Below are 57,671 nucleotides of genomic sequence, written 5' to 3' on the forward strand. Positions count from 1 at the left end.
CTTCTTTGGCAAGATCTAATTCATCAAGAATGGTGTATTCATAATCGGTTACGACTTCCACTGGCCTTAAGCGTCGACCATCGGCGCTCATATTGGCGACAAGGTACGCTAGGGTATAAAGCAAGTTAATGTCTTTGCGAATGGTTTTTTCGATATTAGGGCGAATGACTTTGATAACCACTTTTTCGCCAGAGTGGAGTGTTGCGGTGTGAACTTGAGCAATCGACGCTGAGGCCAGCGGAGAGGCTGAAAACTCGGCAAACAGTTCTGACACTGGCGCTTTCAAATCCCTTTCGATAATGGCTTGGGCGATGTGTCCAGGGAAGGCGGGGACTTTGTCCTGCAATTTTGCCAATTCATCAGCAATATCATCGTCGAGTAAATCTCGGCGAGTCGATAAAATTTGGCCGAATTTGACAAAAATAGGGCCAAGAGACTCTAGGGCGAGCCGTAAGCGCTCACCTTTGTTCTGTTGCGCGCGTTTACGTCCAATTAAGCAAATAGGGCCAAGGGTATAACGGATGTACCAAGGGAGAAACTCGAAAGGTATAAACGCATCAAGACGAAAGCGAACAACAGTAAAAGCAATACGCAACAAACGAAAAGTACTGGTTAACATGGTTAGAATTTAAATCCTTTATGCAGTGCCACAATTCCGCCCGTTAAATTTTGGTAACTGGTGCGTTCAAACCCCACTTCCTCCATCATGCCCTTCAGCGTTTCTTGATCTGGGTGCATGCGAATCGACTCAGCAAGATAGCGATAGCTGTCGGCATCATTGGCAATCAATTTGCCGATGGTGGGCAGTAAGCGGAAGGAGTATTGGTCGTAGACTTGGGACAGTAGCTCGGACTCTGGTTTAGAGAATTCTAATACTAACAAGCGGCCACCAGGTTTTAATACGCGGTACATAGAGGCTAATGCTTTGGATTTATCGGTCACATTGCGTAAGCCAAATGCGATGGTGATGCAGTCAAACGTATCGTCAGGAAAAGGTAGGGCTTCGGCGTTAGCCTGAACGAATTTAACGTTTCCAACAATGCCTTGGTTGGCTAATTTGTCACGGCCAACTTTCAGCATGGAGTCATTGATGTCAGCGAGAATGACTTGCCCTTGGCTACCGACAAGGCGAGAAAACTTCACGGTCAAATCGCCTGTGCCGCCCGCAATATCAAGTACGCAGTTGCCTGCGCGTACGCCAGATTGGCTAATGGTATGGCGCTTCCATAGACGATGAATCCCACCAGACATTAGGTCGTTCATAATGTCGTATTTTGCGGCGACAGAGTGAAAAACCTGCGCGACTGCTTTTACTTTTTCCTCCGTGGGGATTTCTTTAAAACCAAAATCGGTGATTTTTTTCTGATCGTCTTGCATAAACTACTTCATCCTAGTGGCGACATCGAACGCCATTTTGTTTGTTTGAGCGTGTTTGATTTGAGCGTTGTCCGTAATATCGAGTGTGTTGTCTTCAATGTGAGCGCATATTGTAACCGCGTCAGTAACGTACGGGTACTGCTTTGTTTGAGCTATTTGTGTGCCATCACTTTATTCCTTCCTCCATCTTTGGCCAAATACAGCTGTTTGTCTGCACGGTCAAACAGTGACTCGGGGTCTTCTTGTGGCTGAAGCTCTGCAACGCCGATGGAGACGGAGATTGATACGGGTTCTCCTTGTACGTTAAATGGCGTTTTAGTGACGGCTAAACGTACGTTTTCCGCGCGCTCTATTGCCTTCTCAAGAGTGGTGTCGGGAAACACCATAACAAACTCTTCGCCTCCGTAGCGAAACATAAGGTCTTCTTTGGTTAACATGTTGCGAATTTGTTTTGGTACTAGGCGCAAGACTTTGTCGCCCGCAAGGTGTCCCCAAGTATCGTTTACTTTTTTAAAGTGGTCTATGTCGCAAACGACTAAACAAATGGGCTTATGTGCTTTTTGCATCGCTTTGCAAAGCGGTAAAATAGCATCTTGATAGGCCGTTCTATTAGGTAAATCGGTTAACGAGTCTGTCATTGCCTGGGCTAATTTTTCTTGCAAGAGCGCGCGCAGCGAGGTGGTGTCCTTTTCCATTCGAGTGACCTTGTTTTTAAGCAAGGCAATAGATTGATTGGATTGCTTTTCTTGCTCTTTCATCTGTGAGCGGTATGCCGTCATGGTCGTTGAAATCGTCGATAGCCGTTCATTGATAAGGCTTTTTAGGCTGTTTAATTCACTCGCCTCTTGAACGGCTTTAGAGGTGTCTTTCATCTGCTGTTGCAATTTAGTGTTTAAACCTTCACGACTTTTGGATAAAGACTTTTGTGTTTGGTCGCTATGGGTGATGGACTCATTAATACTAGCAAGTTGCTTATTCAGCTGATTGAGATAGTTGGTCAGGCTTTCTTGATTTTTACCGACGGCAACCATTACTAGGTTAATGGTCTCATCAAGCAAATCAGGAAATTGCTGTAAATTATCATTTTTTGATAACGCTGTTTTTAGATCCGCGATGTCGTTGTCATGGATACTGGGCAGAGACAGATTGTTGAGCAATCCGGCCAGTGTATGGCTGACTTGTATGATGATGTCTTGGGTGTTTTTGATCGCATCGTTTTTTGCGCTACGGTTAAGTAAACGCTTAAAGAAGGAGCTTTTGGCGTGGTCTGTTGCTGGTTGATTAAGGGTGTTTTCGGCCAGCGTGAGAAAGTCTTTTAATAGTAAAGGCCATTGTGAGGGTTGTTGCCAATGTAACCGTATTTTTGCTTCTAGTTGTTTCTTTTCGCTTTGTGGGACTTGTTTGTCGTCTTGTTTTTCTAGTATGTCTATTAGGTCTTGCAGCGTGCTTCTAACCTGCTTCGCACGGCTTAGGTGTGCTTCATCACTTTGAATCAAAAAGGGCTCGGCGTTATTGAGCGCTTTTTGTATTTCTTCGGCATTGGCGCCTTTAGTAATAGTCTGACGAATTTGGCGAACGACGGAGTCCAATTGAGGGTCATTTCCTTCTGCCAGCATGCTGGTTCGAGAAACGGCTTTGCGTAACACTTCAATCAGTTTGTCACTGGATGGTTCCGTCATATCGCCTCGGTATGGGTTATTTTTGACGTTCTTTTTCAATTAGAAAGTCAACGACGTTAAATATATTTTCATTGCCATTGGCGGTTTCTGCACTGACTAAATATTTGCCATTGACTATGATGCCAGGTACGCCTCGAGCACCATAAGCGCGGATTTTTGCGTCCGCTTGACTTAAGCGGCTATTGACCGCGAATGAGTCGTATTGCTTGCGAAAGTCATCTTCACTCACATCATAATTAGCAAAGAAACTGGCCAGTGCGTCTTCTGAGTTTAGATTACGACGTTCAACATGGATAGCGCTAAAAAGGTCGGCGCGTATTTTGTCTTCGATGCCCAGTAAATCTGCAACATAAAAGGCTTTAGCATGGGCCAACCAGCCACGACCAAACACCGCGGGCAAATATTTAAAGTCGACATCGTTGGGGAGGTCTTTTTTCCATGCCTGAACAAGAGGTTCTAGGCTATAGCAGTGTGGGCAGCCATACCAAAAAATTTCAGTCACTTCGACCTTGCTAGAATCACTGGTACGGACAGGGGTTTTGATGCTGGTATAGCCATTGCCATCACTGTATTCGGCGGCGGTCGCGGTCAATGGAATAAGTAAGGATAGTATCAGCGCTGAAAACAGCTTTTTCATGGGTTGCTCCTAATAGATTTGTTTTTTAAAGATATTCTTACATCATGCACAGAATTGCACCAGAATGCGATTCTATCCGCTCTGAAGCGTTCTGCTTTTTCAGTAAGTTTACATAAAACTTACATTGCATCTTGTGATCCGGCCATGGTCATTTCGAAGGGTTTAATGGTTAACGACCGGTTTAATGCGTCGTCGTTAGTGATAATGAGTGTTGTGCCTCGGTCTCTTTATGACTTTTTTGCTTTAACGTGGCATATCGCGGCATTTGCTGGCATTATAGCCAGTCAATAACGTGAACCTGAATGCAACTCTGAATCTACTGACGAATATCAACTTATGACCCCTTTTGACTCCACTTTCCAATCCGCGCACTTTATTAAAAGTGCAGAGAAACTTTCTCAATGCCCCTTAGACCAAGGTGTCGAAGTTGCATTTGCTGGTCGCTCAAATGCGGGAAAATCCACCGCATTAAACACACTGACCAATCAAAAAAAGCTGGCTCGAACCTCGAAAACACCGGGCCGAACACAGTTAATTAATTGTTTTGGCTTAAATGTCGAGGATCGACGTTTGATCGATCTTCCCGGTTATGGTTTTGCTAAAGTGCCAATCGCGATGAAAAAAGTTTGGCAAGCGCACATGCAGGACTACTTGATGAATCGTCGCTCCTTAGCGGGTGTGGTGTTGGTGATGGACATACGTCACCCATTAAAAGAGTTTGATGAAATGATGATTGATTGGGCGAAGTCCAATCGAATGAAAGTTCATGTATTACTCACTAAATCGGATAAGCTAAAACGTGGACCGGCAAAATCGACCATGTTGGCGGTTCAGCGAGTCATTGACGCGCAAAATATAGATGGTTCTGTACAGACTTTCTCGTCGTTAAACGGTGATGGTATTGACGAGTTGCGCACTAAGCTTGCGCAGTGGTTGGTACTTGATAATCTTAATGAGATCCCTGTATCGCCAAATGCCTGATAACATTGATCGGAGTCATTTTGTTAGCCTCTGTCGCTAACGAATGACTCGATTTGTTGCCTCTACTTGGCAGTGAATCACACCATCTTCTACTCTTACCGAAATCAGGTCACCTTTTCCCACATTGTTAACAGAACGAATAACCTGCTGGTCTTTGGATGCAATCGCATAGCCTCTTGCTAACGTATTGAGTGGACTGACGAGGTTTAGCTTGTCGATAATACGAGCAAAGGCGGTTTGCTTGTTGGTTAGGGTGCTGTTTAATGCGCGGGCAAGTCGAGCGTCGATGTCTTTGAGTTTTTGCCTGTTCTGATCAATGTGCTGAGTTGGGCTGTTTTTTTCAAGTCTATGGGCTAAATTGGCGGTTTGGGTTTGTTGTTCCAGCATTTTGCGCTGCATACTGTGTTGTAAACGGCGCTTGAGCTGATCAAGCTGGTTCTGTTGTTGCTCGATGCGATCTTTTGGATGACGAATCCGTTTCGTCATGAAGTCGAGCTGTTGTTGGCTTTGTTCGAGAATACGCGACATGCGTCGCACGAGTTGTTTCTCTTGTTGCTCGATTTGTCGAACCAATTGGTGACGGTCTGGGCTTAAAAGCTCCGCAGCAGCGGTGGGTGTGGCGGCACGAACGTCGGCGACAAAGTCGGCAATAGTAAAGTCTGTTTCATGGCCGACCGCAGAAACAATCGGGGTTTTGGCGGCAAAAATAGCGCGTGCTAAGGTTTCGTCGTTAAAGCTCCATAAATCTTCCAGTGAACCACCACCACGCCCTAGAATAATCGCATCAAAGTGTCCGCTGCCATCGGCTCGTTGTAGTTGTCTTAGGATGTTTTTGGCGGCGTCTTGGCCTTGTACTAAAGAGGGTAGAATGGTCAGTTCCGTTAATGGAAAACGTCGACGGAAGGCAATAATCATATCGCGAACTGCCGCACCAATAGGGGAGGTAATAATGGCAACCCGATCGGGCTTAGTTGGTAGTGGTTTTTTGTGTTCGGGTGCGAATAGGCTTTCGGCTTGTAAGGTGTTTTTTAGGCGTTCAAAGGCTTGTTGTAGTGCGCCTTCACCCGCGGATTCCATGCTCTCGACGCTGAGCTGACAGTCGCCTCTTGGACCATAAAAAGTGACGCGCGCGCGCAAGCGAACCATGTCGCCATCTTTTGGTTTGAAGCGGACGGCGGCGTTTTTGCCTTTGAACATGGCGCAGCGGATTTGTGCTTTGTCATCTTTAAGGGAAAAGTACCAATGTCCTGAGCCCGGTTTGGCGAGATTAGAGATTTCTCCTTCCACCAAAATCCATGGCAAACTGGCTTCAAATAGTTGTTGTATCTGTCTATTTAGCTGGGATACGGTAAAAGCTGTTTCATGTGATGCAGAAGTTGTAAAATTTTTCATCAATCTCTCGTGGTTTTGATTTACCGAATGCAACTATTGGAGTAGAATTACTTGCCATCTTAACACCCTTGTTGGCATTGGAAACTCCCCATTATGTTACGAATCGTGCAAGAAGCTTTAACGTTTGACGACGTGTTGCTTATCCCCGGCTATTCCGAAGTTCTTCCTAAGGATGTTAGCCTCAAAACGAAAATCACTAAAGACATCGAATTAAATATTCCGCTTACGTCTTCAGCGATGGATACCGTTACTGAATATCGCATGGCGATTGCTTTGGCTCAAGAAGGTGGCATAGGCATTGTGCACAAAAACTTGACCATTGAAGAGCAAGCTCGTGAAGTGCGTCGCGTGAAAAAGTTCGAAAGCGGCATTGTTCGTGATCTGGTCACCATTCATCCTGAAGCCAGTGTTAAAGAGCTAATGGAACTGACGGCGGCGAACAACATTTCAAGTGTACCGGTTGTTCAAGGCAGTGATTTGGTTGGTATTGTCACCAGCCGTGATGTGCGCTTTGTCAAAGATTACGATAAGAAAGTCTCTGACATCATGACGCCAAAAGACCGTCTTGTGACGGCGCTTGAAGGGGCGTCTTCTGGCTCTATCCGCAAATTGCTGCATGAAAATCGCATTGAGAAAGTGTTGATTGTGAATGAGCAGTTTGAGTTGCGTGGCATGGTTACTGTAACCGATTTTAATAAAGCCACCACCTACCCTCATGCCTGTAAAGACGATCAAGGTCGTTTACGTGTTGGTGCCGCTGTTGGTACGGGTGCGGATACAGCCGATCGCGTGAAAGCTTTGTCTGACGCTGGTGTTGATATCATTGTCGTTGATACCGCGCATGGTCATTCTAAAGGCGTTATCGATCGCGTGCGTTGGGTGAAAGAAAACTTCCCTCATATTCAAGTGATTGGTGGCAATATCGCGACAGCTGAAGCGGCGATCGCCCTTGCTGATGCGGGCGCTGATGGTGTGAAAGTCGGTATCGGCCCAGGTTCTATCTGTACCACGCGTATTGTTGCTGGTGTGGGTGTTCCACAAATCAGTGCGGTGGCAAATGTTGCTGAAGTCATGAATGCTCGTGGTATTCCCGTTATCGCCGATGGCGGTGTGCGTTTTTCTGGCGATATCAGTAAAGCGATTGCCGCGGGTGCGAGCGTTATCATGGTGGGTGGTTTGCTTGCCGGTACGGATGAAGCGCCGGGTGAAGTGGTGCTTTTCCAAGGTCGCTCATTCAAGGCTTACCGTGGTATGGGGTCGCTAGGTGCGATGTCTCAATCTCAGGGTTCAAGCGATCGCTACTTCCAAGATTCAAGCAGCGTTGAAAAATTGGTTCCAGAAGGTATTGAAGGCCGTGTGCCATCAAAAGGCCCAATGGCCGCTGTTATTCACCAGTTGATGGGGGGGGTGCGTTCTTCTATGGGCTACACTGGATCACCTGATATTGAAACGATGCGTACTAAGACTCAGTTTTCTCAGATTACGGGTGCTGGTATGCGTGAAAGTCACGTTCATGATGTGACGATTACAAAAGAAGCGCCAAATTATCACGTGGGCTAATTGCCCGGTAATTTGACACTGAGATGGGGCGTACAACACGCCCCATCTTTATTTATTGCTCTTACTATTTATTGATTACTTCTACGAAAAGAGTTGCCTCTTAAGTAGAGTGAAAGGAATGGCTAATAATGTCGCAAGATATCCACGCTCATAAAATTCTTATTCTTGATTTTGGTTCTCAGTACACTCAGCTGATTGCGCGTCGTGTTCGTGAAATTGGTGTTTACTGTGAAGTTCGTGCTTTTGATATGGAAAATCAAGAGGTTATCGACTTCGATCCAAAAGGTATCATCCTTGCTGGTGGCCCTGAATCCGTTCCTGAGCCAGGTTCTCCACGAGCTCCGGAAGCCGTATTTACATTGGGTGTGCCGGTCTTTGGTATTTGTTACGGCATGCAAACCATGGCAGAGCAGTTGGGCGGTAAAGTTCAAGGCTCTGACATTCGTGAGTTTGGTTACGCGCAAATCCGTAAACATGAAGGTCCAGCATTATTTGACGGTATTCAAGATCATATCGCCAACAACGGCGTTGCTTTGCTTGATGTGTGGATGAGTCATGGTGATAAAGTTATCGCTATGCCAGAAGACTTTACTTTGATGGCATCGACTGACAGCTGCCCAATTGCCGCCATGGCAAACGAAACGAAGAAATTTTACGGTGTGCAATTTCACCCCGAAGTAACGCATACGTTACAAGGCGGCCGGATTCTGTCTCGCTTCATTGTCGATATTTGCGGCTGTGACACTTTATGGACGCCTGCCAACATTGCGCAAGACGCTATCGAGCGTATGCAAGAACAAGTTGGTGATCGTAAAGTATTGTTAGCCTTGTCTGGTGGTGTGGATTCGTCTGTCGTTGCTGCTTTGCTTCATAAAGCGATTGGCGATCAATTGACTTGTGTGTTTGTGGATAACGGTTTGCTTCGTTTAAACGAAGGTGATCAGGTTATGAAAATGTTCGCTGACAACATGGGTGTGAAAGTTATCCGTGTTGATGCGGAGGACTTGTTCCTTGGTAAGTTAGCTGGCGAAAACGATCCTGAGAAAAAACGTAAGATCATTGGTAATACTTTTATCGAGATCTTCGATGAAGAGTCTTCTAAATTAGATGGCATTGATTTCCTTGCTCAGGGCACGATTTACCCTGACGTAATCGAATCTGCGGCTTCAAAAACTGGCAAGGCTCATGTTATCAAGTCTCATCACAATGTTGGTGGTCTACCTGATGATATGAAAATGGAGTTGGTTGAGCCACTTCGTGAATTGTTTAAAGACGAAGTGCGTAAGTTGGGTCTAGAGCTAGGTCTTCCTTATGACATGGTTTATCGTCACCCGTTCCCAGGTCCGGGTTTGGGTGTGCGTATCTTGGGTGAAGTGAAAAAAGAATACGCTGACATCCTTCGTCGTGCGGACGCTATCTTTATCGAAGAATTGCGTCGCTCTGGTTGGTACGACAAAACAAGCCAAGCCTTTGCTGTATTTCTTCCAGTTAAATCGGTCGGTGTTGTAGGTGATGGTCGTCGTTACGAATACGTGGTGGCACTTCGTGCCGTTGAAACCATCGACTTCATGACCGCTCGTTGGGCTCATCTTCCTTACGAATTATTGGAAACGGTTTCTGGTCGCATCATTAACGAAATCGAACATATTTCTCGCGTGACTTACGATGTATCTTCTAAGCCACCGGCGACGATAGAGTGGGAATGATTATCTCTCATTAATCGTCTAATAAAACGGCTCTCTTTATCGTAAAGAGGGCCGTTTTTGTTTGTGTTGAATTCCGAAAAAATTTTGGAGCATGGTTATGAGATTTCCAACGCCCTTAATAGAAGGGAAATTGATTAAACGCTATAAGCGCTTTTTGTCGGATATCGAATTGCCGAATGGCGAGGTCGTGGTGGCGCATTGTCCGAATACGGGATCAATGAAGCGATGCCAGCAGGATGGTGCTCGAGTATGGCTGTCTAAAAGTGATAATCCAAAACGTAAGCTGGCTTATACGTGGGAGCTGGTGGAAGTCGATGACAAATATTTGGCCTGCATCAATACGGGTTACCCTAATAAGTTGGTTGGCGAAGCGATTGCCAATGGTGTTGTGACAGAGCTTGTTGGGTATGCAGAACAGAAAGCAGAAGTGAAGTATGGTGAAAAAAGTCGTATCGATTGGTTGTTGACTGGTGATGATGGTCGCAAGTGTTATGTAGAAGTCAAAAACGTCACCTTGTTAGAAGAGGGTGGTTTGGGGTATTTTCCTGATGCGGTGACGGATCGTGGGCGTAAACATCTATATGAATTGGCTAAAATGGTGGAAGAGGGTCATCGTGCGGTGATGTTTTTTTGTGTGAGTCATACTGGAATTGATTCCGTCACGCCTGCTGCGCATATCGATAAAAAATACGCGCAAACTTTTAAAGAGGTAGTTGCAAAAGGTGTTGAGGTTATTGCGTATCGAGTGGCAATTGACCTATTGGAAATGAAAATAGTGCACCCTGTGTCAGTTTTTATGCCTGAATGACAAGTTTAGCGGTATCTGGCATTATTAATTTTGGCTGCTTTATAACCATAAAGAGTGTTTTTGGCGGTTTTGTGGACAATTTGGTTTTTATTTAAAATAAATTAGCAGAAAGTGTCAAAAAGGGTTGCACAAAATCTGTAGATCCTTAATATACGCCCTCGCTGACACGGACAAGGCTTCAGAGCAACGAAGACCAAGTTCAACTTAATCAGATTAAGATCTGGTAAAGAATTCAAGTCAGCCCGCTCTTTAAAATAGATAATCAGATAATTTGTGTGGGCGCTCGCTGGAGGCTTCAGAAGATCATCGCAGACCGGTTTTACCGAGATGTAGTTGATCAAAAAAATTGAAGTCTTACGAGTGTTTATACAGTAATTCGCTTTATGTTGGCTTGTTGTTTTTCGAAGCAGTGAGTCGATTAAGTTATAGTTAGTGTAATAGATTTGAGTAAGCAAGCTTTTTTAACTGAAGAGTTTGATCATGGCTCAGATTGAACGCTGGCGGCAGGCTTAACACATGCAAGTCGAGCGGTAACAGGGGAGCTTGCTCCTGCTGACGAGCGGCGGACGGGTGAGTAACGCGTAGGAATCTGCCTAGTAGAGGGGGACAACATGTGGAAACGCATGCTAATACCGCATACACCCTGAGGGGGAAAGGAGGGGATCACTTGTGACCTTCCGCTATTAGATGAGCCTGCGTAAGATTAGCTAGTTGGTAGGGTAAAGGCCTACCAAGGCGACGATCTTTAACTGGTCTGAGAGGATGGCCAGTCACACTGGGACTGAGACACGGCCCAGACTCCTACGGGAGGCAGCAGTGGGGAATATTGGACAATGGGCGCAAGCCTGATCCAGCCATGCCGCGTGTGTGAAGAAGGCCTTAGGGTTGTAAAGCACTTTCAGGGGTGAGGAAGGGCGTTTGGCTAATATCCAAATGTTTTGACGTTAGCCCCAGAAGAAGCACCGGCTAACTCTGTGCCAGCAGCCGCGGTAATACAGAGGGTGCAAGCGTTAATCGGAATTACTGGGCGTAAAGCGCGCGTAGGTGGTTTGTTAAGTCGGATGTGAAATCCCAGGGCTCAACCTTGGAATGGCACCCGATACTGGCTAGCTAGAGTATGGTAGAGGGGTGTGGAATTTCCTGTGTAGCGGTGAAATGCGTAGATATAGGAAGGAACATCAGTGGCGAAGGCGACACCCTGGACTAATACTGACACTGAGGTGCGAAAGCGTGGGGAGCAAACAGGATTAGATACCCTGGTAGTCCACGCCGTAAACGATGTCTACTAGCCGTTGGGTTGTAATGACTTAGTGGCGCAGCTAACGCAATAAGTAGACCGCCTGGGGAGTACGGCCGCAAGGTTAAAACTCAAATGAATTGACGGGGGCCCGCACAAGCGGTGGAGCATGTGGTTTAATTCGACGCAACGCGAAGAACCTTACCTACTCTTGACATCCACAGAACATTTGAGAGATCAGATGGTGCCTTCGGGAACTGTGAGACAGGTGCTGCATGGCTGTCGTCAGCTCGTGTTGTGAAATGTTGGGTTAAGTCCCGTAACGAGCGCAACCCTTATCCTTATTTGCCAGCACTTCGGGTGGGAACTTTAAGGAGACTGCCGGTGACAAACCGGAGGAAGGTGGGGACGACGTCAAGTCATCATGGCCCTTACGAGTAGGGCTACACACGTGCTACAATGGCGTATACAGAGGGCAGCGAGCTAGCGATAGTGAGCGAATCCCAGAAAGTACGTCGTAGTCCGGATTGGAGTCTGCAACTCGACTCCATGAAGTCGGAATCGCTAGTAATCGTGAATCAGAATGTCACGGTGAATACGTTCCCGGGCCTTGTACACACCGCCCGTCACACCATGGGAGTTGATTGCTCCAGAAGTAGGTAGTCTAACCGCAAGGGGGACGCTTACCACGGAGTGGTCAATGACTGGGGTGAAGTCGTAACAAGGTAGCCCTAGGGGAACCTGGGGCTGGATCACCTCCTTAAACGATAGAAGGCTCTGGTGAGCGTTCACACAAATTATCTGATACCTATCTTAAAAGCATTAGCACAAAGTATTAAGCAAGACGCTAAGCATCAAACACGACTGTGATTGATGATTTTTAGTCTCTGACTTAGTGCTTTGCACTAAACTTGCTCTTTAACAATTCGAATTTTGAAATAACGATAAATCAAGTGTTAAACCGGTGGAAGTTCACTTGCTCTTATTCTTTAAGGATAACAGCTTAGTGACTTCTATTATCGTAAATCCAGAGAGACACAAAAGCTCTTTGGTATGTGATCTGATGGTTGTTTCTACTTTTTATACTGAGTCATTTATGGCTTTTTATTGAATCGTAAAAACTACTTTGGGTTATATGGTCAAGTGACCAAGCGTGCACGGTGGATGCCTTGGCAGTCAGAGGCGATGAAGGACGTGGTAATCTGCGAAAAGGTTCGGGGAGTCGATAAACAGGCTGTGATCCGAACATGTCCGAATGGGGAAACCCACTCTACTTGTAGAGTATCCCACAGTGAATACATAGCTGTGAGGAGGCGAACCCGGGGAACTGAAACATCTAAGTACCCGGAGGAAAAGAAATCAACCGAGATTCCCTAAGTAGCGGCGAGCGAAAGGGGATTAGCCCTTAAGTGATTTTGGTGTTAGTAGAAGGCTCTGGAAAGTGCCGCGATAGAGGGTGATAGCCCCGTATACGAAAACACCTTAATGATGAAAACGAGTAGGACGGGACACGTGTTATCCTGTCTGAATATGGGGGGACCATCCTCCAAGGCTAAATACTCCTGACTGACCGATAGTGAACCAGTACCGTGAGGGAAAGGCGAAAAGAACCCCTGTGAGGGGAGTGAAATAGATCCTGAAACCGTGTACGTACAAGCAGTGGGAGCGGACTTGTTCCGTGACTGCGTACCTTTTGTATAATGGGTCAACGACTTATTTTCAGTAGCAAGGTTAAGCGATTAGTGGAGCCGTAGGGAAACCGAGTCTTAATAGGGCGTTTAGTTGCTGGGAATAGACCCGAAACCGGGCGATCTATCCATGAGCAGGTTGAAGGTTGAGTAACATCAACTGGAGGACCGAACCCACATCCGTTGAAAAGGCTGGGGATGACTTGTGGATAGGAGTGAAAGGCTAATCAAGCTCGGAGATAGCTGGTTCTCCTCGAAAGCTATTTAGGTAGCGCCTCGTATCTCACCATTGGGGGTAGAGCACTGTTTGGGCTAGGGGGTCATCCCGACTTACCAACCCCATGCAAACTCCGAATACCAATGAGTGCAATTACGGGAGACACACGGCGGGTGCTAACGTCCGTCGTGGAAAGGGAAACAACCCAGACCGTCAGCTAAGGTCCCCAAGTGCCAGTTAAGTGGGAAACGATGTGGGAAGGCTTAGACAGCTAGGAGGTTGGCTTAGAAGCAGCCATCCTTTAAAGAAAGCGTAATAGCTCACTAGTCGAGTCGGCCTGCGCGGAAGATATAACGGGGCTCAAACTGGCCACCGAAGCTACGGATGCTTAGTTTACTAGGCATGGTAGAGGAGCGTTCTGTAAGCCGTTGAAGGTCAAGCTGTAAGGCAGGCTGGAGGTATCAGAAGTGCGAATGTTGACATGAGTAACGATAAGGGGAGTGAAAAACTCCCCCGCCGGAAGACCAAGGTTTCCTGTCCCATGTTAATCAGGGCAGGGTGAGTCGGCCCCTAAGGCGAGGCAGAAATGCGTAGTCGATGGAAAACAGGTTAATATTCCTGTACCGATGTATATTGCGATGGAGAGACGGAGAAGGCTAGGCCAGCACAGCGATGGTTGTCTGTGTTTAAGGCGGTAGGCAAGTGACTTAGGCAAATCCGGGTCACTCTTTAAGAGAGGATGTCGAGAACTGATGACGAGCCCTCTTTTGGGCGAAGTGGTTGATGCCATGCTTCCAGGAAAAACTTCTAAGCGTCAGATATACATTGACCGTACCCCAAACCGACACAGGTGGTCAGGTAGAGAATACCAAGGCGCTTGAGAGAACTCGGGTGAAGGAACTAGGCAAAATGGTACCGTAACTTCGGGAGAAGGTACGCCGGCCAGTGTGAAGGGCTTGCCCCGTAAGCACCAGTCGGTCGAAGATACCAGGTGGCTGCGACTGTTTATTAAAAACACAGCACTCTGCAAACACGAAAGTGGACGTATAGGGTGTGACGCCTGCCCGGTGCTTGAAGGTTAATTGATGGGGTTAGCGCAAGCGAAGCTCTTGATCGAAGCCCAAGTAAACGGCGGCCGTAACTATAACGGTCCTAAGGTAGCGAAATTCCTTGTCGGGTAAGTTCCGACCTGCACGAATGGCGTAACGATGGCCACACTGTCTCCACCCGAGACTCAGTGAAATTGAAATCGCAGTGAAGATGCTGTGTATCCGCGGCTAGACGGAAAGACCCCGTGAACCTTTACTATAGCTTCACAGTGAACTTTGAACCTACTTGTGTAGGATAGGTGGGAGGCTTTGAAGCGGTGACGCCAGTTACCGTGGAGCCACTCTTGAAATACCACCCTGGTATGTTTGAGGTTCTAACTCAGGTCCGTTATCCGGATCGAGGACACTGTGTGGTGGGTAGTTTGACTGGGGCGGTCTCCTCCCAAAGAGTAACGGAGGAGCACGAAGGTGTGCTCAGCATGGTCGGAAATCATGCATAGAGTGTAAAGGCAAAAGCACGCTTAACTGCGAGACAGACACGTCGAGCAGGTACGAAAGTAGGTCTTAGTGATCCGGTGGTTCTGTATGGAAGGGCCATCGCTCAACGGATAAAAGGTACTCCGGGGATAACAGGCTGATACCGCCCAAGAGTTCACATCGACGGCGGTGTTTGGCACCTCGATGTCGGCTCATCACATCCTGGGGCTGAAGCCGGTCCCAAGGGTATGGCTGTTCGCCATTTAAAGTGGTACGCGAGCTGGGTTTAGAACGTCGTGAGACAGTTCGGTCCCTATCTGCCGTGGACGTTTGAGATTTGAGAGGAGCTGCTCCTAGTACGAGAGGACCGGAGTGGACGAACCTCTGGTGTTCCGGTTGTCACGCCAGTGGCATTGCCGGGTAGCTATGTTCGGACGGGATAACCGCTGAAAGCATCTAAGCGGGAAGCCTCCCTTAAGATAAGATCTCACTGGGACCTAAGTCCCCTAAAGAGCCGTTCGAGACTAGGACGTTGATAGGTTGGGTGTGTAAGTGCTGTGAGGCATTGAGCTAACCAATACTAATTGCTCGTGAGGCTTGACCATATAACACCAAAGTGGTTTTGGATGAAGAGAGTGAAAGCTCAAGATCATCAAAGAAACAAAGACACATAGAATTACGATGAAAACAACATCGGTTTGATACTTGGTTATCACTATTTCAAAATGAATTGTTAAAGATCCAAGCACGTATTCGCGTGTTTTGAGACAAGCTAACGATAAAAAGTCAGCGCACAACACAGTGCACCTCAGAACAAACGCAACAGAATTGCTTGACGATCATAGAGGCGTTGAACCACCTGATCCCATCCCGAACTCAGAAGTGAAAAGCGCCATCGCCGATGGTAGTGTGGGAGATCCCATGTGAGAGTAGGTCGTCGTCAAGCTTTAATTTAGAAAGCCCTGATAGCTCAGCTGTCAGGGCTTTTTTTCGTCTGTAGAAAAATCAGAAACACACTTGTCTTGGTATTTGATTTGCTTGCGCCTGTTTCGCGGGCTCAACGCGTCAGCGCGAATCCAACACCAAGACGAGCTTTTGCGCTTTTGTAGGCCTGATGAGGGAGGCACGACCGTTATCAGGCGTTAGCCTATAGTAGGTTGATTATATTGGTTTTTTGTAGGTCGTGGCTTTAGCCCGACAAGGCGTAATTTGTCGAGGTGAGTTTTTGTCGGCATGCTATTTTTTCAGGGTAAATCGCGACCTACAAGATCGACAGAAGCCGTTTAGCGACAATCTCGAAGGCGGAAATCCAACACCAAGACCACGGTAAAAGCTTGCACCTGATTAAGGCAACAGTGAGAGATATACAAAGTGAACGTGCTTGAAAGGTTTTTCGCTGCATCCCTGCAGCCGCGGAATCATCCTAAAAAGTGACAGAGCCTCCGTCCTGGAGGCGTAGGCAAATCCGTTGCCCTCTGTCTGTTTATTACCCTATTCCTGTTTTGCTCTTGATACAAGCATTCATTGTCATTTTATTTTACTAGACCAATGATGGTAGGTTTTTTGATTGAGCCGAATTGGATCAAATAGGATGGTATTAACTTTTATACAAGTATTAGTTGTTACTCTGCCAAACAAAATGCGATGATTTTAACTGCTTGATAGCAGGTCATGCTATACGAAGAATGGGCAGATAAAAATCTTTGTTTTGGAGTGTAAAAGCTTGCCGTTGTAATAGATGTGAAAGTAAGAAGGGGGTGCTTGAAAAGTTTTCGCTGCATCCCTGCAGCCACGGAATCATCCTAAAAAGTGACAGAGCCTCCGTCCTGGAGGCGTAGGCAAATCTGTTTGCCCTCTGTCTGTTTATTACCCTATTCCTGTTTTGCTCTTGATACAAGCATTCATTGTTATTTTATTTTACTAGACCAATGATGGTAGGTTTTTTGATTAAGCTTGTATGAGTCGAATGGGATCAAATAGGGTGGCACTAATTCTTATACAAGTATTAGTTGTTATTTTGTCAAGTCAAATGCGATGATTTTACTTGATGACAAGTTTTATTATGCGAGGAGTAGGTAGATCAAAAATATGTATCGTCTTTGAAGGGCTTTATTTTAGGCGCTAAAAGCTTGCCTGATTAAGGCAACAGTGAGAGATATACAAAGTGAACGTGCTTGAAAGGTTTTTCGCTGCATCCCTGCAGCCGCGGAATCATCCTGAAAAGTGACAGAGCCTCCGTCCTGGAGGCGTAGGCAAATCCGTTGCCCTCTGTCTGTTTATTACCCTATTCCTGTTTTGCTTTTGATACAAGCATTCATTGTCATTTTATTTTACTAGATCAATGATGGAGGTTTTTTGATTGAGCCGAATTGGATCAAATAGGATGGTATTAACTTTTATACAAGTATTAGTTGTAGTTTCACTAAACTAAATAGGATGGCAGTTAACTGTTTGATAGCAGGTCATGCTATACGAAGAATGGACAGATAAAAATCTTTGTTTTGGAGTGTAAAAGCTTGCCGTTGTAGTAGATGTGAAAGTAAGAAGGGGAACTTTGAAAGGTTTTTCGCTGCATCCCTGCAGCCACGGAATCATCCTAAAAAGTGACAGAGCCTCCGTCCTGGAGGCGTAGGCAAATCCGTTTGCCCTCTGTCTGTTTATTACCCTATTCCTGTTTTGCTCTTGATACAAGTATTCATTGTCATTTTATTTTACTAGACCGATGGTAAATGCCTGTCTACTAGGTTTGTATAAGGCGAGTGAAGCCACTACGTTGGTTTAACTGTGTCACTCTAATGTAGAATGCCTGACGTTCTTTGAGCTGTTTGTAGGTATATTGTAAAAGGTGTCCGGGTTTGGTTGGAGGCGCAAGATCTCTACTTTGACTTTTCAAGGGTGCTCTTTTTTCTTAATAAGTTCATTTAATTCAAGGGGATAGGGTTTTTCTTGCTTCTTTTAATCAATATAATTAAAAAATGTTCAAAACTTGATTGACCTGATAGCCGAAAGAGGTCTACAATCAAGTTCGTTTAAAAGAGTTGGCAATATTTATGTCCAGAGTTGCGAATACTACGTTATGTATGTTCGGTCCTGTTAAGTCATAAGTAATACCGAGTTTTTTTAGCACTATAACGTAAGCGATTAACGCTTATGTATAAATTAACTTAACCTACAGGATAACAGACATGTCTGACGTAGTAACTGGTACAGTAAAATTTTTCAACGAAACTAAAGGTTTCGGTTTCATCACTCAGGATTCTGGTCCTGATGTTTTTGTTCATTTCTCTGCAATCAACACTTCTGGTTTCAAAACTTTGGCTGAAGGCCAAAAAGTTGAATTCCAAGTAGCTCAAGGCAAAAAAGGCCCTGAAGCTCAAAACGTTACACCTTTATAAGGTAACGTTGCTGAGGATACTCTCAGCAGTGCGAATGCTAAAAAGCGACTTTTAAGTCGCTTTTTTTGTTTTTGTAGGTTGTTCTTTTGGTCTTTGACGGCTAGGTGTATTACGCGAGTAAATATCTGATAAAAATGGGGTGATTTTTTATGGCAGTGAAGTCATTACAAGAGCAGTTATTGGGTGTCGGGCTGGTTGATAAAAAGAAAGTTAAAAAATTAAAAGCCGAAACATTGCAGAATAAACAGAAAATCAAAAAAGGAAAAATGGCCGCTACTGATGAGAGTGGACGTCAGGAGGTGTTGAAGCAGCAGAGGTTGGAGAAAGCAGAAAAAGACCGGGCTTTAAATCTTGAGCGTCAAAAGCTGGCCGAACAAAAAGCGATACAAGGCCAAATTCGGCAGATGATAGAGCAAAATCGAATTCGTAAAGAAGACGGAGATATTGCTTATCACTTTACCGACGCTAAAAAGGTAAAGAAGTTATATATCAGGCAGTCAATGCATGATGATTTAAGTCGTGGTCGTTTGGCTATTGTTAAGCTTGATCAGCAGTATGAGCTTGTTCCTGAGCCTGTGGCTATTAAGATTAATGAGCGAGATCCTTCTTATGTGCTTGTTTGCAATAATCGTGTTGAAAGTATTGAAGATGACCCTTACGCTGACTTCCAAATCCCAGATGATTTGATGTGGTAAGTTGCTTTATCTGTCCTAGAGGGTTGCTCTAACCCTCTTATATTCATTTTTTCCTTCTTCTTGTTCATTCTTCCCTTTGAAAAACATTGCGCCCTTACACAAAACTTTCAAATAAATTTACTTGGAGTGCCATTTTTATACTGGATGCGTGCATGATTGGGCTTTTGCTTAAAACTAATCCACTGATAAATATGGATTTTATCTGTAACCGAGATATCCAATAGTGATCGTAAATCCTTTTTATATGTGATTTTTAACGAAAAAAGCACTCTTAATGGATAGTTTATGCAAGTAGCTTGCATAAGGTTGTCTATTTCTGCAGAAAGTTTAGATTGTTTATCTGTTGCTTGCACAAATCAAGCGCCTACAAGAAAAGCGTATAAACATCAAAAGGGAAACGAGAATGAAAAAATCGATTATTGCTATGGCTGTATCAAGTGCAGCTCTTGCGTCTGTATCTGCTTATGCTGCTGAAGGCTCTACAGTAGATGTTTACGGTAACATCCAGTACGCCTATGCTGACAAAGAGGCTGGCGGTAACTTTGAAGACAATGGCTCTACTGTTGGCTTGAAAGGCGACACGAAAATTAATGATGACCTAAGCGCTTTCTTCAAATACGAAGTTGAGTTTGAGGCTGATCAGAAAAAAGATGGTCCTGATTCTGGAAAAGCTAATTTAGACCAAGCTTTTGTTGGTTTGAAAGGTAGTTTTGGTAAGGTGCAAGTTGGTTCGTTTGATAATATCTACAACAATGCTATCCAAGATGCAGTAGATCAGTATGAATATCTAGGTGTAACAAACGCCGATAGAACATCTGAAGGCGATACTATTGCTTACTTCTCTCCTTCTATAAATGGTTTTGAAGTGCAAGCCGCTGTGCAAGTGAAAGGCGACGCAAGCGAAGGACAAGCTACGAATGCTAACTATGACAAATCATCTTCTATGATGGTTGTTAAGTACTCTACTGGCATCGTGTCTGCGGCATTGGGTTATGACACTCGTGCTAACACTGTGGATGCTGAAGAGACAACAGGCCTAGCGGTTACTGTTATGCCTCTAGATAATTTGTCTGTTACGGCTAAATACGAAACAACGAAAGACACTCAAGACGTTCTTGGTCTAGCAGCACGTTACGGCTATGGTGTTGGCGATGTGTACGCATCTTACCAAAATGTTGATCCTGACGCGGCAGGCTCTGATAGCTTTAACGAATACGCTGCTGGCATCACTTATAGCCTAGCATCAAATATTTATGTATTTGCTGAATTGGGTGAGTTTGAAAATGCTAAATCTAGCACTACAGATACTCAAACAGCAGTGGGTGTTTACTACGGTTTCTAAGATCTTTTTCTAGAGGATTTTATTTACTCTAAGGCTCCTGCTATTTAATAAGGTGGGAGCCTTACGTTAAGTACGATCATTCAAGGTTCCATATATCTCTCTTGTAGGCAGATTGTTGGAACATCTTTGGCACCAGGTGGCAGCATCTGGTGCTTTTTTTTGCTCTGTTTTTACGGGTTTATGTAAGTAAGGAAAAACTTGATTGTTATTTGACCAAACCGTTACACTGATTTTTCATTTACTTGGTGGCGGTTTATTATGCTCAATATGGACTTTACTCAACCCTTATTTATTGACACGAACAAGGTAAATTGGGTGGTCAGTCCTATGCCTGGTGTTTATAGAAAGCCATTGGCAAGAGAAGAAGCGGAGCGTGGTCATGCGACAAGCTTGGTTCGTTATGACGCGGGGTCGGTGTTCCGTCCTCATCCCCACCCTTTAGGAGAAGAAATTCTTGTTTTGCAAGGCGTTTTTTCTGATGAACAGGGTGACTTTAGTGCGGGCAGCTATTTTAGGAATCCGCCAGGCAGTAGTCATGCTCCGTACAGTGTGGAAGGTTGTCTTTTATTGGTGAAGTTACACCAGTTCCAAAACGCAGATCTTAATCAGGTTTATATTAATTCTCCGCAAATTTGGTCATCTAAGGCGTCAGAGACTTTTCCTCTTTATCAATTTGGTAGTGAGCGCGTTTGGCTTGTTCGTATTCAGAATGGTGAGAATATATTGGCTGAATTAGACTTATCGGGCTCTGTTGAGTTATTTATGATATCAGGACAAGCGCAATATGGTGATGAGTTAATTTCTTCAGGTGTATGGCTACGAGACGCTGATTTTTCATTGGCTCATTGGTCTGTCGCGTCTAACTGTTTTATTTGGGTAAAATCAGGGCATTTTTAGCGCTTTTAAGCTTTATATTGAGGTTTCTGTGAAACATATTGTACCGGAACAAAAACGAATATTTTTACCTATCGTGGATAGTGATCAGTTATTTCCTGTCGGGCGAGTTTATTGTGTTGGTCGTAATTACGCTGAGCATTCCAAGGAGATGGGCGATGACCCAGAAAGGGATCCGCCATTCTTTTTTGCGAAAGACGCCTCAAATGTTGTGCCTGCCCTGTTTTCAGCGACCACTCATATTGCTTATCCTATGGCCACGTCACAGTTTGAATACGAAGTTGAGTTGGTCGTTGCTATCGGAAAGGGTGGTCGTCATTTAACGCTGGAGCAAGCTAGTGAGGCGATTTTAGGTTATGCCGTTGGTTTGGATATGACGCGACGCGATCTTCAAGCACAGGCGAAAAAGAAGGGGCGTCCATGGGAAGTAGGCAAATCATTTGATGAATCGGCGCCTGTGAGCCCCATTCTTTTAAAAAACAATCAACTTTCTGCGGTTGTGCTAAAAGCGGAAATTGGTCTAAAGGTAAATGGTGAAATGAAGCAGGTGAGTCATATTTCGAATTTAACCTGGTCGATAGAAGAAGTGATTTGCAAGTTGTCAGATGTTTTTGAACTGCGTCCAGGCGACTTAATCATGACGGGCACACCAGAGAATGTTGGGGCGGTGCAAGCCGGTGATGAAATAGTCGCTTGGGTTGAGCATCTGGGGGAAATTAGGGTTTGTGTTACTGATTAAACGCGGTAAATCTATCAAATAATATTGCTGTCGCTGGGTGTTGGTATTTGTTTAATAAATGAATGGCGACTTCAGCGGTACATAGTCCTTGGTTTTTTTGGTTACGTCGCTTTTTATAAACGGAGTTTACCGCGGTTATCTCATGGTGCTTGAATATTTTGAGATAGGGTGATTGGTTGTAGATTTTTCTGGCTTGTTGCCAAGTGCCATCGATAATGATGATGTTATCGACGTTTAATTGATCGTCATCCGTGTCGGTTTGCTCTGGCTTTTCGCTTGGATAAATCAATAAGGTGTTGGTTGGAGATAGATGTAAAATGGCCTCGCTAGGCGCTACTCTAGACCATACTATAATGTCACATTGCTGGCCGAGTACATCTTTTACCAATCTTCCTGTGCCTGTGGTTTTTTTAAGCTCTTCACTGTGAGAGAGCAGCCAAATTTTCATAGCGGTCGCTTATGGTAATAAATACGCTATTGTACTTAAATTTCGCTGTGTGAGAAAAGAAACCATCTAACGTTGCTCTAATAAAAGTATGAGCACAACGTCAGATGATTGATGAAATATTGCGTCTAAAAATTAGTGGGTTCTATTCTTTACCGATAGAGCCAATTTTATGAATGGATAAGTCCGCGCCGTTGAATTCCTCTTCTTCGCTTAGGCGCAACCCCGTTATTGTTCTAATGACTCCGTAAACAATAAGGCCGCTTAGTGTTGCTATTAGAACGCCACCTAAGCTGCCTATTAGTTGTGATGTGACGCTAACGCCTCCTAGCCCTCCTAGGCTTTCAGATCCAAATATACCTGCTGCAATACCGCCCCAAGCGCCACAAACACCGTGTAAGGGCCACACACCTAGGACATCATCAAGATGTTGGAACCTTTGTTGAATGTATGTAAACAAGTAGGTGAAAATGGCACCGGCAATGGCGCCCGTTGCTAGAGCGCCGATAGGGTGCATGATGTCAGATCCCGCGCATACGGCGACGAGTCCGGCTAATGGACCGTTATGAATAAAGCCTGGGTCTTTTTTTCCAAATAGCATGGCGGCGATGATGCCGCCCACCATTGCCATTAGGGAATTGACAGCCACTAGACCACTCACGCCTTCAAGCGTTTGCGCCGACATGACGTTAAAGCCAAACCAGCCTATACAAAGTATCCAAGCACCTAATGCTAAGAAAGGAATGTTGGAAGGGGCAAAAGCAACGAGTTTGCCGTTTCTAAAGCGCCCCTTACGAGTGCCAAGCAATAAAATAGCGGCTAGAGCGACCCAGCCGCCAAATGCATGCACCACAACGGATCCGGCAAAGTCATGGAAAGGTGCGCCGTATTGCGCTTCGAGCCAGCTTTGAATGCCAAAGTTCCCGTTCCAGACAATGCCTTCAAAAAATGGGTAGGCAACACCGACTATCACAGCAGCAGACACTAGCATGGGGTAAAATTTTGCACGTTCTGCGACACCGCCTGAGATGATGGCTGGAATGGCGGCGGCAAAGGTCATTAAGAAGAAGAATTTTACTAAATGGTAACCTTGCTCTTGGGCCAATATTGTGGCGCTGTCAAAAAAATTAATACCGTAAGCTAATTGATAGCCAATAAAAAAATAAACAAGAGCGGATACGGCAAAATCCGTCATGATCTTGACCAGTGCATTTACTTGGTTTTTATGGCGCACGGTTCCAACTTCTAGAAAAGCGAATCCGGCGTGCATGGCAAACACCATGATGGCGCCAAGTAACATAAAAAGCGTGTTTGAACTGGATATTAAGGTTTCCACTGCACTATTTGTGTGGGTCACGGCTGGCTCCTAATGTTTTTATCGCACCAATATGGTTTATTTTTTGATTTTTTCGCCCAACTTTGGGTCTTTTGGTGTGTATTTCTGTATTCTTCATACGCACTTATTCTCATTAAGCAATAATTATTCCACTTATGCTTTTTTTTGGTGCTGGTTTTATTTTTGCCCCATTTTGGGGTGGGGAGTCAGAGAGGGGAGATTATCTTTGCGCAGTGTCAGTAAGAGGGTTTATATTACTTTTTTTAACAATACTTGTTTTCCATTTACTTTCTATTTTATTTTTTACAATTTATTATTATTGCGTTAGCGTCATTATATTTTTAATACGCCTAACGTTTCGCCCTAGGCTAGGTTGTAATGACTTAGCGCTTGGCTACAAAGTTGCTCTGATTGGAGCAGAATAAAAAGAAAATGAGGTTGTTATGTCAGGTCAGTTAGTATCAGGTATTGTTAAGTGGTTTAATGATGAAAAAGGATTTGGCTTTATTGAACGCGAAGGCGGTGCTGATGTTTTTGTTCATTTTCGCTCTATAAATGGCAACGGTCGTCGTACTCTCTCAGAGGGTCAAAGTGTGACGTTTGAAGTCACTCAAGGGCAAAAAGGTCCTCAGGCTGAGAATGTTACCCCAGCCTAATTGAGCGTTTGACTTACTAAAAAACCATGCGTTTTTAACATCTTGTTTTACATAGGTTGTTGATGATGAACATGGTTTTTTTATGCGTGTCATTTTTACCCGATGGGAGGTTATTTTGCGGCCTGTGCTGTATTCGTTTAGGCGTTGTCCTTATGCTATGAGGGCCAGATATGTTATTGCCTTTTTAGGCATCCCTGTGCATTTGCGGGAAGTGGTTTTAAAATCTAAGCCTGCTGCGCTTTTAGCCTTGGGCGGTCGATCCAGTGTGCCTCAGCTTATTGATGTCGATGGTGTTAGATACCCAGAGAGTCTAGATATTATTTTTTGGGCACTGTCAAAATGCGATCATAAAGCAAAGTTTGCTCCGTTATGGCCTAAAAATAGTGTGCAGCAAAATAAAATAAAAGCGTGGATCGCTTACAATGATCACACTTTTAAATATTGGTTAGATCGATACAAATACGCTGATCGCTACCCTGAATATGATGAGGGCTATTATCGAGCCCGGGGAGAGGTTTTTCTACAAAGGTTGGAGCGGCGTTTAAACAAAAAGACTTTTCTCTTAGGTGAGCGTGAAAGCTTGGCTGATATGGCGATTTTTCCGTTTATACGTCAGTTTGCTGCGGTCAATCAGGTTTGGTTTGATGCCTCACAATACCCTAGTGTGAAAAGCTGGCTTGATGGTTTTATCCGTTCTGAGATATTTCAATCGGTCGTGATGGTTAAGTATCCAGTGTGGCAAGCGGGGCAAGGGGAGGTGTCCTTTCCCGCTTAAACAGTCTCGGAGTGGTTCCGATCGCTAGTCGATTAAACCGAACGTTACCCAATATAAGAAACCAGGATCGGCATCGCTGGGTTGTTTGAGAGGGATAAACTCACCTTGAGCGTTTAGGTGTGTTGAGCTGGGAAAGCTCTTCTTTAGTACGGTAAGGTTGGTTTGTGCCAGTTCTGTTTGCTGCAGATCTTGATAGGATTGAACGCTGATGGCCAGCGCATCTTCAATAGATCGTGTACTTGGATAATGCTGAATGACTTCTTGGCTGCGACGCAATGCAGAAAGAGGTGCTTTTCTTTTTAGGTAGTAGCGCGCTACTTGTAGTTCATGGCGTGCTACCATTTCACGCAGGTAATACATGCGAGCTTTGGCATCTGGCGCATAAGTGCTATTTGGAAAGCGAGCCGTAAAGTCGGCCAATTCTCTAAAGGCTTTTGATAGTTCTCTTGAATCTCGCTCGCTTGGGTCTAAGTTCAAGTAGCGCGACATTAGGCTTTCTGCACCTTTGTAGGTCGATAAAGCCCTCATGTAATAAGCGTAACCGACGGAATCGTGTTCTGGGTGGTTTTTGATAAAACGTTCAGCGCTGGCGTGTGCCGCGATGAAGTCTGCCGCCTCCATTTGGGCGTAAATTAAGTCCAGTTCTGCGCGGGTGCTGAATTCTCCAAATGGATAGCGAGAATCTAGGTCTTTTAAGTGTTTTATGGCGGTAGAAGGCAGATTTTCTTGCAGCGCTTGTTGCGCCTTATCGTAATAGACGCGCTCAGGCAGGTCTGGTTCTTGTACTTGCTGACTCGAACAGGCGACGATGAATAAAGAAAAACTTACTATTCCAGAGAAACGGAGCAACGAGTGATGAAATCCCATGTATAATCAAAACCTTGATATGGTAGTAGATTAGCCTTAATCGGCATTTTGTAGCGTTATATTGCGAAAGATGATGAAGTGCAAGGCGCTACACGTTTTTTCACTTTCAGGCTCTATGATAAATTTAATGAGCTGAAAACAACAGACTAAAGTACATTGTATGGCAGAGCGCATAGTAAAAGAAGCCCAAGTTCCATTCGATTTGGGCGGCAATCGGTTTGATCAGATCGCAACAGAATTGTTTAGCGACTATTCTCGTTCGCGAATTCAGAGTTGGATCAAAGAAGGTGCCCTAAAGGTAGATGGGCAGGTGATCAAGCCGAAAGAAAAATTATTTGGTGGAGAGACCGTGTCACTGGACATAGTGATCGAAGCCCAAGAAGAGCATGAAGCGCAAGAAATGGCGCTAGATGTTGTATACGAAGATGACGATATCATCATTATTAATAAGCCGGCTGGTTTGGTTGTGCACCCAGCGGTGGGTAACCGAGATGGCACCTTGATGAACGCGATTCTTCATCATGCGCCAGAAACGGCGCACATTCCTCGTGCAGGCATTGTCCATCGTCTTGATAAAGAAACCACGGGCTTGATGGTGGTTGCTAAGACACTGGCCGCGCAGACGGATTTAGTCGTGCAGTTGCAAGAGCGCAGCATGGGGCGTGAGTACGAAGCGATTTCTATCGGCGTGATGACCGGTGGTGGCGTGGTCGATGAGCCGATCGGTCGTCATCCACACAACCGCCAGAAGCAAGCGGTAGAGCCTGTTAATGGTAAAGACGCGGTAACGCATTATCGTCTGGTGGAACGTTTTAAAAACCATACGCATATTCGCTTGAAGCTAGAAACAGGACGTACCCATCAAATTCGTGTACACATGGCTTTTATTCAATATCCATTGGTTGGCGACCCTCAATATGGCGGTCGATTGAAAATGCCAAAGGCTTGTTCGCCAGAGTTGCAAGATGAGCTGCGTCACTTCCGTCGTCAGGCATTACACGCCAAAAAACTGGAGCTTTCTCACCCCATCACCGGAGAGTGGATGACGTGGGAAATCGATTTGCCAGATGACATGAAAAAATTATTGGATGCACTTAAAAAGGACACTGTGGAGTCTGGTAGTAACGATTCTGAGTACTTTTAACGGTCTCAGGATGATATAAAGAAAGGCCGCCTGATTGGGTGGCCTTTTTTTTCGGGGTTTTTATGTCTTCTCATGATTTTTCTTATCTTCAGCCTGATTGGCCTGCGCCTGCTTCTGTGCGTGCTTATGTCTCCACTCGTATTGGCGGCGTGAGTGAGCGACCCTTTACCTCGCTTAATCTCGGGGCTCACGTTGGGGATGTCGCTGAGCATGTTGCTGAAAATCGTCGCTTGTTTGCTCAAGTCATCGGTATGCCAGGGTCAGTGCAATGGTTAAATCAAGTGCATGGCACAAATGTGGTGAGTTTGCCTTGTCATGAAGTGCCGAGCGGTGCGGATGCGGCGGTTTCGGATCAGCTCAATCAGGTGTGCACGGTACTGACGGCGGATTGTTTGCCGGTCTTTTTTTGTGATGAGGCGGGCACCAAAGTCGCCGTGGCGCACGCCGGTTGGCGCGGTCTGTGCGCTGGCGTGTTAGAAGAGGTGTTGAAAGGCTTTGACGAAGCTGAAAAGGTTCTCGTCTGGTTGGGGCCTGCCATTGGTCCTGAGGCGTTTGAGGTTGGTGACGAGGTGCGTGAGGCATTTATTGCGCAACAACCAGAAGCACAACAGGCTTTTGTGGCGACAGAAAATGGTAAGTGGCTAGGTAATTTGTACTTATTAGCAAGACAGCGACTAATGGCAAAAGGCGTAGAGCGTATTTCTGGTGGCGAGCATTGTACTTTTACCGACAAGGCGCGCTTTTATTCCTACCGACGTGATGGGCAAACGGGCCGAATGGCCTCTGTTATTTGGTTGGCGGAGGGATGATTTTTAGCATTACTTGACGAGTGTCAAAAAAATGACACTACTGTATTGAAAAGCGAATAAGCGCACTTATTAAGGGGATAGAGACATTGTTCTATCTTTTTCTGCAAGGAGGTTCCCATGCGAATCGATCGTTTAACCAGTAAATTACAGCTTGCCCTTTCTGATGCGCAGTCTATCGCGCTCGGCCATGATCATTCCTATATTGAGTCACTGCATTTGATGATGGCGCTGCTAGATCAGCAAGGTGGCAGTACGCGGCCTATTTTGCAGCAAGCGGGTATTCAGGTCGCGAAATTCCGCGAGGGATTGAATGATCTGCTAACTCGTCTGCCAAGGGTAAACGACCACGATGGTAACGTACAAATGTCACCAGAGTTGGGGCGCTTATTAAACCTTGCTGATAAAGAGGCGCAGAAGCGCAAAGACCAATACATTTCTTCAGAATTGGTTTTGATGGCCATGTTTGATGGCAAAGACGATTTGGCAAAAGCATTAAAAGCCACGGGGGTGACAAAAAATGACATTGCCGCGGTGATTGATCAGGTTCGTGGCGGCGAGTCGGTTAATGACCCGAATGCCGAAGAAAGTCGTCAGGCGCTAGACAAGTATACGGTGGATCTCACCGCCAGAGCGGCCCAAGGCAAACTTGATCCTGTGATTGGTCGCGACGATGAAATACGTCGCACGATTCAGGTGTTGCAGCGTCGTCGTAAGAATAACCCTGTGTTGATTGGTGAGCCTGGTGTGGGTAAAACGGCCATTGTAGAAGGCTTGGCGCAACGTATTATTAATGGCGAAGTGCCTGAGGGGCTAAAAAACAAACGCGTTTTATCGCTTGATATGGGGGCCTTGATCGCCGGGGCGAAATATCGCGGTGAGTTTGAGGAGCGTCTTAAAGCGTTGCTGAATGAGCTGTCTAAGCAAGAAGGGCAGATTATTTTGTTTATCGATGAAATTCACACCATGGTGGGAGCGGGGAAATCGGAGGGCTCTATGGACGCGGGTAACATGCTGAAACCCGCTCTTGCTCGTGGTGAGCTGCATTGTGTTGGCGCGACAACATTAAACGAATATCGCCAGTATATTGAAAAAGATGCCGCGCTAGAAAGGCGCTTCCAGAAAGTGCTGGTGGAAGAGCCGAGCGTACTGGATTCTGTGGCTATTTTACGTGGTCTGAAAGAGCGTTATGAAGTGCATCATGGCGTGGACATTACCGACTCGGCCATTATTGCCGCGGCAAAATTGTCTCAGCGTTATATAACCGATCGTCAATTGCCAGATAAGGCGATTGACCTGATTGATGAGGCGGCGAGTCGTATCCGTATGGAAATGGATTCTAAGCCTGAAGATATGGATCGTTTAGAGCGTCGCCTGATTCAATTGAAAATTGAAAAAGAGGCACTTAAAAAAGAGAAAGATAAAGCGTCTAAACTGCGTTTGGAAGAGTTGGATGTTGAAATTGATGGCTTGCAGAAGCAGTTTTCGGACTTAGAAGAAATTTGGAATGCTGAAAAGGCGGCGGTGCAGGGGGCGCAAAAGCTTAAAGAGGAGCTTGAGTCTGTTCGTCATGAGATGGAAGAAGCGCGTCGCAGCGGCAATTTGGCTAAAATGTCGGAGTTGCAATATGGTGTGATTCCTATGCTTGAAGCTGAGATCGAAAAAGCCAGTCAAGCGGAAGAAAATACGGAGACGCGGCTATTGAAGCGACGTGTTACCGAAGAGGAAATCGCGACGGTGGTTTCCCGTTGGACAGGGATTCCGGTGGATAAAATGCTGGAAGGCGAGCGTGATAAATTGCTTCGAATGGAAGAAGCGTTACACGAATCTGTGATGGGGCAGAATGAGGCTGTTTCGGCGGTCTCTAATGCGGTGCGTCGTTCTCGGTCTGGCTTGGCGGATCCTAATCGGCCGAATGGTTCATTTCTTTTTTTAGGTCCAACAGGCGTCGGTAAAACGGAGCTTTGTAAGTCTCTGGCTAGGTTTCTGTTCGATACCGAGCAAGCCATGGTGCGTATAGATATGTCTGAGTTTATGGAAAAACATTCCGTTGCTCGTTTGATTGGCGCGCCTCCAGGTTATGTGGGTTATGAAGAAGGCGGTTATTTGACGGAAGCGGTAAGACGCCGTCCTTATTCGGTCTTGTTACTCGATGAAGTGGAAAAAGCCCACCCCGATGTTTTTAATATTCTTCTGCAGGTGCTGGATGATGGTCGTTTAACCGACGGCCAGGGGCGCACGGTTGATTTTAAAAATACGGTGATTGTGATGACGTCTAATTTGGGCTCGGACTTGATTCAAGAATATCAATCTGCCGATCAATACGAAGAAATCAAAGCAAAAGTGATGGACGTGGTTGGCATGCATTTTAGGCCAGAGTTTATTAACCGAATTGATGAAACGGTAGTGTTTCATCCATTAATGAAGTCTCAAATTAAAGGCATTGCGACCGTGCAGCTCGCCCATTTGAATGAACGATTGGTGGAGATGGGAATGTCCTTGGCGTTAACGGATAGCGCATCTGATCAATTGGTTGAGGTGGGTTATGATCCGGTTTATGGTGCTCGTCCGTTGAAGCGAGCAATACAGAGATGGATTGAAAACCCATTAGCAAATGCGTTGCTTGCAGGTCGTTTTGTGACGGGAGATCGTATTTTGGCTGACGTTTCTGAGGGCGTGATTGTGTTTTCGACCGTCAGTTAGTTAAGCTTGATGTAATAAAAAAACCGCTGATGTTTCAGCGGTTTTTTTGTTTTTGAGGTACTTACTATTTATCTGGCGTACTGATATTGATCTGTGGTGTTGATCTTTAGAAGTCAACAAAGACGCCGATGAAGGCGCCTTTTGGCTCAAACTTGCCCGCGGAAGCGAAGTCTTGAGTCATGGTGCGATAACCTGCTTCGATACCGGCAAATACCAGCGGCTGGTATTTGATTTTAAATGTGGTGTCAGTGATGTCTGCATCGCTACCGCCACCGGATTTTACTTCGCCGCCGACAGATAGTGCGGTGCCTGGAATGCTGACAAAGGCAGAAAGATAGCCTAGTGGATAAGTGCCATCTATATCTGAATTGCCAGTCTCATCAATTTTTCGGAAGGTCACACCAGCGTCTAAATCTAGCCACAATAGGCCGTCTAGAAATTCATAATATAGTGTGTAGTCGTTAAAAGAAGTGTCAATTTTAGTGCTGCCGACTTTTTCTTCTAGTTCTTGGTGTTGAAGGCGAACATTAGGGATTAGAGGGATTGGGTGTTCTACCGCAATACCATAGTAAGAATTAAAATCTTCCCCATCGTTGGTAAGAAAGGATCCGGCTTCTGCCGTTAAGCCCAGTATATCGGCATGAGCGGTGCTGGCTAATAAAGCTGTTGAAAGTAAAAGAGCTGATTTCATAATTAGTGTCCATATATCGAGAGGATAAATTTGGTCTAATTATAGGTTGAAGAGAGGTAAAAACCAATGAAATAAGGAGATAGAATGACGTATTGTGAAGAAAATTTACATAGATGGCTGGGGTAGAAGGATTCGAACCTACGCATGACGGGATCAAAACCCGTTGCCTTACCGCTTGGCTATACCCCAATAAAGGATGTGGTGGCTATGACTAGATTCGAACTAGTGACCCCATCATTATGAGTGATGTGCTCTAACCAACTGAGCTACATAGCCTTAACTGTATATTAACTACTAACTTGTATCGATTCGATGGCTGGGGTAGAAGGATTCGAACCTACGCATGACGGGATCAAAACCCGTTGCCTTACCGCTTGGCTATACCCCAACAGATCGAGTTGTGGTGGCTATGACTAGATTCGAACTAGTGACCCCATCATTATGAGTGATGTGCTCTAACCAACTGAGCTACATAGCCATTCGTCTGTTGGCTGGGGTAGAAGGATTCGAACCTACGCATGACGGGATCAAAACCCGTTGCCTTACCGCTTGGCTATACCCCAACAGACTGACACAAAAACAGTTTAGATGAATTGATCTACTGCCTCTGTGGCGCGATATTATTCATATAACCTGTTAATGGGTCAAGTGTTTTTCTTAAAATGTTTTATTATCTATTAGACATTAAAGCGGAAATGCATCACATCACCGTCCTTCACGATGTAATCCTTGCCTTCTAGACGCCATTTTCCGGCTTCTTTGGCACCACTTTCACCCTTGTATTGAATGAAATCGTTGTAGCTGATGACTTCGGCGCGAATAAAGCCTTTTTCAAAGTCTGTGTGGATCACTCCAGCCGCTTGTGGGCCCGTTGCGCCTTTCTTGACGGTCCAAGCACGGACTTCTTTTACGCCCGCTGTAAAGTACGTCTGAAGGCCTAGTAGCTCATAGCCGGCACGAATCACTCGATCAAGTCCTGGTTCTTCCATGCCCATTTCATCAAGGAACTCTTGCATCTCTTCTGTGTCTAGCTCAGAGATTTCGGCTTCGAGCTGATTGCAAATAGGCACCACCATAGCGCCTTCTGCTTCTGCGATGCTTCGTACTTGGTCAAGATAAGGGTTGTTTTCAAAACCATCTTCCGCAACATTCGCTATGTACATGGTAGGTTTGGTCGTCAGTAGGTGTAGCGAACGAACTTCTTTCTTCTGTTCGTCAGACATTTCCATTGAGCGGACTGGTAAGCCGTTTTCTAGGTGTTCTTTGATGCTTGCTAGGAAGGCTTTGTGAGCAATGGCTTCTTTGTTGCCGCTTTTGGCATTTTTTGCGGTGCGGAAAAGTTGCTTGTCGATGGATTCGATGTCGGCAAAGATTAACTCAAGGTTAATAACTTCAATATCTAGCTTTGGGTTGACGTGGTTTGAAACGTGGATGACGTTATCGTCTTCAAAGCAGCGTACAACATGGGCAATGGCATCGGTTTCACGAATGTTGGCAAGGAATTTGTTGCCCAGACCTTCGCCTTTGGACGCCCCTTCGACAAGGCCGGCGATGTCAACGAACTCCATTGTGGTGGCTAGGACGCGTTCGGGTTTGACTATCTCAGCGAGTGCATCTAAACGTGGATCTGGCATGGCAACAACGCCAGCATTTGGCTCAATCGTGCAGAAGGGAAAGTTCTCTGCGCCAATGCCAGCTTTGGTTAATGCGTTAAATAGAGTTGATTTACCAACGTTAGGTAACCCAACGATGCCACAATTAAAACCCATAGTGAGATTCCTAATAATTAAATGATTATGCTTTGAAGCTGTGAAGTTGATTCATAACGGCATTCAAGTTGCCGCGCACTATGTCATCAACATAGCGTAATGATTCGTCAATGGTTTGTTCGGTTTTTGCGTAGTCGTCTGGCGCGGCTTTTTTTAAGACGTAATTAGCGACCTGGCTGGCGTGGCCTGGGTGTCCGATGCCTATTCTGAGGCGACCAAACTCTCTGTTGTTTGCCAGCTTTGCAATAATGTCTTTTAATCCATTGTGACCACCATGTCCACCGCCTTGCTTTAATTTGACGGAACCTGGGGGGATGTCGAGCTCATCGTGAATAACAAGGATTTCTTCAGGGGGGATTTTATAAAACTGGCAGACGGCCTGAACCGCTTTACCGCTTAAATTCATATAGGTGGTGGGAATAAGGAGATAGCACTCTTCACCAGCTATATAAACTTTGCCAAAATGGCCAAAAAACTTTTTCTCAGAACGAAGAGAGCATTGGCTCTGACGAGCCAATGCCTCAATCCACTGAGCGCCTGCATTGTGGCGAGTGTTCTCGTACTCGCTGCCTGGGTTTCCCAAGCCGACTAATAATCTGAAACCTGCCACAATGCTGCCTTCAATGATCTTAACGTTTAGACTTGCCAATACGAGCGATAGGTTGGTCGTGGTCTTCGCCTTTAAGCAAAGATACAAGCTCTACGCCTTCAGGAAGGATAACGTCTGACAAATGGAAGATTTGATCAAGTTGGCCTGTGATCACGTCTACTGTCAATACTGCTGGAAGGTTCGCTGGTAAACAACGTACTTCAGCCAATTTAGACTCAACAGTCAAGCGACCGCCTTGGCTCTTAACGCCTTCACTTTGTGCTGCATTGATAAAGCTTAAAGGAACACGAGTAGTGATGACTTTGTCTGCTTGAGCGCGCTGAAGATCCATGTGCATAACCGCGCCGCTTGATGGGTGGCGTTGTAGTGCTTTAACAAGAACTTGTTCTGTTTTGCCGTCAACAGTTACTTCAACTAGGCCAGTTAAGAAGCCAGGAGTTGCAACTGATTTAAGTAGCTCGTTGTCTTTGAAAGAGATAGACACTGGAGCTGCTTCACCGCCATAAATAACCGCTGGTACTAGACCAGTGTTACGAAGGCGGCGGCTCGCACCTTTACCTTCTAGAGTACGTGCTACGGCATTAATTGATAATGACATGGTATTTTCCTAATAATAAATAAAGTTTGTGCCCAGAGATGCGACCCGCTCCGAGCGTTGGTGTTTGGCTTAGGCCCCAAACATGGCACTGATAGACTCTTCGTTGCATACGCGACGAACAGCCTCCGCCATAATGTCAGACATCGACAATTGGCGTATTTGAGGGCAGTTAAGCGCCTCTTGTGTCAATGGGATGGTATCAGTCACGACCAACTCATCAAGCACGGAATTTCTAATGTTTTCAATCGCTTTGCCAGACAGTACAGGGTGAGTGCAGTAAGCCAGCACTTTTGCCGCGCCATGTTCTTTTAGGGCTTTTGCGGCGGCGCATAATGTCCCGCCAGTATCGCACATGTCGTCGACTAGGACGCAGGTTTTGCCTGCCACATCACCTATCAAGTGCATGATTTGCGCTTCGTTAGCACGAGGGCGACGCTTGTCGATAATCGCTAAATCGGCATCATCAAGCAGTTTTGCAAAAGCACGAGCACGAACAACGCCGCCAACATCCGGTGAAACCACGGTGATGTTTTCATAGCCTTGGCGTTGCAAATCCTCAAGCAGTAACGGCGTTGCATAGACGTTATCAACAGGGATGTCGAAAAATCCTTGGATTTGGTCAGCGTGAAGATCGACCGTCAATACACGGTTAATGCCCACGGCGGAAATCATGTCGGCAACCACTTTTGCGGTGATTGGTACACGCGCAGAACGAACGCGACGGTCTTGGCGAGCATAGCCAAAGTATGGAATAACCGCGGTGACGCGAGTTGCCGATGCACGGCGTAAAGCGTCTGCCATGACGATCAGTTCCATCAAGTTGTCATTAGTAGGGGCACATGTCGATTGAATAATGAACACATCTTTACCGCGAACATTTTCATTGATCTCGACCGTAATTTCACCGTCGCTAAATTTACCTACGGTTGCGTTTCCGATAGGTAGCCCTAGGCGGCGTACCACCCTGCGAGCGAGTTCAGGGTTTGCATTACCGGTAAAAACCATCAACTTGGACACTGTGTATACCTTTGTATTTTATAGCGATGACTATTGACTGGCCAAGGAAAGACTGGCCGGGATAGAGTGATTTATTGGCGACACTCGCTCCAGTTTTGCTCAATCCACTGGTTTAGTACGGCGTGAGTTGGAGAGACATTACAGCCACGGCAAACCCAACTTTGCCATTTTTGGGGCGTAGCCAATCTTACTCGCTCAGCGTCGTGCCAATTATCGAAGGCTAAAAAGAGGCAAGCCCCTGTTCCTGTAAGCTTCGCGTCGCCATGGTTTTTGAGCCATAAATACGCTTCATTGACCTCAGGATTGTGCTTTTTTACCACTTCTAAACAGTCGTTGTGCCCACCCAGCTTCAAGGCGTGCGATATTCTGAGGGGAGGGGTGTCTCTTGTCAAATATTTATCGGTAAATATTTGCCCCGTTGAGACGTGACAATTGGGCTTAATGAGCAAAAAATACGGGGTATCTAACTCGACTTTTTGCAGTTTTTCTCCAACGCCTTCCGCAAACGCGGCAAAGCCCATGACAAAAACCGGAATATCCGCCCCCAGTTGCACACCCAGTTCAGCCAGTTTTTCCAATGAGAGGTGGCATTTCCATAAGACGTTTAGCGCCAATAAAGTGGTTGCGGCGTTTGAGCTGCCTCCGCCAATTCCGCCCCCCATAGGTAATTGTTTTGTTAAGATAATATCGATGCCGAAACGGGCGTCTTGTTTGAATGGTGTCAGTAGTTTGGCGGCTTTATAAATGAGATTGTCTTCGGTCGGAAGTTGCTCGATAAGCGGTGAAATCGTGACCTGATTGTTGTGTGTTAATGAGAAGTCGAGCGTATCGCACAAGTCGATGAACTGAAACAAGGTTTGCAGTTCATGGTAGCCGTCTTCTCGTCGGCCAATAATGTGTAAAAATAAATTTAATTTTGCGGGAGAAGGTAGTTGCATTGTGGTTACTGAATCGTCCATTGGTTAATAATTAAATTGACTCTAAAAGGCGGGTTGGATACCTGCATCTTTTGTGGCAAGGATAGGCCATCGACTTTGGTAAAGTTATGGTAGGTAATCAGCCAACCATCTTGCTCTATGGTGGCGGGTAAATGGCTGTCGGCGGTTTTGGTAATGCGTGCGTATGAGCTAGGATCGGCTAGTCCTCTAATCCAATAGGTAACCTGTTTCACTGGAAACTCCCAGCCGAGTTCTTGTTGTAATAAGGTCGCAGGATTACGACCCGTTACAACTGTATCTTCGTAGGCTAATGAGACCATGCCGTCTGGCGTTTTGTTGAGTTTCGTTGCGCCTTGACCAAACGGTCCGACAATATTAAGCGAGAAGGTGGTCGGGTCTTTCTGCCAGTTAAAATTACCGGAAAGGGCGTCATTTTGGGTTCGTATACCGACTCTTCCAGACGTTTCCCATTTTGATATCGCGTCGATACTGGCGGGCGGCGGTGTTATTGGCCCTGTTGGCTTGGAGCTGCAAGCACTAAGGAGTGCGGTAAAAGCAAGAATGCAGAGGCTGCGATAGGTCATGATGGTTCGTCCTGTTTAAATTCTTCAAGTAGCGACGGTGACAGTCGTTTGATGGTGTCAAGTAGCACGGGCGTAGCGGGTGATGTTTCTAGCGCAGTTCTCCATATTTCTATGGCGGCTTCGTAGTGGCGCTGTTGCCAGAGGGATTCGCCATAGTGGGCGGCAATCTCAGCGTCAGGCAAAATAGACCAAGCTTTTTTTAAATAATAGGAGGACTGTTCTAGCTCGCCTTTGAGGAAGAATCCCCATCCTAAACTGTCGATAATAGCGGGATCATCATCGGTTTTTTCATAAGCGGATTCTATGTAACTCATGGCTTCATCAATGCGCTCGGTTCGAGTGAGCAGCGTGTAGCCGAGTGCGTTTAGGTATTGTGGATTGTCTGGGTCTTTGCTTAGTAGGGTTTTAAGTTCTGTTTCTGTTACGGCCCAATCCCCAAGGCTGTCGGCAAGCAGGGCTTTTCTATAGCGTAAAATAGCGGATTCAGGAAACGCCTCCAGCGCTTGATTTAGTAAGGCGTAGAATAACTCAATGTTGCCATTTTCCTCGTGTAAGCGACCAATAATGGCCACCTGTTCTGGCATGATTTCTCGAGGTGTACGGCGGATTACCATGTCATTTATAGCGTTTGCTTTATTGTCTTCGTACATCCAAAGTGCGATTTGATTGGTGGCGTTAGCTTGTAAAACGCCGTCGACTTGGTTCATTGTCGTGATGGCATCGTGTTTGTTATTCAGTTGATAAAGCGCGACCGCGGTTAAGTAGCTCACTTGGTCAGATTGAGAAAATTGTGCTTCCAAATGGTTGGCCGTATCGAGCGCTTGTTGCGGTTGCTTGTATTCTAATAATGTCTGCATCAGATTGACGCCAATTTGCAGTGCTTCTGGCATCTCTAGGCGAATAGTGTCGTAAAGCTCAATGGCTTTTGTGCTCTGTTCGTTTTCAATGAGAAAGTCTATTAATGGCGTGATCAGGTTGATGTCTTTTGGTAGGCGCGCGTTTGCGGTTTGTAATGTTGCTATGGCGTCATCTAGCTGCCCTATATTTCTTTGGCTAAAAGCAAGGATGAGATAAGGTACTGTGCTTTTTTCCCCGTCGTGTTGAGCTAACCATGCTTGCGCTGTCGCGATCGCGCCTTCGTTATCGCCTGATAGTAGTAAAATGTGCGCTTGGCTAAGTTGTATGTGTGGGTCGTCGCTCGTGCTAGGTGGCAGCATAGCGATGACGTCTTGTATGGCGCTAATTTGTTCGCTGTCACGTACATTGTCTTCTAGGTAACGCGGCAAAAAATGCAAAGGAACATTCTGTCTTATGGCGTTAGTGAGAAGTGTCGCCGCTTCTTCTGTGCGCTTTTCCTTGATCAGTACTTGCCATTTCAGAGCATACGCTGGCTCTGATGCAGGGCGGACAGAAAGCCATAAATTGGCACTTTTTTCGATGAAGTCATTATTTTGACTCGCAACGGCAATGAACCCCAGGCGTTTAATCAGGGTAATGTCGTTTGATTGGCTGGCGAGATCGTAAAACGCCTCAAATGCCTTATTAGGCCCTTCTCTTTGTAGGGTAAACTCGGCCTTCAGCAGGGCTGATATGTGATCATTTTTTAAGGGGGAAACGGGGCGCTGTGCATCGCTTAGCCATGTTGCTGTTTGCACCTGTGTAGGATGCGGGCTGCAGGCGTTTAATAACGGCAGGCTCAGTATCGCGAGTAACGCCAAAAAGCCTTTTATCCTTGGCTTGGATTGTGACCTTGGTGATATGGCGCCTAAGTGGCAAGGCATGTATTTCCCCAGAACTAAATTCATACAATCCTTATGGTATCGTTAGCGGCTTGTTATGTCAGGCATAACTATAAACTAATCCTATTACTTTTATTGATCATATGGGGTGCGAAAAAAAGCGAATTTCTCGTATAATGTGTCTTCTTTATGTAAAGAGTGGTGTTGGGGCAATGCCTGCTCCTGTCATTACCTTTAATCTCGATCTTTGAGAAGAGTCCTTAATGCCGCTAATTACCATAGGTGTCAATCATAAAACCGCGCCCGTTTCGATGCGTGAACGTGTGGCTTTTGCGCCTGAAAAAATGATCGATGCCTTGTCTTCTTTGATCGCTGAGAAAAAAGCCAATGAAGCCGTGATCGTCTCGACCTGTAATCGTACCGAGTTGTATTGCTCTGTTGACGATTTTAGTAAGGCGGATGATGTCATTGCTTGGCTTGGTGAGTATCATGGTATTGCCTTGGCGGAATTGCAGCAATATTGCTATACGCATGCGGATGATGACAGTGTGCGTCATATTATGCGGGTGGCGTCAGGCTTAGACTCTTTGGTTCTGGGCGAACCCCAGATTCTTGGTCAGGTAAAATCCGCTTATGCGGTGTCCCAAGAAGGGGCTTGTATCGGCCCTGAATTACAGTCTTTATTTCAACGCACTTTTTCGGTCGCCAAACGTGTGCGCACAGACACCGCGATTGGCGAAAACCCCGTCTCGATTGCCTTTGCAGCGGTCAGTTTAGCGCAACGCATTTTTGCCGATATCCGCAACAGCACGGCCTTGTTAATTGGTGCTGGACAGACCATTGAGCTAGTGGCTAGGCATCTTAAAGAAAATGGCATTAAACGCATTATTGTGGCGAATCGAACCTTAGCGCGGGCTCAGATTTTAGCGAATGAGCTTAACGCCGAAGCCATTATGTTGGGCGAAATCGGCGATTATTTATCGCAAGCCGACATTGTTATCTCTTCTACCGCCAGCCAGTTGCCCATTATTGGCAAAGGCATGGTGGAGCGCGCAACGACAAAACGTCGACATTCGCCGATGTTGTTAATCGACATTGCTGTGCCCCGTGATATCGAGCCAGAAGTAGAAGAAGTCAACGATGCTTATCTTTATACCGTCGATGATCTGCATTCTGTGATTGAAGAAAACGTCAGAGCAAGGCAAGATGCAGCGAAAGCGGCAGAGCAAATGATCGAGGAAGGCGTTGATGCTTATCGACGCGTGGTAGAATCGAGAAAAGTCTCTGATCTGATTGTCAACTTTAGACAATCTGCAGAAGCCATCAAGAATACAGAATTAGAAAAAGCACTCAAGGGTCTTGAGATGGGACAGTCACCAGAGCAAGTAATCAATAAACTGGCTCATGGTTTAATGAATAAGCTCATTCATGCGCCGACACGCTATTTGCGTGACGCAGGCGCAGAGGCCGATCAAACCGCATTAACCATCGCCTCAAATGTATTGGGCATTTACGAAGAAAAAGATAACTAAAAAATGAAAGAATCGATTAAGTTAAAGTTAGAAAGTTTATCGGATCGTTATGATGAGTTATCCGCCTTATTAGGTATAGCCGAAGTCATTATGGATCAAGATTTGTTCCGCGCTTATTCCAAAGAATACGCAGAACTCGAGCCGGTGGTGAATTGTTTCAATGAGTTTCAGCAAATAGATGAAAATATTGCGGAAGCAGAATTGATGATGACCGACGCCGACCCCGATATTAAAGAAATGGGGGTGGAAGAATACAAAGCTGGGCATGCGCAAAAAGAAGCGCTGCAGTTGGTATTGCAAAAATTGCTGTTACCAAAAGACCCGAATGATTCCCGCAATGTGTTTTTGGAAGTTCGAGCCGGTACGGGCGGGGATGAAGCGTCTATTTTTTCGGGTGATTTATTTCGCATGTACTCGCGTTATGCCGAAACGCAGCGCTGGAAAGTGGAGATCGTCAGTGCGAGCGATGGGGAACATGGCGGCTACAAAGAAGTGATTGCTCGAATCGTTGGTGAGGGGGCGTATTCTAAGTTGAAATTTGAATCTGGCGCTCACCGAGTGCAGCGTGTTCCTGCGACGGAATCACAAGGGCGTATTCATACGTCGGCGTGTACGGTGGCGGTGATGCCTGAAATGGATGAAGTGGATGACATTATCATCAATAAATCAGACTTGCGTATTGATACTTTTCGCGCCTCTGGTGCCGGTGGTCAGCACGTCAACAAAACCGACTCGGCGATTCGTCTGACGCACATTCCAACCGGTGTGGTGGTGGAATGTCAGGAAGAGCGCTCGCAACATAAGAACCGTGCCAAAGCCATGTCTTTGTTGGCGTCTCGTTTGCAAGCCGCTGAGCAAGAAAAAGCCGCGAGTGCACAATCTGAAACCCGTAAATCCTTGGTGGGAACGGGGGATCGCTCGGAGCGCATTCGAACCTATAACTATCCTCAAGGCCGTGTAACCGATCATCGTATCAATTTAACGCTATACAAATTGGACGAGATTGTGACGGGTGAATTGGATGCGTTAATCAACCCATTAGTGAATGAGTTCCAAGCGGAACAGCTTGCTGCGCTCAGTGGCGATAACTAACAAAAGGTAATTATCGCCCATGCGAATGGATGAACTGTTAAAAGGCGCTTACGAGCGCCTTTCTTCTATTTCGGACACCGCTCAGTTGGATGCCCAGCTTTTGTTGGCTCACGTCCTTGCTGTGTCGACTGCCTATTTCTACACCTGGCCTGAGAAAGAGGTCGGTGCGACAGATATGGAACGTTTTAATAGTCTGTTGGCGCGCCGAGAACGAGGCGAGCCGGTGGCGTATTTATTGGGTCATCAGGCGTTTTGGAGTTTAGACCTTGACGTCGCGCCTTGTACCTTGATTCCTCGGGCGGACACCGAACGGCTGGTGGAAGTGGCCTTGTCTGTGCTGGATAGAAACCGGGCGAGTCGCATTCTAGACCTGGGGACTGGAACGGGCGCCATTGCCTTGGCATTGGCGTCAGAACTGCCTAAATCGACTGTGGTTGGGGTGGATCTGGTTGACGATGCGGTGGCCTTGGCGAAACGCAATGCTCTACGCCATCAGCTTGGCAATGCGAGCTTCGTGCAAAGTAGTTGGTTTGCGGCATTGGCAGGCTGTGAGCCCTTTGATTTGATCGTCTCAAATCCACCTTATATTGACCCTGACGATGAACATTTGTCACTGGGCGATGTGCGCTTTGAGCCGAAAAGCGCGCTAGTGGCGGAGAATCATGGCATGGCGGACATCGAACATATTATTTGTCTGGCGCCTAATTATATGGCGCCAAATGCTTATTTGATGTTTGAACATGGTTATGATCAGGCGGCGGCGGTTCGGGCCAGCCTGAGCGAGGCGGGTTTTGTGGCGGTAGAAAGTTTTCAAGATTTTGGCGGCAATGATCGAGTTACGATAGGTCAATATCGATAGGCCAATATCAAAAACGACGTTAGTACTGACTCTCGCACTAACGTCGTTTTTTGAACATTTTACTTGTTCGGTTGCGCGCTTTCTGGGCGAATAAACACCGGGCTGTTTTGGGTAGATTGCTGTGGATCGTATCGATAGCCCGCCAGATCAAACGCCTTGAGTTCGTCTAATGTCTCACAGCGCTTTTCAATCAGGTAACGAGCCATCAAACCACGGGCTTTTTTGGCATAAAAGCTGATTACTTTAAATTTACCGTTTTTCTCGTCAAGAAAGTTTGGGCTGATTAATGGCGCTTTGAGCTGTTTGACATTCACGGCTTTAAAGTATTCGTTGGAGGCGAGGTTAACGAGTAACTCATCTTCTGCAAGCGAGTCATTGATTTTGTTAACTAGAGTGTCACCCCAAAATTGATAAAGATTACTGCCTCTGGGGTTTTTCAAACGGGTGCCCATTTCGAGTCGGTAGGCTTGCATTAGGTCTAAGGGTTTTAGTAAACCGTACAGGCCACTTAAAATGCGCAGAGACTGTTGTGCGTACAGCATGTCTTGTTCGCTTAGAGAGTAGGCGTCTAGCCCTGTGTACACATCCCCCATAAAGGTATAAATAGCAGGGCGACTGTTGTCTTGATTGTGTTCTTTTTGCCACTCTTGGTAACGAGATACGTTGAGCGTCGCCAACTTATCGCTAAGCTTCATTAAAGAGGCGATGTCCGCTGGTGCGTAAGGTTTTATCGTTTCAATGAGCTGTTGAGAGTCGTCTAACAACTCGGGCATGCTAAAGGTATCGATATTAGGTTTTGAGGTGAGGTCCAGTGTTTTTGCTGGAGAAATTAAAAACTTCATAGAATTCCCGTATGTTTGATCGTTGCGTTTGCTAAAGATTATCCATAGAGTGTCGATAGATATCTAGACAATGCTTTAATAGAGATAGTTTATGAAGGACAATCTGATTCCTTTCCCAACTCGGGACCCCGTCAAGTTACCCACCCATAATGCTAGCGACGAGCTAAACATGCTGCGTGCGGCTTTTGATCGAGCACGGGCTGAATGGCCGCTCGAAATCGCCGAGTTGCCTGAGAATAATAAAATCTACAGCGGCGCGAAAAAATAACAGACGGTCGTGTTATAACAGACGGCTGCGTTGCTGTATGATCGTTTATTCCATTTAAGGTACCACCTGATGTTGCTTTTCCTTGTTCGTCATTCTCTGCCATGCATGTTTGCTTTTGCTGTGCTGGGTTTTTTGCTCCCTTCGGCCTCGTTGGCGTTTTTCCCCTTGTTACCTGCTGTACTTTTTACACTGATGACTTTGACCCTACTGGGGATGAAGCAGCATGAGCTGGTAAGGTGTTTAGGGCGTCCTGCCATATGGGGATATGCTGCGCTGCATTCTTTTGTTTTTATGTTGGTGGTGAGCGTGTTTGGCTGGTGGTTGTCTTTTGATGCCGACCTTATGCTGGCGGTCGTGGCGGTCGCCGCGACTGGGTCTTTGTTTGCCACGCCTGCGATTGTTCGCGCATTAGGATTTGACAGTTTGCAAGCGATGGCAATGACGATTGCGACCACACTTGTTTTGCCTGTGTCTATTTTTGTTGTCTTGGTGTTTTACCAAACAGAAAGTGTGAACCTTGATTGGGTCAGTTATTTGACGCGCTTAATAGTGTTTATATTTGGGCCTATGCTGTTTTCATTTTTAGTGCATCGTTTGTTTCCTGAAGTGGCTTTAAATCGTTTTCTGATAAAAATATCCCCTTATACTATTTTGTTGGTGTTTGCTTTTCCTTTCGGATTAGTGGGCAGCTTTCGTGTGTTATTTGATCAAGACCCAATGATGGCGCTGAATTATTTTCTGATCGCCACCGGTTTGTGCGCTCTATTTTTCACCTTGTCCTACCTTTTTTATCGTAAGCAAGGTAAAGCCATTGCATTAACGGCTGCCATTACCTCGGGCAATAGGAATGTGTTGCTGACTTACAGTATTGCTGGTGCGCTGTTAGGACCAGCTTTTTTACCCTTAGCTGGCGCCTTACAAATACCTACATATTTGTTGCCCGTCTTTACTCGCTGGTTAAGCCGAACCTGACTAGAGTAATGTTAAGACTCTTTTTTAGTCTCTTTTTTTAGATTGTACTTGGGCTTTATTTGGCTTACTCGCGATTTAAATAACGATAGCGCTTGGTTAAATAATTTCTAAAGTATTTTGCTTAAGGATGATTATTCAATGCGTAAAAATACCCCCGTGACGAATCAAGAAAAAAACTTCTCCAATGATGAAAAACTGGTTTCTACCACTGATTTACAAGGCAATATTATTCACTGTAATGATGCTTTTGTCAGCGTCAGTGGTTTCGAAAAAAATGAATTAATTGGCAGCCCTCATAATATTGTGCGTCATCCTGATATGCCAGAAGAAGCGTTTCGCGTGATGTGGGAAACCTTAAAGCAAGGCAAAGCGTGGATGGGGTTGGTAAAGAACCGTTGCAAAAACGGCGATTTTTACTGGGTCGACGCCTATGTCACCCCCGTGACGGACTCTGGCAAAGTGGTTGGATATGAGTCGGTAAGAACGGTTCCACATCGTGACGATGTCATCAGAGCTGAGAAGGTGTACAAACGCATTAATGCAGGAAAACGTGTGATGCCAGTCATGCTTGGATCGTGGAAGTTTGTATTGCCAGTGATTAGTCTGGTTGTTGCTGGAGGCGCCGCTAGCGTTAATATTGTCTATGGGGTGGTGGTATTAGCCGTAGCGAGTTTATTGGCAAATGGGCTGTTTTTGCTTGACCATGTTGCGCTGCAAGCGACCCTAAGAAAGCGTTTGTCTAGCGCATTTTTGCACCCGTTAGCAGGCATTACTTATTCTGATCGCGAGCTAAACACTGCGGTACTTGATGTGGGGATAAAAAGCTTATTGTCTCGGTTGGATGCTATCTGTACCCGCTTTGAAGAAGAGTCGTTGAAGGTGGCCGAGCAGTCTAAAGTTGGTTTGGCACTGACGCTCGATACAACGCAAGGCATGGTTAGTCAACAACACGAAACACAGGACGTCGCAGCCGCTATGTTGCAGATGACAACCACCATCAATGATGTGGCCCAGCATGTGCAAATGACCGCCGATAGCGCTAAGTCATCTTTTGAATCAGCGAAAAGCGGTCAAAAAGTGGTGCAAGAAACACGTCTGTCTATTCGTCAATTAAGTGACACGGTTAATGATATTAGTGAAACGGTACAAGACCTTGCGAATCACTCGGAAAAAATAGCGCAAGTGGCGCAAATGATCGATCAAATTGCTGAGCAAACCAACTTGCTGGCGTTAAATGCGGCCATCGAAGCGGCACGTGCTGGCGAGTATGGGCGAGGCTTTGCGGTGGTGGCCGATGAAGTTCGTCAGCTTGCGCAGCGGACTCAAGGCTCGACGAAAGACATTCATCAGATTATAGAAACGCTGCGTAGTGGTACTCAAAACTCGGTAGTGATAGCGAATCAAGGCAAACAAGACGCACAGGAAGGGCTCGATAAAATAACCACAATGGAAAACTCTTTTGCGACTATTGTCGCGGCGGTATCCAATATCAGTGATATGTCGATGCAAATGTCTGCGGCAGTAGAAGAACAGGCGCATGTGTCAGAGGATATTAATCGGCAAATTGTTCGTATTTCCGATTTAGCGGTAGAGAGTTCAGAGAAATCAAGCACTTCCAGTGACGGTATTCGTGTGTTGCAACGTGTTGCGGAAGGTATGCATGAGTTGGTGGTGCGGTTTAAGTAGCCGGTTTGATGGCGGGCACATTAAAAACGCGGCGATTGAGCCGCGTTTTTTGTTTTTAGACTTGATACCTAAGGCAACGGCAGCGCTTTTAATTGATGGCTGGCTTGGTTTACGCTGATCATCATGAGTTCTTGGCTGGCTTTGGCTTCTCCCATTGCTTTGAGTAGTCGGCTCAATTCAGCAAGCGCTTCATTTTGTGAATCAAGCGACAGTGCCTGTTCATAATAGTCTCTCGCTTTACCCCATAACATCATCGACTGACTTAGACGTCCACAGACAAGATAAAGGTTGGCGCTGGCAGGCTCTTTCTTGAGCCAGCTCTCACACTGAGTGAGCAGTTTTTTGGGCGCGACTTGGTTTACATTGCCATATTCATAGATGAGATCTTCTGACCATTTTTGATTCAAGCTGGTGCGAATAAAAAACTCTGCTTTGGTGTCGTCACCAAAATTAATGAGGGTTTTTGCATAGAGCTGTCGCATTCTGTCGTCTTGTGAAAGCGTGTCTAATTTATTCCATAGGTTCTCTACTTCCGCGACGAGTTCTTTGCTGTTTTGCCCTAGTTTGTTGCGAAACTTGATTTTATCAAGCAAGGCTAAAAAAGCATTTCGCTCCAGTTCGAGCATGTTGTCGTCGTCATAAATACCGTCTTTTTTGAGTGTTGGCGTGAGCGCCAGTAATGCGTCCCAGTCTTTGAGCTTGGTATAAACTGTCACGAGCATTTTCAGTATTTGTCGGTGTTTAGGTTTGAGTTTTTGTAAACGTAATAACGACGCCAGCGCGCCTTCATAATGGCCTTGTTTTAGTTGAATCTGGCTTTGTGCAAAGCCGATGGCGAATTCCGCTTCGGGGGTTGATTTATGCGCTGAACGCAATAGCGCCTTCGAACGTTCGTGCTCATCTTGTTCACTGGCTGCATAAGCGGCGCCAATATAATTGATGAGGGGATAAGGGACTTTTTCCGCACTGTTGGTGAGGAGTTTTTCGGCTTTGTTCCAGTTGCCGCCAACCAGTTCTAGCATGCCTCTGATGGTGTTTCGAGAGGCTCTTTTTTGCGCCAAATTCCCCGTGACTTTGGCCAATGAATTACTGGGTCTTAGTACAAAAAACAACACTTTTTTGACCCAGCTGAGGACAAACAATAGCAGGATCATGGCTACAATGAGTACCCACAAGCTGGTTTCTATTGTTACGCCATTGTAAGCCAATAATACATAGCCACTGTCTTGGCGCATCAGTAAGCCCAAGACACCGCCAACCGCCATCATAATAACCAGTAAGAAGAGAAGCTTTCTCATTGTTCATCTCCTGAGTCTATTTGAGGAGCGGTGGCGTTATTTTCTACCGGCGGCTGTTGGGGGAAATCTATATCGCTTTGCAGGGTGTCTCCTGAGCGATTATGCCAGTCTTTCATAAGAGATTTGATGGCTAATAATGATGCTCTGGGTAACGGGAGTTTAGGTGCGGGGTTTAGCTGCTGCAGTGTTGTAAGGTTGCCAAGAAAGGAAACAACGCTCTTGGCTTGAGTGTCAAAATGTTCGGTAACCGCATCGGCTATTCGTGATAATGCTTGTTGATAAATAACAGGCTCGCCTTTTATTAAGGCTACCTGAGCAACATCGAGTTGAAGTTGCAAGCCGGTTATAAGTTGTTGATAGACTTCCGGTGGCAACAGAGCGTCAATCGGTTTGTGGTTGTAATTGATAACGATCAGTGAACGAACGGATTGCCAGAAGCTGTCTAATACCGAAAGGATTTTATTGCTGGTGTCGGGCGTTGTGTTGGTCGTCTCAGTGATCGTCGCCTGCCATGCTTTTGATGGCTCTCTTTGCGGTAATGTGGCGACATTGTCGTACAGTGCATTGAGTTGAAGGTAAGCGCCTTCTAGGTCAAATTGGCTGGTGGATTTTAACGCTTGGATGTCTTTGGCGAGCGCTTTGCGTGTGGTAAATACAATAGGGTCTTCTAGCTCATTCAGAATATCATCGGCATTAATAAGCAGTGTTGCAGCGCCAGCACTGTCAGATTCAAGCAATAAGCGTTGGTTGGCAAGCCGAATGAGGTATTCCGTTTCGGCTAGTTTCCAGTCTTCCTTAGTGGTGTTGCTCATTCTGTTTAGCTTTGATTCAAGAGACAGAAGTTTATCTGCTTGTTGTGCTTGTTGGGTGGCGAGTTGTTCTTTTTGGTTCTGGATGGCGGCTTCTGACTGTATAACCTGCTCAATAAGCTGGTTGAATTGGGTTTTATTGACGGTATTCGCATTAAGCTTGTTGTCTAGGTTGGTGTGCGAAGAGGCTAGTCGCGCCACGTCTTTGTCTAGGGTGCTTTGGGTGCTTTGAAAATACAGCCAGCCGCTTGTCGCTAGCGCAATAACAGAAAGTCCGAGTGAAACAGAGATAAACAGCGTGCTAGACGATGAAGATTGGGTGTTGTTCTTGGGGGATTTTTTTACGTTACGCGATTGGTCTTCTGTGCTCTTTATTGTTTGGGAAGCTTCAGTTGTTGGGGTGGCTTCAATAGCGCCGTCTGGATGTTGATCTTGCTTATTGTTTTCAGTCATTCTGTTTTCCTATGTGAAATTCTGTTGCTTTGATCAAGCTATTGTCGTCAGCGCCATTTGCGCACGAGGCATTAATCCAACCCATTTCTTTTGCTTGCTGATTCACTCTAGCACTGGGAGTCAGTATAGGGAGTGTTTTCCATTCAGGCTTATGTTGTGTCACGTATTCTGAAAGATTATCTAAGCTTTCGCCACTGGTGACCCATATTAAATGGATATCGGGCAGCATGAAGAAAGTTTGAGCAGAATAGCGAGGTTTTCTTCTTTCATAAAGCGAAAGATAGCTGACGTTTGCCCCTCTTTCTTGCAGTTTGTTGCCGAGTTCTGGGCGTCCTCCTTCGCCTCGAACAATTAATATTTTTTGATCTTTCATTTTGACAGGTTTTAACCACTCAAGTAAGGCTTCTGTGGTCTGCCCCGGATTAGAGATAGCGGGAATCCCTTCCTCGATGAGGGCTTGTGTTGTGCCTTGCCCTATGCCAATCCAATGAACATTGGCCGGCAGCATCGGCCAGCAAGCGTCTAACCAATCACCCGCCAAGCGGGCCGCATTTTTGCTAACAAAGAGGACATAATCAAAAGTATCAATATTAAACACTTGTGCTCGAATAACCGCTTTTTGCGCCGCCTCTTCTATAGCAACAATGTCTAGCATCGGCAGCGGAATTGCTGTCCAGCCGTGAGCGCTAATGCGTTCACAGCTGAGCGAATTTTCTGGTTCGGGTCGAGTGATGAGAATATGACAGTCTTGCACCAATAGTTCGCCTATTTTACATGCTTTTTAAGGGGGCTATATTAATCGTATAAGGCGTCAAGGATGACGTTGGCGCCACGCGCCAATAAATCGTCGGCTAATTGCACGCCAAGGGATTTTGCGTCGTCTTTAGACCCGCGAATTTCCCCTTCAATCATGGTTTTGCCATCCGGACTACCCACCAAACCTCTTAGCCAAATGGTATCGTCAGTTAATACCGCAAAACAGGCAATAGGGGCCTGGCAGCCACCGTTAAGACGCTCATTGACGGCGCGCTCTGCGGTAACGCGAACGGCGGTTTCTTCATGTTGCAGAGGTGCAAGCAATTGAATGGTTTGCACATCATCAGAGCGACATTCTATGCCCATCGCCCCTTGGCCGCCTGCGGGTAAACTGGTTTCGGCCGGTATTCTTTGACGAATGCGGTCAAGCATTTCTAGGCGAACCAAACCAGCGGTTGCCAAAATAATGGCATCGTATTCGCCATCATCCATTTTTTTCAGACGCGTATTAACATTACCGCGTAGATCTTTGACGATCAGATCAGGGCGATTCATTTTTAATTGGCAGGCACGGCGCAAACTTGATGTGCCCACAACTGCACCGCTCGGAAGTTGCTCCAGTGATTCCACTTTATTAGAAACAAAAGCATCACTCGGGTCTTCTCGTTCACAAATTACGGCCAGTCCTAAGCCTTCTGGAAAGGCCATTGGCACGTCTTTCATGGAATGTACGGCAATGTCCGCCCGACCATCCATCAGCGCGCTTTCTAGCTCTTTGACAAAAAGGCCTTTGCCGCCAATTTTAGACAGTGGTGAATCTAAAATCTGATCGCCTTTTGTTGTCATGCCAAGCAATTCAACTTTCATCTCTGGGTAGAGGCTTTCTAGTTGTGCTTTGATGTTGTTGGCTTGCCAAAGGGCTAACTGGCTTTCTCTGGTTGCGATCACAATTTTATCTTTCACTGCCTCTCCTCATGATGTGTAGACGGTTAAATGCCTTTCGAATTGCTACGCTAATGATACCCGCTAAGGCCGAGTCCGTCATCTTTCAATGCTTTATAAGTCGGGGCGCTTAATGTACTCTTGGCAGCTGTTTGAATTTGTGTGGGAACCAACCGAATGACTGATACTAATAAAACCACTAACCAGCAATGGGGTGGTCGTTTTTCTGAACCTGTGGATGCTTTTGTGGCGCGTTTTACGGCGTCTGTTGAGTTTGATCAACGTATGGCAAAACAGGATATTCAAGGGTCAATTGCCCATGGCAAAATGCTCGCGAGCGTTGGTGTTTTAACCGCAGAAGAACGAGATCAGATTATTCAGGGTCTGACCGAAATCGAGGATGAAATTGCTCGTGGTGAATTTGCCTGGTCGATTGAATTAGAAGATGTTCACATGAACATTGAAGCGCGTTTGACACAAAAAATCGGCATTACTGGTAAAAAACTCCACACTGGCCGTTCTCGTAATGACCAAGTGGCGACCGATATTCGTCTTTATTTGCGTGACGAAGTGGACTTTTTATTAGAAGAAGTGACGCGCCTACAACAGGGTATTTTGAGTTTGGCGGAAAAAGAAGCCGATACCATTATGCCTGGCTTCACGCATTTGCAAACGGCACAGCCGGTGACCTTTGGTCATCATTTAATGGCGTGGTACGAAATGATGCAGCGTGACTACGAACGTCTAGTTGACTGCCGTAAACGCATTAATATTTTGCCGCTGGGTGCCGCGGCGCTTGCTGGAACCACTTATCCCATTGATCGTCATATGACAGCAGAGTTGCTAGGATTTGAGCGTCCGACATACAACTCTTTAGATTCTGTCAGTGATCGCGATTTTGCTATCGAATTCACCGCAACCGCTTCTATCATCATGATGCACATGTCTCGTTGGGCAGAAGAAATGGTGATGTGGGTGTCGGCTCAGTTTAACTTTATTTATCTACCAGATCGCTTCTGCACCGGTTCTTCCATTATGCCGCAGAAGAAAAACCCTGATGTGCCAGAATTGGTTCGAGGCAAAACCGGTCGTGTTTACGGTCATTTGATGGGCTTGTTAACGCTAATGAAGTCACAATGCTTGGCGTACAACAAAGACAATCAGGAAGACAAAGAGCCATTGTTTGATACCGTGGATACATTAAAAGGTTCTTTGCGTGCCTTTGCCGACATGATCCCCGCTATTGAATCTCGTAAAGAGCACATGTACGAAGCCGCTCGTCGTGGTTTTTCAACGGCGACGGATTTGGCTGATTACTTGGTTCGTCATGGTGTTGCCTTTCGTGATGCTCATGAAGTGGTCGGTAAAGCCGTTGGCTACGGCGTGAAAACCGGTAAAGACTTGTCTGAAATGACCCTAGAAGAACTGCAATCTTTTGGTAGCATGATCGAAGCCGATGTGTTTGACGTATTAACGCTTGAAGGCTCGGTTGCCGCCCGTAATCACATTGGCGGAACGGCACCCGCGCAAGTACTGCAAGCCGTTGAACGTGCTAAAGCAGATCTTGCGACAAGATAAACATCTCACGCTTTACCTTAAATCTTAAATGATTTATGGCGTGGGAACTAAAAAAGCGAGCCACGGCTCGCTTTTTTGTTTTTGTAGGTTGGCCTTTAGGCCTGCAACGTCTAGGTTTGGGGTCATAGGTTTGGGGTCAGATCAAAAATAGAATCGTGGAAATCTTAAGCCCTAGTTGTTGCTTGTTAGGTCTTGGTTTTTCTAAGCTTTATCAGGGTTAACTATTTCTTGATCTGACCCCAAGACCATTGAGCGATTGATTGCTAGAAAATAGAAAAGGTGCGCACCGGCGCACCTTTTGTTGATTCTGCTATCGTGAACTTAAAACTTGCTTAAGCAAAACGAAATTGTTTGATTTGCTCACCCAATGCGTCTGTCATGTCAGTGATTATTTTACTGCCTTCAGAGACTTGGCGAGAATCCTCTAAGACTTTTTCCGATACGGTTCGGATGCCCATTAAACTGTGGTTTATCTCTTCTGCCACAGCGCTTTGTTGTTCTGCTGCGGAGGCAATTTGCATACTACGGCCAGACACATCATCAATTTGTTCTAAGATGGTTTTTAGGTTTTCAACGGCGAGGCCTAAGCTCTCTGCACCTTGGTCTGCTTGTTGCGTGCTGACGGACATGGAGGATGACGCGGTTTTTGATTGTTCCTGTAATTTTTCAATAATGGTGCGGATTTCAACGGTCGACCCTTGGGTGCGGCTGGCAAGAGTGCGAACTTCATCGGCGACGACGGCAAAGCCGCGTCCCGTTTCGCCTGCGCGAGCGGCTTCAATGGCAGCGTTTAGCGCCAACAAATTGGTTTGCTCTGAAATGGCGCCAATAACGCCGAGTACAGAATCAATGTCGTTTGTTTGTGCCAGCAATTGGTTAATAACCTCGTTTGCGCTGGTCATTTTTTCGGTCAAATCCTGAATGCTGCGGTTGGTTGCATTTAAGTCATGACTGCTTTTCTGGGTGGTATTCTGGACTGACAGGGAAACGTCTGCTGTGTCCTTAGCATGTTGTGCCACTTCATTAATGGATTGGGACATCTCATTCATCGCTGAAGACAGTTGTTCAACCTCTAGAAATTGTTGATTCATATCTTGTTGAGTATGGGTTGAATTATTCTGCATTGTTATGCACACAGCTTGCAGCTCTACAATGGCGTGAGCCACTCTGGTTAAAGTGGTGTTTAACGATGTTGAGACGGTGTTGGCCGCATTGGCTAATAAACCGATTTCATCACCTCGTGCTAAGTTAAGTTGTTTGGTCATATCGCCCTCTGCAATGTGTTGCAGGTGGGTGGTCACCAATTTTAACGGGCGAGTAATGTTTCTCACCGTGATCACGCTCAATAATAAGGCGAGTAGGATTAAGCTAGATTCAATAACAGCAGACTGTGTGAAAGCCGACCAAAAATCCGCCTTTACATCACTGTAAAAAACGCCGCTGCCAATAAGCCAGCCCCAAGGTTGATAGCCTTTTACATAAGATACTTTTTCTTCAGGCGTTGTTACGTTAGGGCCTAAATAGGCATATTCAACATAGCCCTCGTTGTGCTTTTTAACCGCATTCACCATGGCTTGCCACTGATGTTTGCCATTGGGATCGGTCACGTTCTTCATGTTTGTGCCGTTTAATTCAGGCTTTAATGGATGCATGACTAAGTTGGTGTCCATGTCATTGACCCAAAAATAACCATTCTTACCAAAGCGTAAGGCGGACAAGGCGGCTAATGCTTGTTTTTTGGCTTCTTCTTCGCCTAGGGCGGATTCTTGTTTTGCATAGTAGACGAGCAATGAATGGGCGTTGCTTACTTGTTCTTTGACTTGGGTTTTTCGGTTGTCGAGTTGTTCCTTATAGAGGCTACTATAAGCGATACCCTCAAATACAATCAGAAGAACGACCAACATGCTAATTAATAACCATAATTTCTGACTTACTTTAAGGTTGGTAAGGGTCATGTTATTTCATCCTAGTCATATGTTTTGAATGGTATGAGTGTTTAAGCAAGATATTAGCCAATTTATATGACTGCTTGATGAAAATGAGCGCTGAGTTGAGGTTGCGATTTATCTTTCGATAGCCGCTTCCGTTGGTGTTTATTGTGGTAGCTGGTGTTTATTGTGCTGGTTGGTCTAGGTTGAAAGGGGAGTCAGGGCCTAAAAGCTCATTGGTGAAAACACTCGGTGATATATTAAGCTCGAAGTGAAAAAGCGTTGATTTCACCCCGCAGCCGTCGAAGACAATAGCCCAGCCTTCATTGCTGCCTTCTTTTGGGAGCCGCCAGCAAACGCCTTTTATATTGACGTAACGGGTGCCGTCTGCGTCTTTAGTTATGGGGTAGTCGACTTCTTTCGTTAAGCTATTTAAGTACTCTTTTTGTGCTTGTTTGGAGTCTTTGATTTTGTCTCTTAGCTCTTTAGAAAATACTCCCGTCAGTGCTTCATCTTTAGTATCAGCGGATAGGGAGAATTGTGAAAGGTCGAGCAATGCTGGCTTTTGTGTGTCTAGGGTTGGGGATAAAAGGCTGGATGTCGTTTCACTGTCAATCATGTGGTTCAGCCTATTTTCTGTGTTTGCGTTATCACTGGAAAATAAATTTTCAACTGCTTCTGGTGCAGTGACAAGTTCTCCTGTGGTTGTCTCTGGTAATGTCATTTCCTCTGGTAATGTCGCTGCTTCTGGTGAGGCTGCTGTTTGCTCTGTTGCTGCTGGGGTGAAGGGGTGAACAGGCTGTGTCGCCTCGTCTGGTGCTGGTGTGTTTGTGTTGCTTGGCAGTAAAAACAGTTCAAAGTTAGAGGCTGGTGTGTCTATCTCAAACCAATGTTGGCTGTCGGATAGCTCAAGCATCAAGACGTGTATCAATAGGGCGCAAACAAGAGCCGCTGCCAATGGAGCAACCTTTTGCTTCATTAGGTTTCTCAAAGGCGATTTTTTATTCTGGCTGATGATGGTTGAGTCCATTTAATGTCTGTGTTGGTTATAGCTTGTGGTTAATATAGCAAATTCAAGCGCAAGATCACGGCGATTTCAAGTAAAGCGTTCTAAGTAAAGAATATCGGGGTAATTGCGCTGCTAGGGTTGGGAAACGAACTGGCTGCAAGGTATACTGTCTCGATCAAAAATAGAAGAGATAAGACGATGTTTAAGTTGCTTTTAGTGTGTGTTTTAGCTGTTTTTCTTACGGCTTGCGGAAATAAAGGGTCACTTTATTTGCCGAATGATGCACCTGAAACGCAACAAGAATTGTCTTAATAGCTGAGGATTCCCTTTTGGATTTTTTTAATTATTCTAATCAGACTCTGCATGCAGAGGATGTTGCTTTGTCAGAGGTTGCCAATCAATATGGTACGCCTTGTTATGTGTATTCTCGTGCGACGCTTGAACGTCATTATAAAGCTTACGCGGATGCTTTTTCCTCTCACCCAACCTTGATTTGTTACGCCGTAAAAGCTTGCTCTAACATCGCTATTTTAAATGTATTAGCTCGCTTAGGTTCCGGTTTTGATATTGTGTCGATTGGTGAGTTAGAGCGTGTCTTAAGAGCGGGTGGCGACCCTTCCAAGGTGATGTTTTCCGGTTTGGGTAAGCAAGCGGTTGAGATGCGCCGAGCACTAGAGGTGGGGATTCACTGTTTTAATGTGGAGTCTGAAGCTGAATTGTATCGATTAGATCAAGTTGCTGGCGAAATGGGTAAAGTCGCGCCTGTGTCCTTGCGTGTTAATCCTGATGTTGATGCGAAAACACATCCTTATATTTCAACCGGTTTGAAAGAGAATAAGTTTGGTATCGATATTAAAGACGCGGTTCGCATCTATAAAATTGCCCATGCGTTACCTAACTTAAATGTGATGGGGGTCGATTGCCATATTGGCTCACAGCTGACTGAGTTAAAACCCTTTTTAGATACCTTTGATCGACTGATCGGTTTGGTTGGTGAGTTGGCCGAAGAAGGCATTAGCATTAAACACCTTGATTTAGGTGGTGGTTTGGGTGTTCGTTATCGTGATGAAGTGCCGCCGGAGCCATCAGATTACGCTAAGTTATTGCTTGAGAAAGTTAAAGGCCTAGATGTTGAGCTTGCTTTTGAGCCTGGGCGTTCTATTGCGGCTAATGCTGGCGTTTTGTTGACTCAGGTGGAGTTTTTAAAATGTACCCCGCATAAAAACTTTGCCATCATTGATGGTGCGATGAATGACCTTATTCGTCCGTCTTTGTATAGCGCTTGGATGAATATTGTCCCTGTGTCTTTGTTGCCGACTCCTGAGGGTAAGCGCAATTATGATCTAGTTGGCCCGATCTGTGAAACGGGCGATTTCTTAGGCAAGGACCGTGAATTAGATATTCAAGCAGGCGATCTTTTGGCAGTTCGTTCGGCAGGAGCGTATGGCTTCACTATGTCTTCCAACTACAATAGCCGTAATCGTGCCGCTGAAGTTATGGTGGATGGTAGTAAGACATATTTGATTCGTGCTCGTGAAACGATTGAACATCAGTTAGCTGGTGAGCAAGTTTTACCAGACTGAGGAGTTCATCGTGTTGTTGAAATTTACCAAGATGCATGGTTTGGGAAATGACTTCGTTGTTGTCGATGCGGTTTCTCGTAAGGTGTTTTTTAATAAGCAGCAAATCGAGAGGTTGAGTGATCGTAACTGGGGGATTGGTTTTGACCAGCTGTTAGTGGTTGAGCCACCCACTGACCCTGACATGGATTTTCGTTATCGTATTTATAATTCAGACGGCAGCGAAGTTGAGCATTGCGGCAATGGTGCTCGTTGCTTTGCAAAGTTTGTTTTAGATCGAGAGTTAACGCATAAACGAATTATTAATGTTGAAACAAAGCGTGGTGCGATTCAATTACGTGTGCTGGACGGTGGATTGGTTACGGTGGATATGGGGGCGCCCAGTTTTGAGCCTAAGGATTTGCCCTTTATTGCCGAGCCTGATGCTGCTCTTTATCCCATTATGGTGGGTAACACGGAGTACTTAATGACCCCTGTATCCGTTGGCAACCCTCATGCGGTGATCAAGGTTGATCAGCTGGTGGATGAGGAGGTCGCTACGGTTGGTGCGTTGATTGAATGTCATGAGCGCTTCCCTAGAAAAGTGAATGTTGGCTTTATGCAGGTTATTGCTCCTGATGAAATCAACTTGCGCGTTTATGAGCGTGGCGTCGGTGAAACCCAAGCCTGTGGAACCGGCGCTTGCGCGGCGGTTGTTGCGGGTATTAAGCAAGGTTGGTTGTCTCCTAAGGTAACGGCTCACCTGCGTGGCGGTGATTTGCATATTGAATGGCAGGGCGAAGGTTCGCCTATCCTTATGACGGGGCCCGCTGAAAAAGTATTTGAAGGTCAAATCTACCTGTAAGAGGAATTATGAACGAAGAGGAAGTGGTTCAGTATTTATCAACATCAGCGGATTTTTTTGTTCGCCATGCCGACTTGTTGGAGAGTCTGACGCTTCCTCATCCGGTGAACGGCAAAGTGATTTCGCTGCTAGAATATCAGGTGGATTTATTGCGTAAATCGACCGCCGATTATCGCGGACAATTTGAACGCTTGGTTGAGGTGGCTCGTGAAAATGAAGCGATCATGCAAAAAAGCCAGCGTTTGGTTTTGGCTGGTTTGACTTGCTGCTCGTTGGATGATCTTGCTGTTGTTATTGATGATATGGTGAGGGATGATTTTGACGTTTCTCACCACGCGTTGATTTTATATGGCGAATTTCCAAACAGTGCGGTAAGAACCCACACGCTGCGGGAAGACGATTTGTTTTTATCTCACGCCGCCGGATTTACGGAATGTTTTTGCGGCCAATTACCCGCAAATGAAATGCGGTTCATTTTTTCTGAGAATGCGGATGCCATTGGTTCTGTGGCTGTGCTGCCTCTTCTTTCCCGAGAAGGCGGCGACATTCGAAAATGCGGCGTTCTTATATTGGGGGCCAAAAGTCAATCTGCTTTTGGCAAAGAGAAAGGGACGATGTTTCTACAATATCTTGCCGATTTATTGAGTGCAATTTTGTTGAGGCTGTTGCCGT

At 45.8% G+C, this 57,671-nt stretch carries 50 protein-coding genes, 5 tRNA genes and 3 rRNA genes (3 of these 58 only partly in view); 29 read left to right on the plus strand and 29 right to left on the minus strand.

The annotated features are described in order from the left end of the window. From ubiB to J8N69_RS10535, 4 genes are all read right to left on the minus strand, one after another. A protein-coding gene (gene ubiB, locus J8N69_RS10520) for a ubiquinone biosynthesis regulatory protein kinase UbiB (protein WP_168824425.1) crosses the window boundary here: on the minus strand, positions 1-619 show its 5' end (the start). It extends 1,025 nt beyond the left edge of the window; only the first 619 of its 1,644 coding nucleotides appear in the window; its start codon is at positions 617-619; the stop codon falls past the left edge of the window. Positions 620-621: 2 nt separating this feature from the next. Further along, positions 622-1,377 carry a bifunctional demethylmenaquinone methyltransferase/2-methoxy-6-polyprenyl-1,4-benzoquinol methylase UbiE gene (gene ubiE, locus J8N69_RS10525; protein WP_168824427.1) on the minus strand — a complete coding sequence of 252 codons (756 nt, stop codon included), beginning with the start codon at positions 1,375-1,377 and terminating at the stop codon, positions 622-624. Positions 1,378-1,529: 152 nt separating this feature from the next. Beyond that, on the minus strand, positions 1,530-3,056 hold the full coding sequence (locus tag J8N69_RS10530; RefSeq protein WP_168824428.1) for a GGDEF domain-containing protein: 1,527 nt from the start codon (positions 3,054-3,056) through the stop codon (positions 1,530-1,532). A gap of 16 nt (positions 3,057-3,072) precedes the next feature. Next, positions 3,073-3,693, minus strand: coding sequence for a thiol:disulfide interchange protein DsbA/DsbL (locus tag J8N69_RS10535; RefSeq protein ID WP_168824429.1), 621 nt, complete (start codon positions 3,691-3,693; stop codon positions 3,073-3,075). A 336-nt stretch (positions 3,694-4,029) separates the two neighbouring features. On the opposite strand from J8N69_RS10535, the gene yihA reads away from it, so the two are divergent. Beyond that, positions 4,030-4,674 carry a ribosome biogenesis GTP-binding protein YihA/YsxC gene (yihA, locus tag J8N69_RS10540; protein WP_168824430.1) on the plus strand — a complete coding sequence of 215 codons (645 nt, stop codon included), beginning with the start codon at positions 4,030-4,032 and terminating at the stop codon, positions 4,672-4,674. A 36-nt stretch (positions 4,675-4,710) separates the two neighbouring features. Here the strand turns inward: yihA and xseA are convergent, their stop codons facing one another. Further along, positions 4,711-6,066, minus strand: coding sequence for an exodeoxyribonuclease VII large subunit (gene xseA, locus J8N69_RS10545; protein ID WP_168824431.1), 1,356 nt, complete (start codon positions 6,064-6,066; stop codon positions 4,711-4,713). 93 nt (positions 6,067-6,159) lie between these two features. On the opposite strand from xseA, the gene guaB reads away from it, so the two are divergent. The 8 genes from guaB to J8N69_RS10585 all read left to right on the plus strand — a co-directional run bounded on the left by guaB (position 6,160) and on the right by J8N69_RS10585 (position 18,898). Then, the gene (guaB, locus tag J8N69_RS10550) at positions 6,160-7,626 is read left to right on the plus strand and encodes an IMP dehydrogenase (protein WP_168824432.1); all 1,467 of its coding nucleotides are present in this window, start codon (positions 6,160-6,162) and stop codon (positions 7,624-7,626) included. A gap of 128 nt (positions 7,627-7,754) precedes the next feature. Continuing rightward, the gene (gene guaA, locus J8N69_RS10555; RefSeq protein WP_168824433.1) at positions 7,755-9,332 is read left to right on the plus strand and encodes a glutamine-hydrolyzing GMP synthase; all 1,578 of its coding nucleotides are present in this window, start codon (positions 7,755-7,757) and stop codon (positions 9,330-9,332) included. A gap of 97 nt (positions 9,333-9,429) precedes the next feature. Continuing rightward, a complete protein-coding gene (sfsA, locus tag J8N69_RS10560; RefSeq protein ID WP_168824434.1) occupies positions 9,430-10,140 on the plus strand; it encodes a DNA/RNA nuclease SfsA in 711 nt (236 codons plus the stop codon). A 462-nt stretch (positions 10,141-10,602) separates the two neighbouring features. Then, positions 10,603-12,140: ribosomal RNA gene (locus J8N69_RS10565) — 16S ribosomal RNA — on the plus strand. Positions 12,141-12,514: 374 nt separating this feature from the next. Then, a 23S ribosomal RNA gene (locus J8N69_RS10570) occupies positions 12,515-15,413 on the plus strand. A gap of 226 nt (positions 15,414-15,639) precedes the next feature. Further along, positions 15,640-15,754 (plus strand): 5S ribosomal RNA (gene rrf / locus J8N69_RS10575). The 16S, 23S and 5S rRNA genes sit together here, the layout of an rRNA operon. A gap of 2,239 nt (positions 15,755-17,993) precedes the next feature. Next, a complete protein-coding gene (locus J8N69_RS10580; protein WP_024024079.1) occupies positions 17,994-18,203 on the plus strand; it encodes a cold-shock protein in 210 nt (69 codons plus the stop codon). A gap of 149 nt (positions 18,204-18,352) precedes the next feature. After that, the gene (locus J8N69_RS10585) at positions 18,353-18,898 is read left to right on the plus strand and encodes a DUF2058 domain-containing protein (protein ID WP_211085227.1); all 546 of its coding nucleotides are present in this window, start codon (positions 18,353-18,355) and stop codon (positions 18,896-18,898) included. Between the two features lie 107 nt (positions 18,899-19,005). On the opposite strand, the gene J8N69_RS10590 is transcribed toward J8N69_RS10585, so the two are convergent. Beyond that, entirely contained in the window at positions 19,006-19,251 is a 246-nt protein-coding gene (locus J8N69_RS10590) for a hypothetical protein (RefSeq protein ID WP_227803871.1), read from the minus strand. 50 nt (positions 19,252-19,301) lie between these two features. On the opposite strand from J8N69_RS10590, the gene J8N69_RS10595 reads away from it, so the two are divergent. The 3 genes from J8N69_RS10595 to J8N69_RS10605 all read left to right on the plus strand — a co-directional run bounded on the left by J8N69_RS10595 (position 19,302) and on the right by J8N69_RS10605 (position 21,873). After that, a complete protein-coding gene (locus J8N69_RS10595; RefSeq protein ID WP_168827587.1) occupies positions 19,302-20,240 on the plus strand; it encodes a porin in 939 nt (312 codons plus the stop codon). A gap of 258 nt (positions 20,241-20,498) precedes the next feature. Next, positions 20,499-21,137: a cupin domain-containing protein gene (locus tag J8N69_RS10600; protein ID WP_168827586.1), complete on the plus strand. Its 639-nt coding sequence runs from the start codon at positions 20,499-20,501 to the stop codon at positions 21,135-21,137. A 28-nt stretch (positions 21,138-21,165) separates the two neighbouring features. Beyond that, complete coding sequence (locus J8N69_RS10605; protein WP_168827585.1) at positions 21,166-21,873, plus strand: fumarylacetoacetate hydrolase family protein; 708 nt, start codon at positions 21,166-21,168, stop codon at positions 21,871-21,873. On the opposite strand, the gene J8N69_RS10610 is transcribed toward J8N69_RS10605, so the two are convergent. Together J8N69_RS10610 and J8N69_RS10615 are read right to left on the minus strand one after the other, a co-directional pair. Then, positions 21,863-22,321, minus strand: coding sequence for a tRNA-uridine aminocarboxypropyltransferase (locus tag J8N69_RS10610; protein WP_168827584.1), 459 nt, complete (start codon positions 22,319-22,321; stop codon positions 21,863-21,865). The genes J8N69_RS10605 and J8N69_RS10610 overlap by 11 nt on opposite strands. Before the next feature lie 142 nt (positions 22,322-22,463). Next, positions 22,464-23,675, minus strand: coding sequence for an ammonium transporter (locus tag J8N69_RS10615; RefSeq protein WP_227803872.1), 1,212 nt, complete (start codon positions 23,673-23,675; stop codon positions 22,464-22,466). A 422-nt stretch (positions 23,676-24,097) separates the two neighbouring features. On the opposite strand from J8N69_RS10615, the gene J8N69_RS10620 reads away from it, so the two are divergent. Further along, positions 24,098-24,310: a cold-shock protein gene (locus J8N69_RS10620; protein ID WP_168827583.1), complete on the plus strand. Its 213-nt coding sequence runs from the start codon at positions 24,098-24,100 to the stop codon at positions 24,308-24,310. Between the two features lie 82 nt (positions 24,311-24,392). After that, positions 24,393-25,085, plus strand: coding sequence for a glutathione S-transferase (locus J8N69_RS10625; RefSeq protein ID WP_168827582.1), 693 nt, complete (start codon positions 24,393-24,395; stop codon positions 25,083-25,085). Between the two features lie 24 nt (positions 25,086-25,109). Here J8N69_RS10625 and J8N69_RS10630 read toward each other — a convergent pair whose 3' ends face one another. Next, the gene (locus tag J8N69_RS10630; RefSeq protein WP_168827580.1) at positions 25,110-25,952 is read right to left on the minus strand and encodes an outer membrane protein assembly factor BamD; all 843 of its coding nucleotides are present in this window, start codon (positions 25,950-25,952) and stop codon (positions 25,110-25,112) included. A gap of 160 nt (positions 25,953-26,112) precedes the next feature. Here J8N69_RS10630 and rluD point away from each other — a divergent pair, with 160 nt between their 5' ends. The 3 genes from rluD (at position 26,113) to clpB (ending at position 30,605) form a co-directional block, all read left to right on the plus strand. Continuing rightward, a complete protein-coding gene (rluD, locus tag J8N69_RS10635) occupies positions 26,113-27,096 on the plus strand; it encodes a 23S rRNA pseudouridine(1911/1915/1917) synthase RluD (protein ID WP_168827578.1) in 984 nt (327 codons plus the stop codon). 62 nt (positions 27,097-27,158) lie between these two features. Then, the gene (pgeF, locus tag J8N69_RS10640) at positions 27,159-27,905 is read left to right on the plus strand and encodes a peptidoglycan editing factor PgeF (protein WP_168827576.1); all 747 of its coding nucleotides are present in this window, start codon (positions 27,159-27,161) and stop codon (positions 27,903-27,905) included. A gap of 117 nt (positions 27,906-28,022) precedes the next feature. Continuing rightward, on the plus strand, positions 28,023-30,605 hold the full coding sequence (gene clpB / locus J8N69_RS10645) for an ATP-dependent chaperone ClpB (protein WP_168827574.1): 2,583 nt from the start codon (positions 28,023-28,025) through the stop codon (positions 30,603-30,605). A gap of 106 nt (positions 30,606-30,711) precedes the next feature. On the opposite strand, the gene J8N69_RS10650 is transcribed toward clpB, so the two are convergent. From J8N69_RS10650 to J8N69_RS10710, 13 genes are all read right to left on the minus strand, one after another. Beyond that, positions 30,712-31,296: a TIGR04219 family outer membrane beta-barrel protein gene (locus J8N69_RS10650; protein ID WP_168827572.1), complete on the minus strand. Its 585-nt coding sequence runs from the start codon at positions 31,294-31,296 to the stop codon at positions 30,712-30,714. Between the two features lie 114 nt (positions 31,297-31,410). Then, positions 31,411-31,485 (minus strand) — tRNA-Gln (locus J8N69_RS10655). Positions 31,486-31,495: 10 nt separating this feature from the next. Continuing rightward, positions 31,496-31,572: transfer RNA gene (locus tag J8N69_RS10660), tRNA-Met, on the minus strand. Between the two features lie 37 nt (positions 31,573-31,609). Then, positions 31,610-31,684, minus strand: a tRNA-Gln gene (locus tag J8N69_RS10665). Between the two features lie 13 nt (positions 31,685-31,697). After that, positions 31,698-31,774: transfer RNA gene (locus tag J8N69_RS10670), tRNA-Met, on the minus strand. Positions 31,775-31,784: 10 nt separating this feature from the next. Then, positions 31,785-31,859, minus strand: a tRNA-Gln gene (locus J8N69_RS10675). A 114-nt stretch (positions 31,860-31,973) separates the two neighbouring features. Further along, complete coding sequence (ychF, locus tag J8N69_RS10680) at positions 31,974-33,065, minus strand: redox-regulated ATPase YchF (protein WP_168827361.1); 1,092 nt, start codon at positions 33,063-33,065, stop codon at positions 31,974-31,976. A gap of 25 nt (positions 33,066-33,090) precedes the next feature. Continuing rightward, positions 33,091-33,675: an aminoacyl-tRNA hydrolase gene (gene pth / locus J8N69_RS10685; RefSeq protein ID WP_168827360.1), complete on the minus strand. Its 585-nt coding sequence runs from the start codon at positions 33,673-33,675 to the stop codon at positions 33,091-33,093. A gap of 19 nt (positions 33,676-33,694) precedes the next feature. Beyond that, positions 33,695-34,273, minus strand: a complete 579-nt coding sequence (locus J8N69_RS10690) for a 50S ribosomal protein L25/general stress protein Ctc (RefSeq protein WP_168827358.1) — start codon at positions 34,271-34,273, stop codon at positions 33,695-33,697. Positions 34,274-34,342: 69 nt separating this feature from the next. After that, a complete protein-coding gene (locus tag J8N69_RS10695) occupies positions 34,343-35,290 on the minus strand; it encodes a ribose-phosphate diphosphokinase (RefSeq protein ID WP_168827356.1) in 948 nt (315 codons plus the stop codon). Between the two features lie 71 nt (positions 35,291-35,361). Beyond that, the gene (gene ispE / locus J8N69_RS10700; protein ID WP_168827354.1) at positions 35,362-36,249 is read right to left on the minus strand and encodes a 4-(cytidine 5'-diphospho)-2-C-methyl-D-erythritol kinase; all 888 of its coding nucleotides are present in this window, start codon (positions 36,247-36,249) and stop codon (positions 35,362-35,364) included. Continuing rightward, a complete protein-coding gene (lolB, locus tag J8N69_RS10705) occupies positions 36,234-36,812 on the minus strand; it encodes a lipoprotein insertase outer membrane protein LolB (protein WP_168827352.1) in 579 nt (192 codons plus the stop codon). The genes ispE and lolB overlap by 16 nt, the downstream gene beginning before the upstream one ends. Beyond that, positions 36,809-38,617, minus strand: coding sequence for a tetratricopeptide repeat protein (locus tag J8N69_RS10710; protein ID WP_168827350.1), 1,809 nt, complete (start codon positions 38,615-38,617; stop codon positions 36,809-36,811). The genes lolB and J8N69_RS10710 overlap by 4 nt, the downstream gene beginning before the upstream one ends. 197 nt (positions 38,618-38,814) lie before the next feature. On the opposite strand from J8N69_RS10710, the gene hemA reads away from it, so the two are divergent. The 3 genes from hemA to prmC are packed head-to-tail and all read left to right on the plus strand — an operon-like array spanning position 38,815 to position 42,034. Continuing rightward, positions 38,815-40,083 (plus strand): glutamyl-tRNA reductase, encoded by a 1,269-nt coding sequence (gene hemA / locus J8N69_RS10715; protein WP_168827348.1) that lies wholly within the window; start codon positions 38,815-38,817, stop codon positions 40,081-40,083. A 3-nt stretch (positions 40,084-40,086) separates the two neighbouring features. Continuing rightward, entirely contained in the window at positions 40,087-41,175 is a 1,089-nt protein-coding gene (gene prfA / locus J8N69_RS10720; protein WP_168827346.1) for a peptide chain release factor 1, read from the plus strand. 19 nt (positions 41,176-41,194) lie between these two features. Next, positions 41,195-42,034, plus strand: coding sequence for a peptide chain release factor N(5)-glutamine methyltransferase (gene prmC / locus J8N69_RS10725; RefSeq protein ID WP_168827344.1), 840 nt, complete (start codon positions 41,195-41,197; stop codon positions 42,032-42,034). 59 nt (positions 42,035-42,093) lie between these two features. On the opposite strand, the gene yaaA is transcribed toward prmC, so the two are convergent. Further along, positions 42,094-42,876 (minus strand): peroxide stress protein YaaA, encoded by a 783-nt coding sequence (yaaA, locus tag J8N69_RS10730; protein WP_168827343.1) that lies wholly within the window; start codon positions 42,874-42,876, stop codon positions 42,094-42,096. Between the two features lie 91 nt (positions 42,877-42,967). Between yaaA and J8N69_RS10735 the strand changes: the two genes are divergently transcribed. The 3 genes from J8N69_RS10735 to J8N69_RS10745 all read left to right on the plus strand — a co-directional run bounded on the left by J8N69_RS10735 (position 42,968) and on the right by J8N69_RS10745 (position 45,802). Further along, the gene (locus J8N69_RS10735; RefSeq protein ID WP_168827341.1) at positions 42,968-43,144 is read left to right on the plus strand and encodes a hypothetical protein; all 177 of its coding nucleotides are present in this window, start codon (positions 42,968-42,970) and stop codon (positions 43,142-43,144) included. A gap of 69 nt (positions 43,145-43,213) precedes the next feature. Next, positions 43,214-44,116 (plus strand): hypothetical protein, encoded by a 903-nt coding sequence (locus J8N69_RS10740; RefSeq protein WP_168827339.1) that lies wholly within the window; start codon positions 43,214-43,216, stop codon positions 44,114-44,116. 138 nt (positions 44,117-44,254) lie between these two features. Continuing rightward, positions 44,255-45,802, plus strand: coding sequence for a methyl-accepting chemotaxis protein (locus tag J8N69_RS10745; protein ID WP_168827337.1), 1,548 nt, complete (start codon positions 44,255-44,257; stop codon positions 45,800-45,802). Between the two features lie 68 nt (positions 45,803-45,870). Here the strand turns inward: J8N69_RS10745 and J8N69_RS10750 are convergent, their stop codons facing one another. From J8N69_RS10750 to hemC, 4 genes are read right to left on the minus strand one after another with little or no spacing between them, the layout of a single operon-like run. Beyond that, positions 45,871-47,100, minus strand: coding sequence for a heme biosynthesis HemY N-terminal domain-containing protein (locus tag J8N69_RS10750; RefSeq protein WP_168827335.1), 1,230 nt, complete (start codon positions 47,098-47,100; stop codon positions 45,871-45,873). Next, entirely contained in the window at positions 47,097-48,362 is a 1,266-nt protein-coding gene (locus tag J8N69_RS10755; protein WP_168827333.1) for a uroporphyrinogen-III C-methyltransferase, read from the minus strand. The genes J8N69_RS10750 and J8N69_RS10755 overlap by 4 nt, the downstream gene beginning before the upstream one ends. Further along, positions 48,355-49,116: a uroporphyrinogen-III synthase gene (locus J8N69_RS10760; protein ID WP_168827331.1), complete on the minus strand. Its 762-nt coding sequence runs from the start codon at positions 49,114-49,116 to the stop codon at positions 48,355-48,357. Before J8N69_RS10760 ends, J8N69_RS10755 begins: the two co-directional genes overlap by 8 nt. Before the next feature lie 41 nt (positions 49,117-49,157). After that, the gene (gene hemC / locus J8N69_RS10765) at positions 49,158-50,081 is read right to left on the minus strand and encodes a hydroxymethylbilane synthase (protein WP_168827329.1); all 924 of its coding nucleotides are present in this window, start codon (positions 50,079-50,081) and stop codon (positions 49,158-49,160) included. Positions 50,082-50,237: 156 nt separating this feature from the next. Here hemC and argH point away from each other — a divergent pair, with 156 nt between their 5' ends. Beyond that, positions 50,238-51,638 (plus strand): argininosuccinate lyase, encoded by a 1,401-nt coding sequence (gene argH / locus J8N69_RS10770; protein ID WP_168827327.1) that lies wholly within the window; start codon positions 50,238-50,240, stop codon positions 51,636-51,638. A 332-nt stretch (positions 51,639-51,970) separates the two neighbouring features. On the opposite strand, the gene J8N69_RS10775 is transcribed toward argH, so the two are convergent. Both J8N69_RS10775 and J8N69_RS10780 read right to left on the minus strand, forming a co-directional pair. Next, the gene (locus tag J8N69_RS10775; RefSeq protein WP_168827325.1) at positions 51,971-53,593 is read right to left on the minus strand and encodes a methyl-accepting chemotaxis protein; all 1,623 of its coding nucleotides are present in this window, start codon (positions 53,591-53,593) and stop codon (positions 51,971-51,973) included. Positions 53,594-53,750: 157 nt separating this feature from the next. Continuing rightward, positions 53,751-54,545 (minus strand): hypothetical protein, encoded by a 795-nt coding sequence (locus J8N69_RS10780; RefSeq protein WP_168827323.1) that lies wholly within the window; start codon positions 54,543-54,545, stop codon positions 53,751-53,753. A 228-nt stretch (positions 54,546-54,773) separates the two neighbouring features. Between J8N69_RS10780 and lptM the strand changes: the two genes are divergently transcribed. Continuing rightward, complete coding sequence (gene lptM / locus J8N69_RS17200) at positions 54,774-54,887, plus strand: LPS translocon maturation chaperone LptM (protein ID WP_168827321.1); 114 nt, start codon at positions 54,774-54,776, stop codon at positions 54,885-54,887. A 17-nt stretch (positions 54,888-54,904) separates the two neighbouring features. Next, entirely contained in the window at positions 54,905-56,158 is a 1,254-nt protein-coding gene (gene lysA, locus J8N69_RS10790) for a diaminopimelate decarboxylase (protein ID WP_168827319.1), read from the plus strand. 10 nt (positions 56,159-56,168) lie between these two features. Further along, entirely contained in the window at positions 56,169-56,999 is an 831-nt protein-coding gene (dapF, locus tag J8N69_RS10795) for a diaminopimelate epimerase (RefSeq protein WP_168827317.1), read from the plus strand. Positions 57,000-57,007: 8 nt separating this feature from the next. Then, positions 57,008-57,671, plus strand: the 5' portion of a protein-coding gene (locus J8N69_RS10800) for a DUF484 family protein (protein WP_168827315.1). It continues 2 nt past the right edge of the window; the window shows 664 of its 666 coding nt (coding positions 1-664); the start codon lies at positions 57,008-57,010; the stop codon is cut by the window's right edge — 1 of its three bases falls inside, at position 57,671. Continuing rightward, positions 57,670-57,671 carry a 2-nt sliver of an HAD family hydrolase gene (locus J8N69_RS10805; protein ID WP_168827313.1) on the plus strand. It continues 712 nt past the right edge of the window, so only 2 of the gene's 714 nt are visible here; the start codon is cut by the window's right edge — 2 of its three bases fall inside, at positions 57,670-57,671; its stop codon lies off the right edge, out of view. The genes J8N69_RS10800 and J8N69_RS10805 overlap by 4 nt, the downstream gene beginning before the upstream one ends.

Origin of the sequence: Marinomonas profundi, from assembly GCF_020694005.1 — a bacterium.
In the GTDB taxonomy this organism is placed as follows: Bacteria; Pseudomonadota; Gammaproteobacteria; order Pseudomonadales; family Marinomonadaceae; genus Marinomonas; species Marinomonas profundi.

What these genes read in the sequence shown, in the direction of transcription:
- ubiE (WP_168824427.1), bottom strand. Translation starts at nt 1,377, where the DNA reads ATGCAAGACGATCAGAAAAAAATCACCGATTTTGGTTTTAAAGAAATC.
- J8N69_RS10530 (WP_168824428.1), bottom strand. Translation starts at nt 3,056, where the DNA reads ATGACGGAACCATCCAGTGACAAACTGATTGAAGTGTTACGCAAAGCC.
- J8N69_RS10535 (WP_168824429.1), bottom strand. Translation starts at nt 3,693, where the DNA reads ATGAAAAAGCTGTTTTCAGCGCTGATACTATCCTTACTTATTCCATTG.
- yihA (WP_168824430.1), top strand. Translation starts at nt 4,030, where the DNA reads ATGACCCCTTTTGACTCCACTTTCCAATCCGCGCACTTTATTAAAAGT.
- xseA (WP_168824431.1), bottom strand. Translation starts at nt 6,066, where the DNA reads ATGAAAAATTTTACAACTTCTGCATCACATGAAACAGCTTTTACCGTA.
- guaB (WP_168824432.1), top strand. Translation starts at nt 6,160, where the DNA reads ATGTTACGAATCGTGCAAGAAGCTTTAACGTTTGACGACGTGTTGCTT.
- guaA (WP_168824433.1), top strand. Translation starts at nt 7,755, where the DNA reads ATGTCGCAAGATATCCACGCTCATAAAATTCTTATTCTTGATTTTGGT.
- sfsA (WP_168824434.1), top strand. Translation starts at nt 9,430, where the DNA reads ATGAGATTTCCAACGCCCTTAATAGAAGGGAAATTGATTAAACGCTAT.
- J8N69_RS10580 (WP_024024079.1), top strand. Translation starts at nt 17,994, where the DNA reads ATGTCTGACGTAGTAACTGGTACAGTAAAATTTTTCAACGAAACTAAA.
- J8N69_RS10585 (WP_211085227.1), top strand. Translation starts at nt 18,353, where the DNA reads ATGGCAGTGAAGTCATTACAAGAGCAGTTATTGGGTGTCGGGCTGGTT.
- J8N69_RS10595 (WP_168827587.1), top strand. Translation starts at nt 19,302, where the DNA reads ATGAAAAAATCGATTATTGCTATGGCTGTATCAAGTGCAGCTCTTGCG.
- J8N69_RS10600 (WP_168827586.1), top strand. Translation starts at nt 20,499, where the DNA reads ATGCTCAATATGGACTTTACTCAACCCTTATTTATTGACACGAACAAG.
- J8N69_RS10610 (WP_168827584.1), bottom strand. Translation starts at nt 22,321, where the DNA reads ATGAAAATTTGGCTGCTCTCTCACAGTGAAGAGCTTAAAAAAACCACA.
- J8N69_RS10620 (WP_168827583.1), top strand. Translation starts at nt 24,098, where the DNA reads ATGTCAGGTCAGTTAGTATCAGGTATTGTTAAGTGGTTTAATGATGAA.
- J8N69_RS10625 (WP_168827582.1), top strand. Translation starts at nt 24,393, where the DNA reads ATGCGTGTCATTTTTACCCGATGGGAGGTTATTTTGCGGCCTGTGCTG.
- J8N69_RS10630 (WP_168827580.1), bottom strand. Translation starts at nt 25,952, where the DNA reads ATGGGATTTCATCACTCGTTGCTCCGTTTCTCTGGAATAGTAAGTTTT.
- rluD (WP_168827578.1), top strand. Translation starts at nt 26,113, where the DNA reads ATGGCAGAGCGCATAGTAAAAGAAGCCCAAGTTCCATTCGATTTGGGC.
- pgeF (WP_168827576.1), top strand. Translation starts at nt 27,159, where the DNA reads ATGTCTTCTCATGATTTTTCTTATCTTCAGCCTGATTGGCCTGCGCCT.
- clpB (WP_168827574.1), top strand. Translation starts at nt 28,023, where the DNA reads ATGCGAATCGATCGTTTAACCAGTAAATTACAGCTTGCCCTTTCTGAT.
- J8N69_RS10650 (WP_168827572.1), bottom strand. Translation starts at nt 31,296, where the DNA reads ATGAAATCAGCTCTTTTACTTTCAACAGCTTTATTAGCCAGCACCGCT.
- ychF (WP_168827361.1), bottom strand. Translation starts at nt 33,065, where the DNA reads ATGGGTTTTAATTGTGGCATCGTTGGGTTACCTAACGTTGGTAAATCA.
- J8N69_RS10690 (WP_168827358.1), bottom strand. Translation starts at nt 34,273, where the DNA reads ATGTCATTATCAATTAATGCCGTAGCACGTACTCTAGAAGGTAAAGGT.
- ispE (WP_168827354.1), bottom strand. Translation starts at nt 36,249, where the DNA reads ATGGACGATTCAGTAACCACAATGCAACTACCTTCTCCCGCAAAATTA.
- lolB (WP_168827352.1), bottom strand. Translation starts at nt 36,812, where the DNA reads ATGACCTATCGCAGCCTCTGCATTCTTGCTTTTACCGCACTCCTTAGT.
- J8N69_RS10710 (WP_168827350.1), bottom strand. Translation starts at nt 38,617, where the DNA reads ATGAATTTAGTTCTGGGGAAATACATGCCTTGCCACTTAGGCGCCATA.
- hemA (WP_168827348.1), top strand. Translation starts at nt 38,815, where the DNA reads ATGCCGCTAATTACCATAGGTGTCAATCATAAAACCGCGCCCGTTTCG.
- prfA (WP_168827346.1), top strand. Translation starts at nt 40,087, where the DNA reads ATGAAAGAATCGATTAAGTTAAAGTTAGAAAGTTTATCGGATCGTTAT.
- prmC (WP_168827344.1), top strand. Translation starts at nt 41,195, where the DNA reads ATGCGAATGGATGAACTGTTAAAAGGCGCTTACGAGCGCCTTTCTTCT.
- yaaA (WP_168827343.1), bottom strand. Translation starts at nt 42,876, where the DNA reads ATGAAGTTTTTAATTTCTCCAGCAAAAACACTGGACCTCACCTCAAAA.
- J8N69_RS10735 (WP_168827341.1), top strand. Translation starts at nt 42,968, where the DNA reads ATGAAGGACAATCTGATTCCTTTCCCAACTCGGGACCCCGTCAAGTTA.
- J8N69_RS10740 (WP_168827339.1), top strand. Translation starts at nt 43,214, where the DNA reads ATGTTGCTTTTCCTTGTTCGTCATTCTCTGCCATGCATGTTTGCTTTT.
- J8N69_RS10745 (WP_168827337.1), top strand. Translation starts at nt 44,255, where the DNA reads ATGCGTAAAAATACCCCCGTGACGAATCAAGAAAAAAACTTCTCCAAT.
- J8N69_RS10750 (WP_168827335.1), bottom strand. Translation starts at nt 47,100, where the DNA reads ATGAGAAAGCTTCTCTTCTTACTGGTTATTATGATGGCGGTTGGCGGT.
- J8N69_RS10755 (WP_168827333.1), bottom strand. Translation starts at nt 48,362, where the DNA reads ATGACTGAAAACAATAAGCAAGATCAACATCCAGACGGCGCTATTGAA.
- argH (WP_168827327.1), top strand. Translation starts at nt 50,238, where the DNA reads ATGACTGATACTAATAAAACCACTAACCAGCAATGGGGTGGTCGTTTT.
- J8N69_RS10775 (WP_168827325.1), bottom strand. Translation starts at nt 53,593, where the DNA reads ATGACCCTTACCAACCTTAAAGTAAGTCAGAAATTATGGTTATTAATT.
- J8N69_RS10780 (WP_168827323.1), bottom strand. Translation starts at nt 54,545, where the DNA reads ATGAAGCAAAAGGTTGCTCCATTGGCAGCGGCTCTTGTTTGCGCCCTA.
- lptM (WP_168827321.1), top strand. Translation starts at nt 54,774, where the DNA reads ATGTTTAAGTTGCTTTTAGTGTGTGTTTTAGCTGTTTTTCTTACGGCT.